We start from the raw sequence: 56,691 nt of genomic DNA, 5'->3' as shown, positions 1-56,691 counted from the left end.
CAGCTGGGCAGGACCAACTGGCACATCCGTTCAACCGAACTGTCCTACGTCGTCGCCTCCTGGGCGCGTGGCGAGGGCTATGCCTCGGAAGCGGCGCTCGCCACGGCCCAGTGGCTCTTCGGTGACCAAAGGTTCGAACGCATAGAACTGCGCACGGCGGCCGACAACACGGCCTCCCAGCAGGTCGCCCAGAAGATCGGCTGCATCAGCGAGGGCGTCCTGCGGAACGCGTGCATAGCCCACGTGCGCGGCGAGGACGGCAAGTGGACGGATGTGCGGACCGACTTCATCGTGTGGAGCCTGCTCCCGGAGGACCTCGACGGAGTCAGCGAGGAACTCGCCGAGACCGGTGGTTTCACGTCGTTCTCCACCTGGAACTGACACCGGGGGGTCGCGCCCGCCGGCCGGGCCCGCGACCGGCGCGAACTCCCGGACCAGGTACCCTCACGGGGTCCGCCGTGCGGGCTGTCCCTGACGACCTGCGTGAACCTCCTGGAGACTGACGACGATGGCCGACCGGGTCACGGTGATCGGCTGGGACGGCTCGCCGCTGACGGCCGCGGCGCGCTCCGCCCTCGCTGCCGCCACGCTCGTCGCGGGCGCGGCCCACCACCTCGCCCTTCCCGAGGTGCCGGTGACAGCCGAACGCGTCCGCCTGGGCAGTGTCGCCCTCGGCGCCCGCCGTATCGCGGCCCACCGCGGCACCGCCGTCGTCCTCGCCGACGGCGATCCCGGCTTCTTCGGCGTCGTACGCACCCTGCGCGCCCCCGAATTCGGCCTGGAGGTCGAAGTCGTTCCCGCCGTCTCCTCGGTGGCCGCCGCCTTCGCCCGCGCCGGGATGCCCTGGGACGACGCACAGGTCGTCGTCGCCCACAGCCGTACCCTGCGGCGCGCGGTGAACGTGTGCCGGGCCCATGCCAAGGTCGCGGTCCTCACCTCCCCGGGCGCCGGGCCCGCCGAACTCGGACTGCTGCTCGACGGGGTGCACCGCACCTTCGTCATCTGCGAGGAGCTCGGCACCGAGCGCGAACAGGTCACCGTCGTCACCTCGGAGAACGCCGCCGACCACACCTGGCGCGACCCCAATGTCGTCATCGTCATCGGAGGACCGGTGACCGCGGCCGACGGCGGCTGGATCGGGGGCCGCGACCCCAGCGCCGGACCGCGCGGCTGGGCGCTGCCCGCCGAGGAGTACGGCGGCGGACTCGGCGAGGGCGAGACGGAACTGCTGCGCGCCGCCCAGATCGCCCGCCTCGGCCCCCGGGTGGGTGACCTGGTGTGGGACATCGGCGCCGGAAGCGGGGCGTTCGCCGTCGAGGCCGCCCGATGCGGGGCCGCGGTCATCGCCGTCGACCGCGATCCGGATGCCTGTGAGCGCGCGCAGGCCGTGGCGCGCCGCTTCGGAGTGCAGTTCCAGACCGTGCACGGCAGTGCCCCGCACATCCTGGAGAACCTGCCGGAGCCGGACGTCGTACGCGTCGGAGGCGGGGGAGCCGCGGTCGTCTCGGCCGTCGCCGACCGCCGCCCGCAGCGCATCGTCGCGCACGCCGCGACCCGTGACGAGGCCGAACTCATCGGCAGGGATCTCACGGAGCACGGATATGACGTCGAGTGCGCCCTGCTGCAGTCCGTCGAGCTCGACACGCGGGCCTGGACGGAGAAGGAGCGGAGTGTCGCGTTCCTGCTCAGCGGGCGATTGCCGGAACGCTCCCCCTGATCCGGTTGTCCTACCGGCGCGGTAGGCTGGCCGACCGTTGTACCGCACCTGGTGATCCGGCACTTCGTCAGCCAATGTCCGGAACGCGCGCCTCCATTGGGGCAGGTGTGGTACGGCAGAACCGGAGGGCGCGCAACGTGGCGCAGTCCACAGCGGGCCCTCGCGGATCATGCCTCCGCGAGGGTGGGACGACCGCGACAATGCCGTTCAATGGCTTTGTCGTCATTGTTGGCGAGTCGTTCGTGCCGCTGGGCACGCACGCTCGTTCTTCATTGCGGGCGGTCGGCGCGCCGATCCGGGCGAGTCGGCCGTAGAAGCACTAAACCGATTGGGCGAGGGATACGCATGACTGACACCGGCCAGGTCCCGGGCGAGGGACTGCCGGAGAACGCAGGCATGGTGGAGCAGCCGGGCGTCCTGGCGCCGGATGCGTACACCTACCTCGACCACTCCGACACCACCGCCGAGGACGACGATCTGCTTCTGATGCCGGGCCAGCAGGGCGCGTGGGGCAACGAGATGCCGCAGCCCGCCCCGGCATCGGCGCCGTATCCGTCCGTGCCCGGCCCGCACGAGACGGCCGGCCGGGACAGCGGCTCGATCGACCTCGGCGCGGTCCGTACGCCGCCTCCGGGGTCCGCACCACAGCCGGCGCCCCGCCGTCCGCTGCACATGGGCCCGCCGACTCCGGACTCCTCCGCGAGCCTGGTGCGCTCCCTCGCCGACCGGGGGCCCGCCGACGCCCCGATGCGCCCCTCCGGGCCGCCGACGACGGGCCCCGAGTACCTCGACGTGCCGCAGCCCGGGGAGAACTCCTCGCAGGGCGCGATGCCGTGGGGTGCCGCGCCACAGACCCAGACGGTGCCGCCGGTGAGCCATGAGGCGCACCCCGCAGAAACGGTCGTCCCGGCACCGGTGCCTGAGACCGCCCCGGCCGCGGAGGCATTCGAGCCGCACCACGAGCCGCAGGCCCCGGCGGGGTCCGGCTCCGTCCAGATTCCACAGGCGTATCTCGGCGCGGAGCCCCAGCGCACCCCGCACGACATCACGGGCCTGTCCGCGGCGCAGTCCGCGGAGTTCCAGCCGGCGGCCCCCGAGCGGGCCGCCGTGTCGCCCGAGGGCACGCTCGGCGCCGCCGAGGCCATGCCGTCCGCCGGGACCGGGTACGCCTCGGGCAGCACGCCCGCCCACGGCATCTCGCTCTTCCCGGAACCGCAAGCGGTACCGAATCTCCCCGAACCTGAAGCGGGACCGCTCTTCCCCGAACAGGAAGCGGCACCGGACGTCTCCGAACCGGAAGCGGCACCGGACGTCTCCGAACCGGAAGCGGCACCTGCCGCTGCGCCCGCCCCCGACGCGGCGACCGCGGACGCCGCACCCCTCGCACCGGTACCCGACGCCGTACAGCCGGCCGACGCCACTCCGCACGCCGGTGTGGCCGTCCCCGCGACCGACACGTTCTCCGACCCGGACGCGCCCGGATTCGCCCTCGACGCCCACAGCGATCCGCAGGCCGCGGAGCCCTCGGTGCACCTCGCGGACACCGCCGCCCCGTACACCGGGGACCAGGCCCACGCCATGTCCCCTGCCGCTCCGGCGGAGCAGGCCTCCGGTTCGCTCTACCCTCCCCTCGCGGACCCGGCGACCGGCCTTCCGGCCGCCTTGGCACCTCCCGCCGAGCCGGAACACGAGCCGGAACCCGAGGCGGTGACCGCCGCCGACTCCCTCGGCGCCGTGCCTGTGGGCGCCGCTGTCCGGGCCACGGCACCCCAGGCGTCCGCCGCCCAGCCGCACGGCGAGCCGGCGCACGGCGAACAGCCCGCTCCGGGTGACCCGGAGGGCGTGGCCGCCGTAGCCCCGGAGTTCGCCGGGGACCACTCGCTCGGCCAGTTCGTACCGGTCGAGGGCGTCGTGCCGGTCACCCCCCACCTGGCCCCGACCCCGCCGCACGCTCTGCGCCTCCCGCCGTTGCCGGACCAGGAGCCGGGAGCCGCCGAGGAGCCCCCCGCGGCCACGGCCGGTCAGGACGAGCAGGGAGCCCCCGCGTCCGCGGCCAAGGAGCCCGGCCTCACCGTCCCCGCTCCCCGCCGCGAGCACGAGCCGCCCGCCGCGGAACCGCAGGACGCGGCCCCGGAACCCGTAGTCGCACAGCAGGCGGACGACCTGGACACCAGGGCCGCCGAACAGGAAGAGAGCATGGCCGTAGTGGAAGACGTACGAGAGTCCACCGGCCCGGCGGCCCCCGGATACGACGACGCCGAGCGCGAGGCGGTCCTGCGCGTGATGCGCGAGCGCCGTGACATCCGCAACGGGTTCCGCAGCGACCCGATCCCGCACGACGTACTGCTGCGCGTCCTGGAAGCCGCCCACACGGCGCCGTCCGTGGGCCACTCCCAGCCGTGGGACTTCGTCGTCATCCGCTCGGACGACACCCGCCGCACGATGCACGAACTGGCCCAGCGTCAGCGCGAGGCCTACGCCAAGTCGCTGCCCAAGGGCCGGGCGAAGCAGTTCAAGGAACTGAAGATCGAGGCCATCCTCGACACCCCGGTCAACATCGTGGTCACCGCCGACCCCACCCGGGGCGGACGCCACACCCTGGGCCGGCACACGCAGCCGCAGATGGCCCCCTATTCCTCCGCGCTCGCCGTCGAGAACCTGTGGCTCGCGGCCCGCGCCGAGGGGCTCGGCGTCGGCTGGGTCAGCTTCTTCGACGAGCGCGAGATGGTCCGCGCCCTCGGCCTGCCCGAGCACTTGGAGGTCGTGGCGTACCTGTGCGTCGGCTACGTCGACGAGTTCCCGGAGGAGCCCGAGCTGATGCAGGCGGGCTGGTCCAAGCGCCGCCCCCTGTCCTGGGTCGTGCACGAGGAGACGTACGGCCGCCGCGCACTGCCCGGCGAGGAGCCGCACGACCTGCTCGCCGAGACCGTGGCGAGCATCCGGCCGCTGGACGCGAAGGCGCTCGGCGAGGCATGGGAGCGGCAGAAGCGGATGACCAAGCCGGCGGGCGCGCTCGGCATGCTGGAGATCATCTCCGCTCAGCTGTCCGGTCTGTCCCGGCAGTGCCCGCCCCCGATCCCGGAGCCCGCGGCCGTCGCCATCTTCGCGGGCGACCACGGGGTGCACGCCCAGGGCGTCACCCCCTGGCCCCAGGAAGTGACCGGCCAGATGGTGGCCAACTTCCTCGGCGGCGGCGCGGTCTGCAACGCCTTCGCGGGCCAGGTGGGCGCCGAGGTCTGCGTGGTCGACGTGGGCGTGGCCTCCGACCTTCCCGCGACCCCGGGCCTGCTGCCGCGCAAGGTCCGCCCGGGCACGGCCGACATGACCACCGGACCCGCGCTCACCCGCGAGGAGGTCAAGCAGGCGATCGAGGTCGGCATCGAGACCGCCCGGGACCTCGTCGCGGCGGGCAACAAGGCGCTGCTCACCGGTGAGATGGGCATCGCGAACACGACGGCCTCGGCCGCCCTCATCTCGGTCTTCACGGACACCGACCCCTCCGAGGTGACCGGCCGCGGAACCGGAATCAACGACGAGACGCTGGCCCGCAAGACGGAGGTCGTCCGCCGCGCCATCGAGCTCCACCAGCCCGACCCGGCCGACCCCATCGGCGCCCTGGCCGCGTTCGGCGGCCTGGAGCACGCGGCGATGGTGGGCCTGCTGCTCGGTGGCGCGTCCCTGCGCACACCGGTCATCCTGGACGGCGTCAGCGCCGGTGCCGCCGCTCTGGTGGCGCGTGCCATCGCGCCCGAGGTGCTCGCGGCGTGCATCGCCGGACACCGCAGCGCGGAACCCGGCCATGTCGCCGCCCTCAACAAGCTGGGGCTGCGCCCCCTGGTCGACCTGGACCTGCGCCTGGGCGAGGGCACCGGCGCGCTCCTCGCGCTGCCGCTCGTGCAGAGCGCGGCGCGGGCGATGCACGAGGTGGCGACGTTCGACTCGGCGGGAGTCACGGAGAAGTAGCGCGGAACGGTCCCGGGGCCGCGCCCCGGGACCGACGCCGCATCCCGTCGCCCGCGCAGCCGACGCAACTGCGGGCGAGTGCCCCTCACCCCCCACGTAAAATCCCACGTCAGGGCCGCTCCAGCGCCGTAGAGGCCCCCCTTCGCCGTACCGCCTGGTACCGCCTGGACGAGGAGCCGTACCTCCATGGCCGAACACCCCCCATATCCCGTAGGGCTCCGTCTCTCCGGTCGCCGCGTGGTCGTGCTGGGCGGCGGTCAGGTGGCTCAGCGCCGCCTTCCGGCCCTCATCGCCGCGGGCGCCGACGTCCTTCTGATCTCGCCGGAAGCCACCCCCTCCGTGGAGGCCATGGGGGACGCGGGCGAGATCACCTGGCTCGAGCGCGGGTACGAGCCCGGTGATCTGGAAGACGCCTGGTACGCCCTGATCGCGACCAGCGACCCCGAGGCCAACGCCGCCGCGTCCACCGAGGCGGAGCGTCACCGGGTGTGGTGCGTCCGCTCCGACGACGCCGACGCGGCCACCGCGTGGACTCCGGCGACCGGTCACAGCGAGGGAGTCACCGTCGCCGTTCTCACCACCGAGGCGAAGGTCCGCGACCCCCGTCACACCGCCGCCGTCCGCGACGCCGTGGTGGAGGGCCTGCGGGACGGCACGCTCGTCGCCCCGCACCACCGCACCCGTACGCCCGGCGTCGCGCTGGTCGGCGGGGGCCCCGGCGACCCGGACCTGATCACGGTCCGCGGGCGCCGTCTGCTCGCCGAGGCGGACGTGGTCATCGCGGACCGGCTCGGCCCTCGCGACCTGCTCGCCGAACTCCCTCCGCATGTCGAGGTGATCGACGCGGCGAAGATCCCCTACGGGCGGTTCATGGCCCAGGAGGCCATCAACAACGCGCTGATCGAGCACGCCCGGCAGGGCAAGTCGGTCGTACGGCTCAAGGGCGGGGACCCGTTCGTCTTCGGCCGCGGCATGGAGGAGGTGCAGGCGCTCGCCGAGGCGGGCATCCCGTGCACGGTGGTGCCGGGCATCTCCAGCTCCATCTCCGTGCCGGGCGCGGCGGGCATCCCAGTGACGCACCGCGGCGTCGCGCACGAGTTCACGGTGGTCAGCGGCCATGTGGCCCCTGACGACGAGCGCTCGCTGGTCGACTGGCCGTCGCTGGCGAGGCTCACCGGAACCCTCGTGATCCTCATGGGAGTCGACAAGATCGGGAAGATCGCCGAGACGCTCGTCGCCCATGGCAAGGCGCCCGACACTCCCGTGGCCCTTGTCCAGGAGGGCACCACGGCGGCCCAGCGCCGGGTCGACGCCACCCTCGCGACGGTCGAGGACACCGTACGCGACCAGGACGTGAGGCCCCCGGCGGTGATCGTCATCGGCGCGGTCGTGCGGACCGGGCCGCCGCCCGTCGAGTAACCCGGGGTAACCCGGCCCGTTCCAGCCGTTGGCACCACTCCCAGGACAAGGCAGTATCACCCCTGTGGCCGATCTCATCACCGTTGAGGATCCCGAGGACCCGCGCCTGCGCGACTACACGGGTCTGACCGACGTGGAGCTGCGCCGTAAGCGCGAACCCGCAGAGGGCCTGTTCATCGCCGAGGGCGAGAAGGTCATCAGACGGGCCAAGGCGTCCGGTTACGAGATGCGCTCCATGCTGCTGTCGGCCAAGTGGGTCGACGTCATGCGGGACGTCATCGACGAACTCCCGGCCCCGGTGTACGCGGTGAGCCCGGAACTCGCCGAGCAGGTCACCGGCTACCACGTGCACCGCGGCGCCCTCGCCTCCATGCAGCGCAAGCCGCTTCCGACGGCGGACGAACTCCTCGCCATCGCGCGCCGTGTGGTGATCATGGAATCCGTAAACGATCACACAAACATCGGTGCGATATTCCGCTCCGCCGCCGCCCTCGGTATGGACGCGGTCCTGCTGTCACCCGACTGTGCGGATCCGCTCTACCGCCGCAGCGTGAAGGTCTCCATGGGTGCGGTCTTCTCGGTGCCGTACGCGCGCCTCGACACCTGGCCCAAGGGCCTGGAATCGGTCCGGGAAGCGGGCTTCACGCTGCTCGCGCTCACCCCGGACGAGAAGGCGAAGTCCCTGGACGAGACGGCCCCGCACAAGATGGACCGCGTCGCACTGATGCTCGGCGCCGAGGGCGACGGCCTGTCCACACAGGCCCTGGTCGCCGCGGACGAATGGGTACGCATCCCCATGGCCCACGGCGTGGACTCCCTCAACGTGGGCGCGGCGGCGGCGGTAGCGTTCTACGCAGTGGCAACGGGCCGCCCGCGGCACTAGCCAGAGGAAAGCCCCCGACAGCCCCCTGTCGATAAAGCCACCCGCAGGTGACAACGCACGGGACCCGACCGGTTAGGGGCGCGGGGAACTGCGCAAAATCCCCCACGCACCCGCAGGGAATCCGGCTACCCCCACACCCCCGCCCCCAGCCGAGAGGCCACCGCAACCGTCCCGCCCAGCCCCCCAGCGGAGCGCCCGAGTCCCCGGGCCGGCCCCTGACACCCCTGCGCCGCCGCGATCCCCAGCGCCACCAGCACCGTCACCACGACGAACACGAACAGCCGCTGCCGCAGCAGCCGGGGATTGGCCGGGCGCAGCCCGGTCCCGGTGGCCCGCGGCGCCGCCCGCCCGGCCCCGCTGTGCGTACCGCTCCGCGGCCCACCGCGCGACGCGGGCCGGCTGCCGGACCGGGACTGGCCCCGCTGCGCCGCCGGCGTCGGGCGCGCCCCCGACCGCGAGCCGTTGCTCCGCGGTGGGGGAGTGCCCGGCCCCTGGGGCCGCCGCACGGTCCGCTGCTCGGCGTACTGCTCCGCGAGCCGCCCCGTGGGCCGGTCCGGCTCGCCGCGCTGGGCGGGCGGCCGTACGTCCACGAGTCCCTGCGCCTCCCGCGTGGCGATCTCCTTGAGCCGGAGCGAGAGTTGGAGCGTGCTGGGCCGTTCTTCGGGGTCCTTGGCCAGACAGGCGTGGACCAGCGGGGCCAGCGCGTCGGGTACGCCGTGCAGATGGGGCTCCTCGTGCACGACCCGGTAGAGCATCACCTCGGAGCTGCCGTGCCCGAAGGGCGAGTCGCCGGTCGCCGCGTACGCCAGCGTCGCGCCGAGCGCGAACACGTCCGTGGCCGGGGTCACCGCGGCCCCGCGCACCTGCTCCGGGGCGAGGAAGCCGGGCGACCCGACGGCCGTACCGACGTGCGTGAGTGTCGACGCGCCCGTCGCCCAGGCGATTCCGAAGTCGATGATCCGCGGCCCCTTGGGCGACAGCAGGATGTTGGACGGCTTCAGATCGCGGTGGACGACCCCGGCCTCGTGCACCGCCACCAGCCCCTCGGAGAGGGCGGCCCCGACCGCGGCCACCTCGGCGGCCGTGAGAGGCCCCTCCTCGGCGACCTTGTCGTACAGGGAGGGCCCGGGCACGTACTGCGTGGCGAACCACGGACGGTCCGCTTCCAGATCCGCGGCCACCAGCCGCGCCGTGCATCCCCCGCGAATCCGCCGTGCCGCCGAGACCTCACGTGCGAACCGCGACCGGAACTCCTGATCCTCCGCCAGATCCGGCCTGATCACTTTCAGCGCGACACGCTGACCCCGTTTGTCCGAGCCCAGATAGACGACACCCATCCCGCCCGCGCCGAGCCGCCGGTGAAGCCTGAACGAGCCGACGACACGCGGGTCCTCACGCCTCAGGCGCATCATCGCCATGTCCATCCCCGCTGCCCGGTCCGTCTGACGAGCCACAGCTTACGTTTCCACGGCCGGGTGCGCGCATAGGCCGCGCCCTCTCACCCCGATCGATTGTCAGTGCCGGGTACGAGACTTGAAAGGCGGTCAGGGCATGGACAAACAGGAAGACTTAGTTCCGGACAGGTCGTCAACCACCCATGCAGAAAAGGGGGATTGGCCCCAGAAGGGATCACCGCGCGAAGACACCCTCAGGTGCCGGAAGCGCGACGCGCACCTGCGTGATCGGGGCTGTCAGGGCGGGCCATCGGGTGGCGGCGGCGGTACGCAGACGAGTGGCGGAAGTGAGCGAAGTCACTCCCGGCCCCCGTCCGTCCCCAGGCCGGACGGCCGGGACGGCCCGCAGGGCCCTGGCGGCGGGAAACACCGGGAAGCCCCCTCAGGGATGACCCTGAGTCGTAGGACCTCGTCTCCACCCAGGGGAGTACATCGCGGGTGATCGCTCATCCTCCGGGAGGCCAGGCAATCGATACGAAGGCATGACGCCCTCGCGCCGCCCGGCTCCTAGATTTGAGGTCAAGCGGTGGGTGCAGCACTCGTCCCCCGAGGTCGGCGCCCACCGCTGCGAGGACAACAGCACAACGGTCAGGAGAGGGACCATGGCCCGGGCGGCTTCGCGGACACTGATCCGCGCGCAGGGACTCAAGGCGTACGGCGCCGCGTTCGGCACCCGTCGTCCCGGTCGTCGCCACCCGCTGGTGGCGGCCGTCATGGTCCTTCCTCTGGCGACCCTGCTCGTGTACGCCTTCGGCGGCTGGGAGGCAGTGGTCACACAGGCGTCGTCCGTGGGTGTGATGCTGGGGCGCTGAGCGGCGCCCCAAGCCCGGAAGAGCGGTCCGGGCGGGGACATCGATCCATGAAACCCCGTGGGGACGGGGGTGCGGCGGACGGCAGAAACGCCCGCGCAGCTGGGGAGCTGCGCGGGCGTTGTCATTGCCCGGGGCCGTCACGCGTACGCTCCCAGCACAGCCGTAGACACACTCCCGGGGGATCCGTGACCGCACTCCTGCCCGCACTCGCCTCGACGGCACGTGCCGCGGCGCACCGGGCGGACGGCACGGACTGCCACTGCACGGGCTCCGAGGCGGTCCTCGCCGACCGCGACGACGCCGCCGTGGTCCGCCACGGCCCCACCGTCGCCAAGGCCCACGCACCCGGCACCGACCCCACCGCGCTCTCGCTCCGGCTGGCCACCGCCGCCAGGCTCCCCGGTACCCTCCTCGCCCCGCTCCATCCCGCCGCCGTCACCGTCGACGGCCGCCTCGTGACGCTCTGGCCCTACGGCACCCCGGTGGACCCCGGCGCACCGGACGTCGCGCCCTGGGAGGCCGCCGCCGGCCTCCTGGCGAGGTTGCACCGGGCCCCCGTCCCCGTCGCCCTCCCGCCCATGCGCGGCCCCGCCAAGGCCGCCCGCGCCGTCCGGCGCCTGATCGCGGCCGGCGCGCACCCCGCTGCGGGGCCGGTGCTCCGCGCCTGGGCGGCCCTCCCGGCCTGGGTGCGGGACGAGGCTCCCATGCCGTCCGCGCGCTCTCTCTGCCACGGAGACCTCCATCTCGGCCAGCTCGTGCGCCACCCCGCGCCCGCCGGCCCCTGGCTCCTCATCGACATCGATGACCTCGGGGCGGGCGAGCCCGCCTGGGACCTGGCCCGCCCGGCCGCCTGGTACGCGTGCGGGCTGCTTCCGCCCGAGGAGTGGACCCGCTTCCTCACCGCGTACCGGGGGAACGGAGGCCCCGCGGTGCCTGCCGACGGCGATCCATGGCCCGTGCTCGACGTGCCCGCCCGCGCCCTCACCGTGCAGACGGCCGCCCTGGCCGTCACCAAATCCGTCGCCACGAGTCGCCCCTTGGACGAGGTGGAGCAGGCGGTGGTGGACGCCTGTGTCCGAATGAGCACGACTGCACCGTAGTTGGCGTGCAGAGATACGACGTAGGCTGCAACCAGCCAGGGCAGAGGCGAGTCCGTACCTGGCGAAGCACCACCGACCGGCGAGGAGTTGAGCCGAGCATGCAGTGTCCGAAGTGCCATGCGCCGATGCACACCTACAACCGCAACGGCGTCCAGATCGAGCAGTGCAGCGGTTGCCGCGGCATCTTCCTGGACTACGGGGAGCTGGAGGCACTGACCCGCCTGGAGTCCCAATGGGCACAGCCCGCCCCGCCGCCCCCGCCCGCCCCGGGGGCGTACCCGGCTGCCCCGCAGGCGTACCCGGCCGCTCCGGCCTGGGGCGCTCCGCACGGCGGCCACCACGGCGGCCACGGTCACCACGGCCATCATGGCCACAAGAGCTTCGGGCACATGCTCTTCTCGAGCTGAGCACCACCGAGGTCACGAAGAAGCCCCCGGCCGCAGGGCCGGGGGCTTCGGTGCGTGGACGATACTGGGATTGAACCAGTGACCTCTTCCGTGTCAGGGAAGCGCTCTCCCGCTGAGCTAATCGTCCTCGGGGGCTCGGCCGCCTCGCAGAGAGGGCCGGGCTGCCGCGTGCGCGATACTGGGATTGAACCAGTGACCTCTTCCGTGTCAGGGAAGCGCTCTCCCGCTGAGCTAATCGCGCGGGGATCCTCGCGGATCATACATACCCTTGCGGGTCGCGGTCCTCGCGGACCAGTGGACGATACTGGGATTGAACCAGTGACCTCTTCCGTGTCAGGGAAGCGCTCTCCCGCTGAGCTAATCGTCCTTGGAGGTGGAGACGGGATTTGAACCCGTGTAGACGGCTTTGCAGGCCGTTGCCTCGCCTCTCGGCCACTCCACCAGGAGTGCAGGGGGTCGGGAAGATCCCCTTTGTTCCTTCGAGCGGACGACGAGGCTCGAACTCGCGACCTCAACCTTGGCAAGGTTGCGCTCTACCAACTGAGCTACGTCCGCTTGTCGTTTCGGTGCGCTCTCGCGTCCCGGCGACGTGTTGAACTCTAGCGGATTCCCGGGCCAGCACAAAAACGCGTTTACGCAGCGTGCGCCGCTGCGCCTGGTGGGGGACATGGCCAGGGCGTTCGTGCGACATCCGGGAGGACACGGCCGGGCAACCCGCGGGAGAGCCGTCCTAGACTCGGGAATGTGCAGCACCTTCCACCTCTCGCCCGCTTCGGCGACCGCGTCGCCACCGGACTCCTCGATGTCACCAGCGACCCCGCGGCCCTCGACTCCACCGGGTTCTGGGCAGTCTGCGCCGACTACGAGGGCCGTCTGACCTGCGCACGTTTCGCGGACGTCCGGGTGGAGCCCGTACCGGCGCCGGTACCGGGCGCCTGGCGCGGACCGGTGAGAGGGGACTGGACGTCCTCGCTCGACCGCGCCGCGTACACGGCGGGCGTACGGAGGATCCGCGAGCACATCGCGACCGGCGAGGTGTATCAGGTGAACCTCTGCCGGGTGCTCTCCGCGCCCGTGACCGCCGACGCCGATGTGGATGCGCTGACCGCCGTGCTGGCACGCGGCAATCCGGCGCCCTACGCGGGAACGATTCGTCTGCCGCGGCACGGTGTGGAGATCGCCACCGCGTCGCCCGAGCTCTTCCTGCGCCGCGACGGCCGGACCGTCGAGTCGGGCCCGATCAAGGGCACCGGCCGCACCGAGGCGGACCTTCTGGAGAAGGACTACGCCGAGAACGTGATGATCGTGGACCTGGTCCGCAACGACATCGGCCGTGTGTGCACCTCGGGCAGCGTGACCGTCCCCGATCTGTGCGCCGTGGAGAAGCACCCCGGCCTGGTCCACCTCGTCTCCACGGTCCGCGGTGAGCTGCGCGAGGACGCCGGCTGGCCGCAGCTCCTGGCCGCCACCTTCCCGGCCGGCTCGATCACCGGTGCCCCCAAGTCGAGCGCGTTGCGCATCATAGACGCCCTGGAGACCGCACCCCGGGGTCCCTACTGCGGCGGCATCGGCTGGGTCGACGCGGACCGTGGAACGGGCCAGCTGGCGGTCGGCATACGCACCTTCTGGCTGGAGCGGACCGGCGACGGCGCGGCCGTGCTGCGCTTCGGGGCCGGGGCCGGCATCACCTGGGGCTCCGACCCCGAGGGCGAGTGGCGGGAGACCGAGCTGAAGGCCGCCCGTCTGCTGGACGTGGCATCGGGAGCGTACGAGGCGAGCGGAGGAACCCTCACGTGAAGATCTGGCTCGACGGAGGACTGCAGGACGCCGAGTCCGCCCGTGTCTCCGTCTTCGACCATGGACTGACCGTCGGTGACGGCATCTTCGAGACCGTCAAGGCCACCGAGGGGCGCGCGTTCGCGCTCACCCGCCACCTCGAGCGGCTCACCCGCTCGGCGCGCGGCCTCGGACTGCCGGACCCCGATCTGGACGAGGTGCGCCGGGCGTGCGCCGCCGTCCTCGAGGCCAACCCGGCACCGCTGGGACGGCTGCGCATCACCTACACCGGCGGGTACGGCCCGCTCGGCTCGGACCGCGGCGACCGGGGCCCGACCCTCATGGTGGCCCTGGGCGCGACCGCCAGGCGCCCCGACTCCACCGCGGTGATCACCGTTCCGTGGACCCGCAACGAACGCGGCGCGCTCGCCGGCCTCAAGACCACCTCCTACGCCGAGAACGTCGTCGCTCTCGCCCGCGCCTCCCAACAGGGCGCCACCGAGGCGCTGTTCGCCAACACGGTCGGGCAGCTCTGCGAGGGCACGGGGACGAACGTCTTCGTCGTTCTCGACGGGGAGATCCACACCCCGCCGCTCGCCTCCGGCTGTCTCGCCGGCATCACGCGCGCGCTCACGGCCGAGTGGACCGGCGCCAGGGAGACCGACCTTCCGCTCGATGTGCTGGAGCGCGCCGACGAGATCTTCCTCACCTCCACGCTGCGCGATGTCCAGGCCGTGCACCGTGTCGACGGCCGTGAACTGGCGGGGGCGCCCGGCCCGGTGACCGCGAAGGCCATGCGGCTGTTCGACGAGCGGTCCGCGGGGGATCTCGATCCGTAGGACACGGCAGCCCGGGAATCCCGGGTAATTCAGCTGAAGTGGATCTCCACGGCGGGTAGAACACCCCTGATGACCACGACCCTGCGGCCGACCGGGCCGCTTCAGCGCGCGGCCGACGGGACGCGTTCACGCCACTACCAGGTGTGCGTGAACAGCCGTCCCGTTGGCGCGATACACCTCGGCACCTCCCGTTCCTTCGGCGACACGGTGGCCGTGATCCTGGACCTGCGCATCGAGGAGCCGGACCGGCGGCGTGGCCGGGGCACGGTGGCCGCGCTCGCCGCGGAGGAGGTGGCACGCGGCTGGGGCTGTACGCAGATGGAGATGAACGTCCCGGCCACGGCCGGGGCGGCACTGCGGCTCGCGGAGGTGCTCGGCTACACACTGCGCAACCGCGGCATGGAGAAGCGTCTCGGCGACCGGCCTCCCGCGCTTCCCGCCGGCAGCCGCGGACGGCCGATGACGCAGTCCGAGTACGACGCCTGGTACGAGTACGAGTCCGAGCACTACGCGCGCACGTGGATAGAACGAGGTGTACCGGAGGCCGAGGCGTACGCCAAGGCGCGGCGCGACCACGAGCAACTGCTGCCGCGGGGGCTCGCCACGGAGAACATGCTGTTCAGCGTGCTGGAGCACGAAGGGACCCGGGTGGGCACCCTGTGGTTGGCGCTGCGGGAGGACAGCGCCTACGTGTTCGACGTCGAGGCCGACGTGGCCCACCGCGGCCGGGGACACGGCCGTACGCTCATGCTCCTGGCGGAGTCACAGGCCATCGGCGCCGGCAGACATGTCCTCGGCCTCAACGTGTTCGCGGGGAACACGCCGGCCGAGCGGTTGTACGAGTCCCTCGGCTACGAGACGACGCGGTTCGCTCTGTACAAGCCGTTGCTGTAGGGGCGGACCGGACATCAGGGCGGCGGTCGGCGATTCCGCCCGTCCGTGCTCAGGCCCCCTGCTCGGCCAGCAGCCGGTCCGCGATCTCCTCGATGCGTTCGCGCAGACCCTCCTGGCTCTTCCCGCCGTCGAGGCGCTCGCCGCCGATGACATAGGTCGGGGTGCCGGTCACGCCGATCGCCTTGCCCTCCGCCTGGTCGGCGTCGACGATCAGGATGTGCCGGCCGTCGATCAGCGCCGTGTCGAACTCCTCCGCGTCCAGGCCGAGTTCGCGGGCCACTTCGACCAGGAACGGCTCGCCCCTGTGGTCGAGTTCCTCGACCCGGCCGAGCACGGCCTCCACATACGGCCAGCCCTTTCCCTGTTCCGTCGCCTCCTCGGCGGCCTGCGCTGCGGCGAAGGAGTGCCGGTGCTTCTCCAGCGGGAAGTGCCGCAGCCGCAGCTCCAGCCGGTCGCCGTAGCGGGCGCGCAGCGCGCGCAGATCATCGAGGGCGGTGCGGCAGTCGGGGCACTGGAGTTCGCACCACACGTCCAGGACGGGGACGGCAGTGCGGGCGGCGGAGGAGTCACTCATGGTCACAGTCTCCCAGCACGACGGACACGTCCCAAACAGGACCTCCGGGGCCGCGGGGTGGAGCCGGGGTGGAGCCGGATCCGCGCCCTGGGGAGGAGACCACCCGGAGATCGACCCCGAGATGTCCCTGAGGCCGCGCGGGACCGTGGCCTGTGGGGCGCGCGACGGTGCAGGATGGAAGGGACGAACCGACCCTGCCCGACCGACCCGCGTGGAGGACCGGATGATTGCCGAGACAGTCTGCTCCGCCGTTTCCGTGGCCGGGCTGGGCATCGCCGCGGTCACGGCCTACCGCAAGCGTTTCCTTGCCGCCGCGCGTCTCGCCGCGTACTCGCTCGTGCCGGTGGCATTGGTGATGACCGGGGTCGTGGGCTGGCTCGCCGACACGGCGTTCAGTCCCACCGCCTGGGCGGGCTTCGGCCTGCTCGGTGTCGCCTGGCTGCTGTTCGCGACCACACGGGCCGTGGAGCGCCGGAACGGCGGCACCCGCAAGGAGCGCAAGGCGGCGCGGGCCGCACAGCGCGAGACGGCCGTCGCCGCGCCGCCCTCCTCGCCCGCACTGGGCAACGCGGGCCGTCCGGCCACCCGGCCCACGGCCTCGCCCGGGGCAGCCGGTGCCCGCACCGACTCCAAGGACGACTTCAGCGATATCGAGGCCATCCTCAAGAAGCATGGAATATGACGCGCGGCGTGAACCCTGTGTACGAGGCGCGGTGCGAGGCCCTGTACGGAATCACGACGTCGAGCGTGTTGAATCGGTACAGCCCGCATCGATACGGCGTGAGATCCAGATCGATTTGAAACGACACAGTGATCGCAGGGGGCCTCTGGACGATCAAGGTCGCGCACTCGAGATCATCTTCGTTCCGTAGAGCGCAGAAGTTGGCGAACTCCCCGCCATTACGGGCGTGTTGATCGCCAGGCGGGCCTGGGCTGCGTCATCATCACCGCGAGATGCTGGACAGAACCCAGAGCGACGCCGGCGCTTCTCTCGAGGAGCGCCGTGGTTGTCTCTTCGCGCTTTCCCAGCCACCGCTGATGATCTTCCTTGCGGTGATCGGCTGCCTGCTTCTCATGGCATCACTGCACGACCTGCTGATGCTCTGAGCCGTATGCGGAGCCCCTGGCGTCACCCGCCGAGGGGCTCCGTCAGCCCGGCCGTCCACCACCGGAAAGCGATGCGGGAGCGTGGGGTGTCCGTGCCATCCAGCCGTCGAGATGACAGAGAGTAGCGCCCGGCGCTCGGTTTCAGGACTCTCCTGTAAGACGCCGCGGGGCGGTCCCCGGTTCCGTATCGGTTCTTACCCGGATGATCACTCAGCCGGTCGCTTCCTTGCGGCGCGCGCGGTACGCGGCCACATGCAGACGGTTTCCGCAGGTGCGGCTGTCGCAGTAGCGGCGGGAGCGGTTGCGGGAGAGATCCACGAAGGTGCGCCGGCAGTCGGGCGCCTCGCAGCGGCGCAGCCGTTCCTGCTCGCCCGCGACCACGAAGAACGCCAGAGCCATGCCGCAGTCCGCGGCCATGTGGTCGGCGACGGACGCCCCGGGGGCGAAGTAGTGCACATGCCAGTCGTAGCCGTCGTGGTCGGTCAGCCGCGGCGTCGTACCCGCCGCCGCGACCAGCTCGTTGATCAGCCCGGCCGCGGTGCGCGCGTCCGGCGCGGCGAACACCGCGGCGAACCGCCCGCGGATCTTGCGGACGGCGGCGAGGTCGAACGCGGAGAGGACGCCGACGTCGCTCAGGTCGTGGCCGCGCGCGAACTCGTCGAGGGCGGCGACATCCGGGAGCTGGTCCGCCTCGTCGCCCTCCGGCGCGGTGTTCACCAGATCCACCACGAGGTCGAGCGCGCACCGGGTGTCGTGGGTGATCAGCACGTGTCGCTCCCTGGCCTGGGTCGGGCACGGGCGCCCGCCGATGCTGGCCGAGCCTAGCGGCTCACGGCTGCGGACCGCCGCGAACGGCCGCGGGGCGCCCCTGGCGGCCCTTGACGGGCTCGGAGGCGCTCGCGGCCCCCTGGGGGACGCAGGCCCCGCTCCCTCGCCGCCCTGGCGCGTTCCTCGCCGTTCACGGTCGGGGTCCCGTCCGTCGCCCTCCGTACATGCCGGAGCGCCGCCTCCGCGGGGCTCGCGGCGACGGCGCCTGGTAGTGCCGTATGCGGTTGTCCTGGCCCGAGCCGTCTCCCCGAGTGGACGGCGCTGGGCGGTTCGCGATGCTGCGCTAGCTCTCCGCCAGGATGTGGGAGAGCTCTGTGTCGAGATCGAAATGGCGATGCTCCGTGCCGGGCGGCACGGCCGCGTCGGTCCGCTTCAGGAACGACTCGAGGGCCCGCGCAGGGGCCTCGAGCAGGGCCTCGCCCTCCGGAGAGCTCAGGGCGATGCAGACAACGCCCTGTCCATGGCTCCGCGACGGCCAGACGCGGACGTCACCGGTGCCGGTGGGCCGATGCAGGCCCTCCGCGAGGAGGTCGCGGGCGAACACCCACTCGACGGTCTCCTCGGCTCCGGTGTGGAAGGTGGCGTGCACGGCGTAGGGATCGGCCGTGTCATACCGCAGTCCTGCGGGTACAGGCAGTGAGGACTCGCTCGACACAACGAGGCGCAGGTGCAGCTCACAGCTGACCGTGGTGTTCATAAGCGCCAGGGCCTTTCGCTCAGTGTGCGCTCGGGGATTCGCACGTCGGCGAAATCGACATGCCACCTACGGTGCCGTTGTAAACCCCTCTGAGGGTTTTGCCTGTCTTTACGTAGCTCATCCGGCCGAGATGCCGTTCGCCGGGTACGACCATTCCGGTGACCGGTTTCTCTCCGGTAGGTTTGGCTCCATGAATACGGGGAGTGACGGTCGGCGCGCGACCGCCGCGCCCGGGAAGGAGTCCGGCGCGGAGCGTGCACCCGGATCGCGGGCGCCGGCCTTCGTCAGAGCGCGCCGCGCGCTGCATATCGGCTGGCAGGTGGGCATCTTCGTGATCGGCCTCGCGGTGATCGCCGCAGGCGTGATCCTGCTTCCGCTGCCCGGTCCGGGCTGGCTGGTGATCTTCGCCGGTATGGCGATCTGGGCGACCGAGTTCGTCTGGGCCCAACTGGTGCTCCTCTGGACGAAACGCAAGGTCACCGAGGCGGCACAGCGCGCACTCGACCCCCGCGTCCGCCGCCGCAACATCATCCTGACGGCGACGGGTGCGACGGTCGCGGTGGCGCTCGCCGGTGTCTACGTCTGGAAGTTCGGCCTGGTGACCCCCTGGAGCATCAGGGACGAATGATCCAACTGCTCCGACGCCTGGTCGGAGGCGCCCCCTGACATGGGGTAATGTTCTTCCTGCGCCCGGGCGATTAGCTCAGCGGGAGAGCGCTTCGTTCACACCGAAGAGGTCACTGGTTCGATCCCAGTATCGCCCACAGAACCGAGGGCGGTGTGTAGGCACGAACACTGTGCGTACACGCCGCCCTCGACGCGTGTCCGCCGCCCTCGCTTCCGGTGGGCTGGTGGGCGCATGGCTGAAATGATTCACCGCGGACTTCCCGTGCCCTCCGGATTACTTGGACTTCTACGAGAAGTGCCGGAGTGTGGTACCTCCTAAACCGACCGGAAGTATTCCGGAACACCATTGGATTTCCGCCGGGTGTCGTGAGGCGGCCGTGAGGCGGCCGTTCCGCTGGGCCCCAAGTCGCAGGCGGACGCGAGGAATCCGGACACCGGGTGGCGCGCACGGCCGGCAACCGCCCTCGACATGCGTTCAGTTGCCCCGGCCGAGGGTGACTCGGCTGAAGAGGTTGAAGGGCTGAAGGGTGACGGACCGGGGGCTCAGGGACCGGAGGCACATGGACTGGAACCACTACCGCTTCCACACGGTGTGGGCGCTGCCCGTGCCGCCCCGCCGGGCCTACGCCGTGCTGGAACGAGCCGAGGAGTACCCCCTTTGGTGGCCGCAGGTGCGCGCGGTGGAGCGGGTCGACGACATCACTGCCGTGATCACCATCCGCTCCCTGCTGCCGTACGACATGGCCTTCACGGCACGCGAGACGCGGCGCGACCCCGGTGCCGGAGTGCTGGAGATCGCGATGTCCGGCGACATGGAGGGCTGGGCCCGCTGGACGCTCACCGGGACGGCGCACGGCTGCCGCGCCCGCTACGACCAGGAGGTCGAGGTGAACAAACCGTTGCTCAGGCGGCTGGCCGTGCCGGGACGGCCCTTCTTCCGCGCCAACCACCGGTTCATGATGCGCTCCGGGCGGCAGGGCCTCGCGGCGTACCTGGAAGCGGTTTGAACGAAGCCCGCCGGGACCTGTATGGTTCAGTGCGTTCCCGGGCGATTAGCTCAGTGGGAGAGCGCTTCGTTCACACCGAAGAGGTCACTGGTTCGAACCCAGTATCGCCCACCGGGAGAGGGCCGGTCCGCAACTCGCGGACCGGCTCTTCTTGTTGAGCCCCGCCCGCATACGCTCCCGATCTTGATGGGGCAGGCGAGGCCCCCGTGCTTGTCGTGCTCTTCCGGATGGCCGGGAACGCGGAGCGCGTGCCGGCTTCGGCCTCGCACCGCTCCCGGGCCGCCTCGCCCGACAGCTGCTCGCAGGGCCCCCGCCGCAGCTCAGGCCGCCGCCGGCAGCTCCGGGCGCACCGGCCACGCCGGGTCCACCGCCTCGTCCGAGCCGCTGCGCGCGAACCACGCCTGGAGCCCGCGCGCCTGCGCCGCGTGCCACCCGGTCTGAAGGATGTGCAGCTCGGCCGGTGTCAGCCGCTCCAGACGGCTCGCGAAACGGCGCCCCAGCGCCCGTACGACCTCCAGCGAGGCGAGCGCGTCCGCCGCCGCGTCGTGCGCCCCCTCCAGCGCGACACCGTAGTGCGCGCACAGGTCGGTGAGAGTGCGGCGGCCCTTGCGATAGCGGTCCAGGTGCTTGTCGAGCACCCGGGGGTCCAGTACCTGCAGCGGCGCCGCCGCGAACCAGCGTTCGAGCGACGAGGCCCGGTGGCGGCGCAACTCCCGGTCCAGGAGCGTGAGATCGAACGGCGCGTTCATCACCACCAGCGGCCGTCCGAGCGCGGCCTGTTCGCCCAGTTCCCGGGCTATCTCCTCCATCACCGGCGACGGCCAGCGGCCGTTGCGTTGCAGGTGATCCTCCGTCAGCCCGTGCACCGCCGTCGCCTCGGCGGGCACCGGCACCCCCGGGTTCACCAGCCAACGGCCCACCCTCGGCCGGGTGCCCGGGGCGTCCTGGACGACGACGGCGGCCGACACGATCCGGTCGGTCTCGACATCCACGCCCGTGGTCTCCGTGTCGAAGGCGGCCAGCGGCCCCTCATACCAGCACGTCATGCCTACACAACTCCTCGTTCACCCAGGGCAGCTGACGTACCGTCTTCTGCCTGTTTGGTGATACCCGGGCTGTTTGCGGCGTACGCCGGGAGGAGACAACAGGAGTACGGGTCTTTGCAGTTCAGCGACCCGTCACGGGATTCCTACGGCGCGGAAGGCAATTGGTCATGGCGATAGCGCAGCCCGAGCGGGGCGGGCTGCTTCCCGAGCGGACGGCACCCCATCGCGGCACGCTCGCCACCACCGCCTGCATGGAGACACTGCAGGTCGGCTACCTGCACGCGGTCGTCGCCGCGGCCGGCTGCTCGCTCTCGCAGCCCTTTCCGGACAACGGCATCGACTGGCACGTCAGCCACAGCGCGCCAGGGCACACGGTCGACGACGAGGTCACCATCAAGGTGCAGCTCAAGTGCACGTACCAGATACCGCCGAACCCACCGGGACGGTTCTTCTCCTTCACGCTGGACAACGAGCACCTGGCGAAGCTCGCCCGCACCCCGGTCTCGGTGCACAAGATCCTCGTCGTGATGATCGTCCCCCGGTCGCAGGAGCAGTGGCTGCGGGCCGGCCACGACCGTCTGGACCTTCGGCACTGCTGCTACTGGATCAATCTCGCCGGGCACCCGGTCACCGGCCGGCGACGCACCACCGTACGCATCCCGACGTCACGCATCTTCGACGACCGTGCCCTGTGCGAGATCATGACCCGGGTCGGAACGGGAGGCAGACCGTGACACACCGTCCCCTCGACGAGCCGGGCCGAAGCGTCCGCCCGCACCCGGTCGAACCGCTGTGGAACCAGCCGCCCGCCCCCGACGAAGTCGACCCCGCCGTGCTCAGCGCCCTGCTCGACCGCCACGGCTGGCAGCGCCGCGGCGGAGCCCCCGGGCGCTACGGCCGCTGGACCCCGCCGGGCCGCGGTGACGGCCGCACGAGCCTGCTCATCCCCGAGAGCCGCGCCTTCCCCGACAGCGACGACCTCATCAGCGAAGCCCTGGTGGCCCTCGCCCGCAGCGGCTCCCCCTCGGCACGCGACGTGCTGCTCGGCCTCGCCGTGCCCAGCGACGAGATCCGCTGGTGGCGGGACGTGCCCATGGGTCCCACGGGCGCGGCGCCCTGGGTGGTCGAGGACCGGCTGCGCACGGCCGCCCGCCAGATGCTGCTGGCCGGCGCACTCGCCACACGCGCCCGCGCGGGCTACTACGGCGCACGGCACCGCAGGCCCGCCGCCGCGGCCCTGGAGCACATCCTGGTCGGCGCCGCCCCCGGCGGGCGCCGGCTCACCGCCTTCGTCCCCGTGTCCACGGGACGCCCGCTCGCACTGCGCCTGCACGAGGCCCTCTGCGCCGCCCGGGAAGCCATCGACTACCAGCGGGCCACCGGCGGCATGGAGGCCTTCGACGCCGCCGTCGAGGCGGGAGTGAGCCAGGAGCTGACCGAGGCGCTTGTCGCCCTGGTGCGCGGCAGCGAGGGCGCCCGGATCGCGGTGGAGTGGGCGCCCGGTACCGGCACCCCGAAGGGCTGCGCGGTGCCCGCCGAACCGGTCGAGTTCTCACCGGGTGACCTGCCCGTACTGCGTGAGGCGGGAGCCCGCTACCAGCGTGGGGAACCCTCCGTGCCGGTGCGGATCACCGGAGCCGTGGTGCGCCTGCGCAGAGCAGGGCCGCGCGGCGAGGGCACGGTACGGCTCAAGGTCATCGCCGGGGCCGAGGTCCCCCACATCCGGATGACCCTGGACGAGGAGTCGTACCGGATAGCGGGCCACGCCCACCTCGTGGGGCTGCCGGTGCGGGTGCACGGGCGGCTGGAGAGCAGGGGCGGCTTCCGGCGCCTCGTCGAGGCGTCCGGGGTGGCGCCGGTGCAGGTCGACGAGGCCGAGCGGGACAGGCTGATGAAGTCCCTCCAGGAGAACCTCGACTTCTTCGAGGAGGCGTGCGGCGGGGACTGACGGCCGTCCGTTTCGCGGAGCGCGGCACGGGATCGGTACGATCTCACGCAATGCGCGCGCTCCAGGTATGGCGCCGCATCCACCAGCAGTCAGGAGAGACCGGTGTCAGACGTCCGTGTGATCATCCAACGCGATTCCGAGCGGGAAGAGCGCGTGGTGACGACGGGCGCTACGGCCGCCGAGCTCTTCGCCGGCGAGCGCTCGATCATCGCCGCGCGCGTGGCCGGTGAGCTGAAGGACCTCGCCTACGAGGTGCGGGACGGCGAGACCGTCGAGGGTGTCGAGATCACCTCCGACGACGGCCTGAGCATCCTGCGTCACTCCACCGCGCACGTCATGGCACAGGCGGTGCAGGAACTCTTTCCCGAGGCGAAGCTCGGCATCGGCCCGCCGGTCAAGGACGGCTTCTACTACGACTTCGACGTCGAGAAGCCGTTCACGCCTGAGGATCTCAAGGCCATCGAGAAGAAGATGCAGGAGATCCAGAAGCGCGGCCAGCGCTTCTCACGCCGCGTGGTGACCGACGAGGCCGCCCGCGAGGAGCTGGCGAACGAGCCGTACAAGCTGGAGCTCATCGGCATCAAGGGCTCCGCCTCGTCCGACGACGGCGCGGAGGTCGAGGTCGGCGCCGGCGAGCTGACGATCTACGACAACCTGGACGCCAAGACCGGCGAGCTGTGCTGGAAGGACCTCTGCCGCGGTCCCCACCTGCCCTCCACCCGGAACATCCCGGCGTTCAAGCTGATGCGCAACGCCGCCGCCTACTGGCGCGGCAGCGAGAAGAACCCCATGCTCCAGCGCGTCTACGGCACCGCCTGGCCGTCCAAGGACGAGCTGAAGGCGTACCTGGACTTCCTCGCCGAGGCCGAGAAGCGCGACCACCGCAAGCTGGGCAGCGAGCTCGACCTGTTCTCCATCCCGGAGCAGATCGGCTCAGGCCTCGCCGTCTTCCACCCCAAGGGCGGCATCGTCCGCCGCGTGATGGAGGACTACTCGCGCCGCCGCCACGAGGAAGAGGGCTACGAGTTCGTCTACACCCCGCACGCGACGAAGGGGAAGCTCTTCGAGACCTCGGGCCACCTGGACTGGTACGCCGACGGCATGTACCCGCCCATGCAGCTCGACGAGGGCGTGGACTACTACCTCAAGCCCATGAACTGCCCGATGCACAACCTGATCTTCGACGCCCGCGGGCGTTCGTACCGTGAACTGCCGCTGCGCCTGTTCGAGTTCGGCACCGTGTACCGGTACGAGAAGTCGGGCGTCGTGCACGGCCTGACCCGGGCCCGCGGCTTCACCCAGGACGACGCGCACATCTACTGCACCAAGGAGCAGATGGCGGACGAGCTGGACAAGACGCTCACCTTCGTCCTGAACCTGCTGCGCGACTACGGCTTGACCGACTTCTACCTGGAGCTGTCCACCAAGGACCCGGAGAAGTTCGTCGGCTCCGACGAGATCTGGGAGGAGGCCACCGAAACCCTCCGCCAGGTCGCCGAGAAGCAGGGCCTCCCGCTGGTCCCCGACCCGGGCGGCGCGGCCTTCTACGGCCCGAAGATCTCCGTCCAGGCGAAGGACGCCATCGGCCGCACCTGGCAGATGTCGACGGTCCAGCTGGACTTCAACCTGCCGGAGCGCTTCAACCTCGAGTACACGGGCCCCGACGGCTCCAAGCAGCGCCCCGTCATGATCCACCGTGCGCTCTTCGGCTCGATCGAGCGGTTCTTCGCGGTGCTCCTGGAGCACTACGCGGGAGCCTTCCCCGCGTGGCTGGCCCCGGTCCAGGCGGTCGGCATCCCGATCGGCGACGCGCACGTGGAGTACCTGGAGAAGTTCGCCGCGGCGGCTCGCAAGAAGGGCCTGCGCGTCGAGGTGGACTCGTCCTCGGACCGTATGCAGAAGAAGATCCGCAACGCCCAGAAGCAGAAGGTCCCCTTCATGGTCATCGCGGGCGACGAGGACATGGCCGGCGGCTCGGTCTCCTTCCGCTACCGGGACGGCTCCCAGGAGAACGGCATCCCGTTCGACGAGGCCATCGCCAAGATCGCGAAGGTCGTCGAGGAGCGGGCGCAGGTCTGACCCGCACATGGCTTGAAGGCCCCCGGGAGGTTCAGCCTCCCGGGGGCCTTCCGCTGTCGCCCTCGCGCGCGAAGCGCTGCATCAGATACGACGAGAACGAACCCGTCACGGCCCCCAGCAGGGCCAGGCCGCAGCCCATCAGGACGATCGCGACCAGCCGCCCCGGCACCGTCACCGGCACGACATCGCCGTAGCCGACGGTCGAGAGCGTGGAGCACACCCACCACACGGAATCCCCGAACGTGCGGATAGTCGCCCCTGGGGCGCGATGCTCGAAGCGGTACACGGAGAGCGCGGCCCCGAAGCCGAGCAGCAACGACGACAGGCTCGCGTACATCATCACGAGTGCCTGCAGGGACGCCTTGGCCTGCCCGCGGCGGCGCTGGACCGCCTGGTAGACCCGTACGACGCGTACCGGACGAAGAAGGGGCAGCACCACGACCACCGAGTCCAGCCAGTGCCGGTGGACGAAGCGCGCTCCCTCGCCGCTCAGGCGCCAGCGCACCGCGTAGTCGATGACGAACAGCGCCCAGCTCGTGAGCATCACCAGGAGACACAGATCGAGCACCAGCCGGGGCAGGCTGTCCTCACCCAGGACCTGCACCGCGTACGAGCCCAGATACACCAGCGAGGCCACAGCGAGCGGGATGTCCGCCCACCGCTCCCAGCGGGCCATACGGCTGTCGTCGTCCATCGGCCCAGCTTCGCGCGGGACGGATTCGCCCGAGCCCCGGCGACACGCCGCGATCGGGCGAAGCCATATGCTGCACTTCATGACGAGTGAGCCGGAGCAGCAGATCGGAGTGGGGACGCAGGACGCGTTCCAGCGCCTGTGGACGCCCCACCGGATGGCCTACATCCAGGGCGAGAACAAGCCGACCGGTCCGGGGGCCGGGGACGGCTGCCCGTTCTGCTCGATCCCGGCCAAGTCCGACGAGGACGGACTGATCGTGCGGCGCGGCGAGCAGGTCTACGCCGTCCTCAATCTGTACCCGTACAACGGCGGCCACCTCATGGTCGTGCCCTACCGCCACATCGCCGACTACACCGACCTCACGGAGCCGGAGACCGCGGAACTCGCCGAGCTGACCAAGCAGGCGATGACCGCCCTGCGCACGGCCTCAGGCGCTCACGGCTTCAACATCGGCATGAACCAGGGAACGGTCGCGGGCGCGGGCATCGCGGCCCACCTGCACCAGCACATCGTTCCGCGCTGGGGCGGCGACACCAACTTCATGCCCGTGGTCGGGCACACGAAGATCCTGCCTCAGCTCCTGGCCGACACCCGGAAGATGCTGGCAGAGGCATGGCCGACGACATGAGGCCACAGCCCGGGCCGGTTCTTTGAGTCGGTCCGGCGCCTGAGTCCGAGGCGGTCCGGACCGGTTCTTTCAGCCCGTCCGGCGATTGAGGACAAGGCCGTTCAGGCCGGAGCGGGGGCCTGGGGGCGGCAGCCCCCAGGAACGGCCACCCCGTCCAGAGCCACGGTTCGTACCCGGCCGACCGCCGGAGGCACTACGCGTCGTAGACGTCAGCCTTCCGGGGCGCGGCATCCTGCACCAGCGTGCTGAGAAGCGACGACCGCGTCCCGAACTTGTCCGTGTCCACGCCGTTCTCCTCCAGCACCTTGATCGCCGCCGCATGCACCACCCGCAGCACCGGCGTCGCTGCCCGCAACGCGTCGTCCGCCATGAAGCGGTGCCGCCACGGCTGGTCCGCCCACGCATGGCGCAGCCCGAACGGCTCGGGCAGGGTCAACGTGCCCCCGAGCCAGTTCAGCACCGGCGGATACCAGGTGAGCGGGGCACGGACCGCGAGCCGTACCACCTCGTCCGTCGTGACCAGCGGGAGCTTCACCTCACGGGTCTCCCAGAATCTGACCTGCTTCTGCACCTTCTTGACCGGCGCCTCCGGCTTGGTCGTGAACAGCGCGTTCACGGGTCCCAGGGCATGCCCGGTGACCTCGATCCGCAGCGTCTCGTGCAGGACCGTCACCGTGATCAGCATGGTGAGGATCAGCTGCCCGTCCCAGAGCGTCCACTGGACCCCCAGGTAGTGCCGCTCACCGCTGCCGAACTGCTGCTTGTTGCAGATGTCCTGTATCGCGTGGGTCTTGACCTGGTAAGCGTTCACGTCCGTGCCGGTGGGACGGGACACTTCCTTCGCGTTCTCCCCGATCGGGCTCACGATCCAGTGCCGGATCGACGGAGCCGGGAAGCCGCCGGTGTTCAGCGGGCCGCGCTCCAGCATCCGCAACTGGTCGTGGATGGCCCTGATCACGTCCCAGCTGCGGAAGGGGTGGATCTCCTTGCCCGTGTCGCGCGGGATCAGATCCTCCGCGAGGCTCCAGCTGCCCCAGCGGGTGCCCATGCCGAGTATGCCCTTGGGCCCCGCGTAGAAGACCGAGTTGGACTGCTGCTCGGCGCTGAGCCGGGCGAGCGCCTGGCGCAGCCTCTCGGCGGCCGTCTCCCCGGGGCTGCCCGGAACGGCCTCCGGGATCTTCGCGCCGAGGCCGCCGCCGGCGAGCAGGCTGTCCCAGCGGTCGCGCAGGTCCCTCGCGGTCCGCTCGCAGATCTGCCGCGCCCAGAGCCAGCCGACGACCGGCAGGACGACCGCGGCCCGTGCGTACCACCCCCAGAAGCCGTGGAACGGCATACGGATCAGGAAGAGCACGGCGAGGACGCCCACAGCGAACAGCAGGGCCGTGCCGAGCGCCGAGACGCGCCTGTCGTCGCGCCGGGCGACGGTGGCTCGGATCTGGAAGACGAGCAGCCACACCAGCATCCCGGGCAGGAACAGCACCCCGCACAGCACCGTCACGGCCGACAGCCAGTTGTCGCGCTCCCTGCGGATGCGGTGGGATGCCAGGCAGTGCTCCACGACCACCTGGGGCTCGGTGCCGAAGGACTGGATGAGCGGCTTGCGGTCGGCGCCCAGCATCCGGTCCCGTACGGCCAGCGAGAACGCCTCGCCGAGATTGGGCCGGAAGATCTTCGCCCACGGCCGTCCGGGGGTGACCGTCGACTGATGCCATTCGTTGTCCGCGTTCAGAATCGTCTCGACCGTGGCGTCCCGGTAGGCCGCCGAGGCCAGGGCATAGGTCGCCGCCGTCTGCCCGGCGGAGCCCGACAGGGGCACCTGTGCCCCGGGAGTGAAATCGAATCCGTCCGTCACTGCCGCCCCCTCGCCGCCGAACCCGCTTCTGCGGCCTTCCCGACTTCCTTGCGCCGCACACCTGTTGAACAGGCCATCACGCTGATCGTCTCTCAACTCGATCTGGTGATCAGCGTATCCGCAGGTGCCGCCGCCCGTGGGCGGACGGCCGAGAAGCCGCCCGCCCACGTGACGGAGGGGAACACGAGTCCCAACGACGAAGAGCCAGACCCTAGGAGGCCTCCTCCATCTGCTCCCGGACCTTCGCCGCGATCTGCGGCGGCATCGGCTCGTGCCGCGCGTACGCGCGGCTGAAGCGCGCGGTGCCGTGCGAGAGCGAACGCAGGTCCACCGCGTACCGGCTGATCTCGATCTCGGGCACCTCGGCCCGTACGAGCGTGCGGCCACCGGCAGTCTGCTCGGTGCCCAGCACCCGGCCGCGCCGCCCGGACAGATCGCTCATCACCGCGCCCACGTAGTCGTCGCCGACGAGCACGGTCACCTCCGCGACCGGCTCCAGGAGATGGATCTTCGTGTCGGCCGCCGCCTCGCGCAGGGCGAGCGCACCCGCCGTCTGGAAGGCGGCGTCGGAGGAGTCCACGGAGTGCGCCTTGCCGTCGAGAAGCGTGATCCGCAGGTCGACCAAGGGGTGACCGACGGCGACGCCCCTCGCGGCCTGCGCCCGGATGCCCTTCTCGACGGACGGGATGAACTGCCGGGGAACGGCTCCGCCGACCACCTTGTCGACGAACTCGATGCCGGAGCCGCCGGGCAGCGGTTCGACCTCGATCTCGCAGATGGCGTACTGGCCGTGCCCGCCGGACTGCTTCACATGGCGTCCGCGCCCGGCGCACTTGCCGGCGAACGTCTCCCGCAGCGAGACCCGGTGCGGGACCACGTCGACCTGGACGCCGTACCGCGTGCGCAGCCGCTCCAGGGCGACGTCCGCGTGCGCCTCGCCCAGGCACCACAGGACCACCTGGTGCGTGTCCTGGTTCTGTTCGAGCCGCATGGTCGGGTCCTCCGCGACAAGCCGCGCCAGGCCCTGGCTGAGCTTGTCCTCGTCGGCCTTGCTGTGCGCCTGGATGGCGAGCGGAAGCAGTGGGTCGGGCATCTCCCAGGGCTCCATGAGCAGCGGGTCGTCCTTGGCCGAGAGGGTGTCCCCGGTCTCGGCACGGCTCAGCTTCGCCACACACGCCAGATCGCCCGCGATGCAGTGCGACAGGGGCCGCTGCTGCTTTCCGAACGGCGCGGACAGGGCGCCGACGCGCTCGTCCACGTCGTGGTCCTCGTGCCCGCGGTCGGTCAGCCCGTGCCCGGACACATGGACGGTCTCGTCGGGACGCAGAGTGCCCGAGAACACCCGGACCAGCGACACACGGCCCACGTACGGGTCGGAGGACGTCTTGACGACCTCCGCCACGAGGGGCCCGTCCGGATCGCACAGCGCGAGCTCACGCGGCTTGCCGTCCGGCGTGGTGACCGTGAACCCCTCGCGCTCCAGCGGGGTCGGGAAGCCGCCCTTGACCAGCTCCAGCAGCTCGACCGTGCCGAGGCCCTGACGGGCGCCCTCCGCGGCCGGTGCGGCGGCCAGGACCGGGAAGAACGTCCCGCGCGCCACGGCCCGCTCCAGGTCCTGCACCAGCGTGCCGAGGTCGATCTCCTCGCCGCCCAGATAGCGGTCCATGAGGGTCTCGTCCTCGCTCTCCGCGATGATCCCCTCGATGAGCCGGTTGCGGGCCTCGTCGATCAGCGGCAGCTGGTCAGGACCGGGCTCGGACTCCTTGCGCTCGCCCGACGAGTAGTCGAACAGCTTCCTGGTCAGCAGCCCGGTCAGGCCTGTCACGGGCGCGTGCCCGTCGGCCGACTGCGGGCCCCGCAGCGGCAAGTACAGCGGCAGCACGGCGTCGGGATCGTCGCCCCCGAAGGTCTCGGCGCAGATCCGGGTCATCTCATCGAAGTCGGCGCGGGCAGCCTCGAGGTGCGTGATCACGATCGCGCGCGGCATGCCCACGGCCGCGCACTCCTCCCACACCATGCGGGTCGAGCCGTCCACCCCGTCCGAGGCCGAGACGACGAAAAGGGCCGCGTCCGCCGCTCGCAGACCGGCCCTGAGTTCGCCGACGAAATCGGCGTATCCGGGGGTGTCCAGCACATTGACCTTGATCCCGTCCCAGTCGACGGGGACCAGTGAGAGCTGCACCGAGCGCTGCTGCCGGTGCTCGATGTCGTCGTAGTCCGAGACGGTGCCGCCGTCCTCCACACGGCCCGCCCGGTTCACAGCTCCCGCGGTCAGCGCGAGAGCCTCCACCAGAGTCGTCTTGCCGGATCCGCTGTGGCCGACCAGCACCACATTCCGTACGGACGCGGGTTGGTCGGCCGCCGTAGCCCTGCCGGCGGCTCCGGGGTGTGCGTTCGCCTTGTCGCCCATGGCCTTGCCTCCCGTGACGGTGAGGTCACTGCGGGCGCGGACATACGGATGCTCTCCCGCACTTCGCTCGGGAGCCCCGGCGACGGCGGCTCCGATGACGCCCGCGGTGAATTCGAGCTTTGCACTCGCGTCACGGTGCGTCCATACGAACGACGCGATCCCGCCTCCCGGCCGTGCCCGGCCGCCATGATCCGGCCGTATCGGGGCAGGCGGCACGATGTGACACGTAGGGTGCGGGTGCCCGTCCATCGCGTAAACGCGCGCCTGGCTAACATGGGCCAGCCGGTGGCCAGCGGGGCCGCGCGGCTCACCGACCGTCGGGAAGGCCATGCTGAACAAGTACGCGCGTGCATTCTTCACGCGTGTCCTCACACCGTTCGCCGCGTTTCTCATCCGCCGGGGGGTCAGCCCCGACACGGTCACGCTGATCGGTACCGCCGGCGTGATGGCGGGCGCGCTGGTCTTCTACCCCCGGGGCGAGTTCTTCTGGGGCACGGTCGTCATCACCCTGTTCGTGTTCTCGGACCTCGTCGACGGCAACATGGCGCGCCAGCTCGGCCGCTCCAGCCGCTGGGGAGCCTTCCTGGACTCCACGCTGGACCGGGTCGCCGACGGCGCGATCTTCGGCGGCTTCGCGCTGTGGTACGCCGGCAACGGGAACGACAACGTCCTGTGCGCGGTCTCGATCTTCTGCCTGGCCAGCGGCCAGGTGGTGTCCTACACCAAGGCACGGGGCGAGTCGATCGGCCTGCCCGTCGCGGTCAACGGACTCGTGGAACGCGCGGAACGCCTGGTGATCTCGCTGGTCGCGGCCGGTTTCGCGGGCCTGCACAAGTTCGGTGTGCCCGGCATCCAGTGGCTGCTGCCCATCGCCCTGTGGATCGTCGCCGTCGGCAGCCTGGTCACCCTGATCCAGCGCGTCGTCACGGTGCGCCGGGAGTCCGCCGAGGCAGACGCGGCGGCTGCCGCGGAGAAGGGCGAGAATGCTTCGAAGGGGAGTTCGCAGGGGAGCGGGTCCGCGCAGTGACCGGAGCGCGGGACGGGCAGGAGAGCGGGGCGGCGACGTGACGAGCGTCCAGGAACGGCTGACGGACGGGCTGTACGGCCTCGGCTGGAGCACCGTGAAGAATCTGCCCGAGCCGGTCGCGACCCGGCTGGGCCGCGGTATCGCGGACCTGGCCTGGAAGCGCCGTGGCAAGGGCGTGCAGCGCCTCGAGCGCAACTACGCGCGCGTGGTGCCCGGCGCGAGCCCCGAACGGCTCGCCGAGCTGAGCAAGGCGGGCATGCGCTCGTACCTGCGCTACTGGATGGAGTCCTTCCGGCTCCCGGCGTGGAGCGCCGAGCGCGTCAGGAACGGCTTCGACCCGAAGGACCTGCACTTCCTGACCGACGGCCTCGCCTCGGGCCGCGGCGTGGTCCTCGCGCTGCCGCACCTGGCCAACTGGGACCTCGCCGGCGCCTGGGTCACCACCAAGCTGGAGACACCGTTCACCACGGTCGCCGAGCGGCTCAAGCCCGAGACGCTCTACGACCGGTTCGTCGCCTACCGCGAGGGCCTCGGCATGGAGGTGCTGCCGCACAGCGGAGGCTCCGCGTTCGGCACCCTGGCCCGGCGGCTGCGGGACGGCGGGCTCGTCTGCCTGGTCGCCGACCGCGACCTGTCCGCCTCCGGGGTCGAGGTCGACTTCTTCGGCGAGACGGCGCGGATGCCCGCGGGCCCGGCGCTTCTGGCCCAGCAGACCGGGGCGCTGCTGGTGCCCGTGACGCTCTGGTACGACGATTCGCCGATCATGCAGGGGCGGCTGCATCCCCCGATCGAGGTGCCCGGGTCAGGCACCCGGGCCGAGAAGACGTCCGTCATGACACAGGCGCTGGCCGACGCCTTCGCCACGGGGATCGCCGAGCATCCGGAGGACTGGCACATGCTGCAGCACCTGTGGCTCGCCGACCTCGACCCCGCCAAGGCGCCCCGTCAGCCCGAGGAGGGGGAGTCGTGAGGATCGGCATCGTCTGCCCGTACTCCTGGGATGTGCCGGGCGGCGTCCAGTTCCACATCCGCGATCTCGCCGAGTACTTCATCCGCCTCGGCCACGAGGTCTCCGTGCTCGCCCCCGCGGACGACGACACACCACTGCCGCCGTACGTCGTCTCGGCGGGCCGCGCGGTGCCCGTTCCGTACAACGGCTCGGTCGCCCGCCTGAACTTCGGCTTCCTGAGCGCCGCCCGGGTACGGCGCTGGCTGCACGACGGCCGCTTCGACGTCATCCACATCCACGAGCCGACGTCGCCGTCGCTGGGCCTGCTCGCCTGCTGGGCGGCGCAGGGCCCGATCGTGGCGACCTTCCACACCTCGAACCCGCGCTCCCGGGCGATGGTCGCCGCGTACTCGATCCTCCAGGCGGCCCTGGAGAAGATCAGCGCGCGGATCGCGGTGAGCGAGTACGCGCGGCGCACCCTCGTCGAACACCTCGGCGGGGACGCGGTCGTCATCCCGAACGGCGTGGACGTCGACTTCTTCGCGAAGGCCGAGCCCAAGGCCGAGTGGCAGGGCGACACGATCGGCTTCATCGGGCGTATCGACGAACCGCGCAAGGGCCTTCCGGTGCTCATGAAGGCCCTGCCCGCGATCCTCGCCGCCCGTCCCCGGACCCGGCTGCTGGTCGCCGGACGCGGCGACGAGGAGGAGGCGGTGGAGACGCTCCCCGCGCCCCTGCGCTCGCGTGTGGAGTTCCTCGGGATGGTCAGCGACGAGGACAAGGCCCGCTTCCTGCGCAGTGTCGACCTGTACGTGGCCCCCAACACCGGCGGTGAGAGCTTCGGGATCATCCTGGTCGAGGCGATGTCCGCGGGAGCGCCCGTGCTCGCCTCCGATCTGGACGCGTTCGCGCAGGTCCTGGACCAGGGCGGGGCCGGCGAACTGTTCGCCAACGAGGACGCCGACGCGCTGGCCGCGGCGGCGATCCGCCTCCTCGACGACCCCAAGCGCCGCGCCGAGCTCAGCGAGCGGGGCAGCGCCCATGTACGGCGCTTCGACTGGTCGACGGTCGGCGCGGACATCCTGTCGGTCTACGAGACGGTGACGGACGGCACGACAGCGGTGGCAACGGACGAACGCACGGGCCTACGAGCCCGCTGGGGCCTGGCCCGCGACTGACGGATGCTCTTCCCGCCGGGGCCGCGCACCACCAGCCCGTCCGGCGTTTGAGGACGAGGTCGTTGAGGCGGTTGGTCGGGTGCCTGGTTCTCCGGGACGGCTCGTCGGCCGGGGCTGTGCACCATCAGCCCGTCCGGCGTTTGAGGACGAGGCCGTTCAGGCCGATATGACGGTGCGCGCCCCATGGGGCACATCTCCAGCCCGGGACTGCCGCAAGCCACCCAGCCAGGCCAAGCGCCAGCGCCCCGGTAGCCTTGCCGCCCGTGACCGCAACCCTCACCTGGACCCTCGTCGCCCTCGCCGTACTCGTGGCCATCGGCCTCTACCTGAGCTGGACCGCGGGCCGCCTCGACCGGCTGCACTCCCGGATCGACGCGACACGCGCCGCACTCGACGCTCAACTGCTTCGGCGGGCCTCGGTGGCTCAGGAGGTGGCCACCTCCGGTGTGCTGGACCCGGCCGCGTCGATCGTCCTGTACGAGGCCGCGCACGCGGCAAGGCAGGCGGAGGAGGAGCAGCGCGAGGTGGCCGAGAGCGAGCTGAGCCAGGCGCTGCGGGCCGTCTTCGCGGTGACCCAGCAGGTGGAGGCGGTGCGGCAGGCACCCGGTGGCGACGAGGCCGCCCGGGAGCTGACCGAGGCGGTGCGCAGGGTGCCGATGGCGCGACGGTTCCACAACGACGCGGTGGGCGCGGCACGGGCACTGCGGGCGCACCGCAAGGTGCGCTGGTTCCGGCTCGCGGGGCATGCCCCGTTCCCCATGGCCTTCGAAATGGACGACGAGCCCCCGACGGCGCTGACGGACCGTTCCACCGTGTGACACCGCACAAAGCCATGTGGAGCCGCGCACATGCGCCCCACGTGCCCACCACGACGGAGCAGGTGAACTCCACCCGTCACCACCCCACCACCCAGGAAAACGATCCACCGCCTCCTCATTGGCCCTTGCCGTGGCCTGCCGCTCTCACGTTTCCTCGGTCGAGCAGCAATCCCTCTTGCCAGAGTGAGGTCGAACCCGTGTCCAGCACGCTCTCCACCCCCCAGAACCCCGAGACCGGTACCGCCCGCGTCAAGCGCGGCATGGCCGAGCAGCTCAAGGGCGGCGTGATCATGGATGTCGTCACGCCGGAGCAGGCGAAGATCGCCGAAGACGCGGGCGCCGTCGCGGTCATGGCTCTGGAGCGGGTCCCGGCCGACATCCGCAAGGACGGCGGCGTGGCCCGTATGTCCGACCCGGACATGATCGAGGGCATCATCGACGCCGTCTCGATCCCGGTCATGGCCAAGTCCCGCATCGGCCACTTCGTCGAGGCCCAGATCCTCCAGTCGCTCGGTGTGGACTACATCGACGAGTCCGAGGTGCTCACCCCGGCCGACGAGGTCAACCACTCCGACAAGTGGGCCTTCACCACGCCGTTCGTCTGCGGTGCCACCAACCTCGGCGAGGCCCTGCGCCGTATCGCCGAGGGCGCGGCCATGATCCGCTCCAAGGGCGAGGCCGGCACCGGCAACGTCGTGGAGGCCGTGCGCCACCTGCGCCAGATCAAGAACGAGATCGCCCGTCTGCGCGGCTTCGACAACCACGAGCTGTACGCCGCCGCCAAGGAGCTGCGCGCCCCGTACGAGCTGGTCAAGGAGGTCGCCGAGCTGGGCAAGCTCCCGGTCGTGCTGTTCTCCGCCGGCGGTGTGGCCACCCCGGCCGACGCCGCGCTGATGCGTCAGCTCGGTGCCGAGGGCGTCTTCGTCGGCTCCGGCATCTTCAAGTCCGGCGACCCGGCCAAGCGCGCCGCCGCCATCGTGAAGGCGACCACCTTCTACGACGACCCGAAGATCATCGCGGAGGCGTCCCGCAACCTCGGTGAGGCCATGGTCGGCATCAACTGCGACACCCTCCCCGAGACCGAGCGCTACGCCAACCGCGGCTGGTAAGAGGCCCTGGTAGATACCCCATGAACACTCCGGTCATCGGCGTCCTGGCCCTCCAGGGCGACGTACGGGAGCACCTCATCGCCCTGGCCGCGGCCGACGCCGTGGCCAGGCCGGTGCGGCGCCCCGAAGAACTCGCCGAGGTGGACGGCCTGGTCATCCCCGGCGGCGAGTCCACGACCATCTCCAAGCTGGCCGTCCTCTTCGGAGTGATGGAGCCCCTCCGCGCGCGTGTGCGTGAGGGCATGCCCGTCTACGGCACCTGCGCGGGCATGATCATGCTGGCCGACAAGATCCTCGACCCGCGCTCGGGCCAGGAGACCATCGGCGGCATCGACATGATCGTGCGCCGCAACGCCTTCGGGCGGCAGAACGAGTCCTTCGAAGCGGCGGTCGACGTCAAGGGCGTCGAGGGCGATCCTGTAGAGGGCGTCTTCATCCGCGCCCCGTGGGTCGAGTCCGTCGGCGCGGGCACCGAGGTGCTCGCCGAGCACGGCGGTCATATCGTCGCCGTGCGCCAGGGCAACGCACTCGCCACGTCGTTCCACCCGGAACTGACCGGTGACCACCGGATGCACGCCCTGTTCGTCGACATGGTGCGCGCCGGGCGGACGGCGGAGTCCTTGTAGGATCTCTGGCGTTCGTTAAAGAGTTGGGTTACGCGAAGGAGACAGGCAGATGTCCGGCCACTCTAAATGGGCCACGACGAAGCACAAGAAGGCCGTGATCGATGCCAAGCGCGGCAAGCTCTTCGCGAAGCTGATCAAGAACATCGAGGTCGCGGCCCGTTCCGGGGGCGCGGACCCCGACGGCAACCCGACCCTCTTTGACGCCATCCAGAAGGCGAAGAAGCAGTCGGTCCCGAACAAGAACATCGACTCCGCGGTCAAGCGCGGCGCGGGCCTGGAGGCCGGCGGCGCCGACTACGAGACGATCATGTACGAGGGCTACGGTCCCAACGGTGTCGCGGTACTCATCGAGTGCCTCACCGACAACCGCAACCGCGCCGCCTCCGACGTGCGTGTCGCCATGACCCGCAACGGCGGCTCGATGGCCGACCCGGGCTCCGTCTCGTACCTGTTCAACCGCAAGGGCGTCGTGATCGTCCCCAAGGGCGAGCTGACCGAGGACGACGTCCTGGGCGCCGTGCTCGAGGCGGGCGCCGAGGAGGTCAACGACCTCGGTGAGTCCTTCGAGGTGCTGAGCGAGGCCACCGACCTGGTCGCGGTCCGCAGCGCTCTTCAGGACGCCGGGATCGACTACGACTCCGCCGAGGCCAACTTCGTCCCGACCATGCAGGTCGAGCTCGACGAGGAGGGCGCCACGAAGATCTTCAAGCTGATCGACGCGCTCGAGGACAGCGACGACGTCCAGAACGTCTTCGCGAACTTCGACGTCAGCGACGAGGTCATGGAGAAGGTCGACGCGTAACGCCGCCACGAGCCGAACGGGCCGACGGGACATCTCCCGTCGGCCCGCCGCTTTGCGGGCCGTTGTCAGCGGCACCCGATAGCCTGCACAAACGGGCGAACGACGAGAGGGCGGGAGGGCGGGGCGCGTGCGCGTACTGGGGGTGGACCCAGGGCTGACGCGATGCGGTGTCGGCGTCGTGGAGGGCGTTCACGGACGTCCCCTGACGATGCTCGGCGTCGGTGTCGTGCGCACGCCCGTGGACGCAGAGCTGGGCCTGCGTCTCGTCGCCGTGGAGCAGGGCATCGAGGCATGGCTGGACGAGCACCGGCCCGAGGCCGTCGCCGTGGAGCGGGTGTTCAGCCAGCACAATGTGCGCACGGTGATGGGCACCGCCCAGGCCAGCGCCGTCGCCATGCTGTGCGCCGCCCGCCGAGGCATCCCCGTCGCCCTGCACACCCCCAGCGAGGTCAAGGCCGCCGTCACCGGCACAGGACGTGCCGACAAGTCACAGGTGGGTGCCATGGTGACCCGGCTGCTCCGGCTGGACGCGCCTCCGAAGCCGGCCGACGCCGCCGACGCGCTCGCCCTCGCCATCTGCCACATCTGGCGCGCGCCCGCCCAGAACCGACTCCAGCAGGCCGTGGCCCTGCACGCATCGAAAGGCCGTACCGCATGATCGCCTTCGTCAGCGGCCCGGTCGCCGCCCTCGCACCCAACTCCGCGGTGGTCGAGGTGGGCGGCATCGGCATCGCCGTCCAGTGCACGCCGGGCACCCTCTCGGGCCTGCGCATGGGACAGCAGACGAAGCTCGCCACCTCCCTGGTCGTACGGGAGGACTCGCTCACCCTGTACGGATTCGCGGACGACGACGAACGCCAGGTGTTCGAGCTGCTGCAGACCGCCAGCGGCGTCGGCCCCCGCCTGGCCCAGGCGATGCTCGCCGTGCACGCCCCGGACGCCCTGCGGCGGGCCGTCACGACCGGAGACGAGAAGGCGCTCACCGCCGTACCCGGCATCGGGAAGAAGGGCGCCCAGAAGCTGCTGCTCGAGCTGAAGGACCGCCTCGGGGAGCCGCTCGGCGCCCCGGCCGTCGGAGCGCCGGTCACCGCGGGCTGGCGCGACCAGCTGCACGCCGCGCTCATCGGTCTCGGATATGCGACGCGCGAGGCGGACGAGGCGGTCACCGCGGTGGCCCCGCAGGCGGAGACGGCCGGGGGCACCCCCCAGGTGGGCATCCTCCTCAAGGCGGCTCTGCAGACCCTGAACCGGACCCGCTGACCCGGCCGACCGACAGGCGGCCCCCGCGCGCCCGCACCCCATGCGCCATCACGACACCGCGAGGCAGAAGAAACCGATGAACTGGGACGACGAGACCGGCACCCCCGCTCCCGAGCGGCTCGGCGAGCCCGCCGCGGAGCGGCTGGTCGGCTCCGCCGCCGACCGTGAGGACCAGGCCGTCGAGGCCGCCCTGCGCCCGAAGGACCTGGGCGAGTTCATCGGCCAGGAGAAGGTCCGCGAGCAGCTCGACCTGGTGCTGCGGGCGGCCCGCGCCCGTGGCGCCACCGCCGACCATGTGCTGCTGTCCGGCGCCCCGGGCCTCGGCAAGACGACCCTGTCCATGATCATCGCGGCCGAGATGGGCGCTCCCATCCGCATCACCAGCGGCCCGGCCATCCAGCACGCGGGTGATCTCGCCGCGATCCTCTCCTCCCTGCAGGAGGGCGAGGTGCTCTTCCTCGACGAGATCCACCGCATGTCCCGGCCCGCCGAGGAGATGCTGTACATGGCGATGGAGGACTTCCGTGTCGACGTGATCGTCGGCAAGGGGCCCGGCGCCACCGCCATTCCTCTCGAACTGCCGCCGTTCACCCTGGTCGGCGCCACCACGCGCGCGGGCCTGCTGCCGCCCCCGCTGCGCGACCGCTTCGGCTTCACCGCGCACATGGAGTTCTACGGACCCGCCGAGCTGGAGCGTGTGGTCCACCGCTCGGCGAGCCTCCTGGACGTCGAGATCGACACCGCGGGCGCCGCCGAGATCGCGGGACGCTCCCGTGGCACGCCCCGTATCGCCAACCGGCTGCTGCGCCGTGTGCGGGACTATGCGCAGGTCAAGGCGGACGGTGTGATCACCCGTGAGATCGCGTCGGTCGCGCTCGGTGTCTACGAGGTCGACGCACGCGGTCTCGACCGTCTCGACCGGGCGGTCCTCGAGGCTTTGCTGAAACTTTTCGGCGGCGGTCCGGTCGGTCTTTCCACGCTCGCGGTCGCCGTGGGGGAGGAGCGTGAGACTGTGGAAGAGGTAGCCGAACCCTTCCTGGTCCGAGAGGGCCTGCTCGCCCGTACTCCACGCGGGCGGGTCGCCACGCCGGCCGCCTGGGCGCACCTAGGTCTCACCGCGCCACGCGGAGTCACCGGGGCAAACGGACAGCAGGGCCTGTTCGGGGCCTGACGGCGCGGGACTCGCACGGCCAGGAACCCGGGTGCCATGCTGAGCGTTGTTCCATGCGTGTGGACTCGCTTAGACTCCGCCGATGCCGCCCTAGCGGGCGGTGCCGACCACCCCCATCCACCAGGCCGCCGATCGAGCGGTCGTGCGAAGGAAAATTCCGTCCCGTGAAACTCGTGACCCTCCTCCCGTTCATCGTGCTCATCGGGGCCATGGTCCTGATGACGCGTTCGGCCAAGCGCAAGCAGCAGCAGGCCGCCACTATGCGCAATGACATGCAGCCCGGCAGCGGCGTCCGCACGATCGGGGGCATGTACGCGACGGTCAAGGAGGTCAACGAAGACACCGTCCTCCTTGACGCGGGCCCCGGCGTGGAACTGCTCTTCGCGAAGAACGCCATCGGTGCCGTCCTCACCGACGACGAGTACAACCGCATCGTCCACGGCATCGAGCACGACCTGAAGGCCGACGCCGCCGTCGTGCCGGACGACGCCTCCTCCCTCACCGGGACCGACGAGCCCGCCGCCGACGCCTCTTCCGACGCCTCCGACGACAAGCCCGTGGATCTCGGCAAAAAGGACGCGGACGACGCCGCGGACGAGTCCGCCGAGGCGAAGACGGACGCAAGCGAGCCGAAGAAGACCGATGGCGAGGCCGACGCGAAGTAGTCGCACTCCCGGGCCCGAGCGCGGACACGCGCCCCGGTGCCCGGGTTATGCGGTTTTCGCACGGAATCCCGACACAATGGCACGGCCGTCCGCGCGCTGACCTCGCGCGGCGGCCCGAGAGGGAGTACGAGAAGGTGGCAGCACCGAAGAAGGGCCGGAGCGCGAATGCCCAGAGCAAGCCGGGGCGCTCGCTGGCCCTCATCCTGATCGCCATCGCGGCGCTCACCGGAGGCATGTTCGCCTCCGGGCACGACACTCCGCGTCTCGGCATCGACCTCGCCGGCGGTACCAGCATCACGCTGACGGCGGTCAACGAGCCGGGCCAGGCCAACGCGATCAACAAGACCAACATGAACACCGCGGTCGACATCATGAACCGCCGTGTCAACGGTCTGGGTGTATCGGAGGCGGAGGTCCAGACCCAGGGCGATCGCAACATCATCGTCAACATTCCCCGGGGTACGAACTCCGAGGAGGCCCGCAAGCAGGTCGGCACCACCGCGAAGCTGTACTTCCGCCCCGTCCTGGAGAGCGCGGCCTCCGGACAGCCCACCGCGCCCAGCCCCAAGCCCTCCGGCAGCCCCTCGGGCAAGGCGCCCGGCAATCCGGCCCCCTCCGGCAGCGCCGCCCCGTCCGCGAGCGCCAAGTCCTCCGGCGCGCCGAAGCTGTCCGGCTCGACGAGCCCCTCGGCCGGCGCCACCACGCAGGGTCGCCCCGTCAGCGACGCCCTGAAGGCCACCGCGTCCCCGTCGGCGAAGCCGTCCGGCTCCGCCTCCCCGTCCGCGCCCGCCTCTGCGGGCGCCGGCGCCAAGGGGAACCCGTCCCCCAGCGCCTCCCCGTCGGCGAGCGCCGGCGCCTCCGAGGCGGCCGCCAAGCTCCAGGCCGAGTTCGCCAAGCTCGACTGCGCCGACCCGGCCGCTCGCGCCAAGGCGGGCGTGGGCGCCAAGCCCACCGATCCCACCGTGGCCTGCAGCCAGGACGCGAAGCAGAAGTACATCCTGGGACCGGCCGAGGTCGACGGCCAGGACGTGAAGAAGGCCGACGCGGTCTACGACACCCAGGGCGCCGGCGGCTGGAAGGTCACCATGGACTTCACGTCCACGGGGACCAAGAAGTTCGCCGCCATCACAGGCAAGCTCGCGCAGAACCAGCCGCCGCAGAACGAGTTCGCGATCGACCTCGACGGCTCGGTCGTCTCCAGCCCCTACGTCCAGCAGGCGCTGACCACCGGCAACGCCGAGATCACCGGCAGCTTCACCCAGACCGAGGCCAAGGACCTGGCCAACGTCCTGTCCTACGGCGCGCTCCCCCTCTCCTTCAAGGAGTCGAGCGTGACCACGGTGACCGCCGCCCTCGGTGGTGAACAGCTGCAGGCGGGCCTGATCGCCGGCGCCATCGGCCTCGCCCTCGTCGTGATCTACCTGGTGGCCTACTACCGGGGCCTGGCCGCCATCGCGGTGGCCTCGCTCATGATCTCCGCCGTCCTCACCTACGTGATCATGGCGCTGCTCGGCCCGACGATCCACTTCGCGCTCAACCTGCCGGCCGTCTGCGGTGCCATCGTCGCGATCGGTATCACGGCGGACTCGTTCATCGTGTACTTCGAACGCGTCCGGGACGAGCTGCGCGAGGGCCGGTCCCTGCGTCCCGCCGTCGAGCGGGCCTGGCCGCGCGCCCGGCGCACCGTCCTGGTCTCCGACTTCGTGTCGTTCCTCGCCGCGGCGGTGCTCTTCATCGTCACCGTCGGCAAGGTCCAGGGCTTCGCGTTCACGCTCGGACTGACCACGGTCCTCGACGTCGTCGTGGTGTTCCTGTTCACCAAGCCGCTGCTGACGCTGCTGGCCCGCACGAAGTTCTACGGCGGCGGCCACCCCTGGTCCGGCCTCGACCCCAAGCGACTCGGTGCGAAGCCCCCGCTGCGCCGTACCCGCCGTCCCTCCGCCCCCGTCGACCCGAAGGAGGCGTGAGAGATGTCGAAGCTCGGCAACCTCGGCGCCAGGCTCCACCGAGGCGAGGTCGGCTACGACTTCGTCGGCAAGCGCAAGATCTGGTACGGCGTCTCCATCCTGATCACCATCACGGCCATCCTCGGCCTGACGGTGCGCGGTCTGAACATGGGCATCGAGTTCCAGGGCGGCGCGGACTTCACCACCCCGAAGACCAGCGTCTCCGTGGCGCAGGCCGGGACCTACGCCCAGGCGGCCTCGGGACACCAGGCGGTCGTGCAGAAGCTCGGCACGGGCGGTCTGCGTATCCAGATCGCGGGCATCGACACCAGCAAGTCCGACCAGATCAAGGCGAGCCTCGCCAAGGACCTGAAGGTCCCCGCCGAGTCGATCAACGCCGATCTGGTGGGCCCCAGCTGGGGTGAAGAGATCGCCGGCAAGGCCTGGGAGGGCCTGGCGATCTTCATGGTGCTCGTGGTGATCTACCTGGCGATCGCCTTCGAGTGGCGCATGGCGCTCGCGGCCCTGGTCGCGCTGATCCACGACATCACCATCACGACCGGTATCTACGCCCTGGTCGGCTTCGAGGTGACGCCCGGTACGGTCATCGGTCTGCTCACGATCCTCGGTTACTCGCTCTACGACACGGTCGTCGTCTTCGACAGCCTCAAGGAGCAGACGAAGGATCTGACCAAGCAGACCCGCTGGACGTACAGCGAGATCGCCAACCGCTCGATCAACGGCACCCTGGTCCGGTCCATCAACACCACCGTGGTCGCGCTGCTGCCGGTCGCCGGCCTGCTGTTCATCGGCGGCGGCTTCCTCGGCGCCGGCACCCTGAACGACATCTCGCTGTCGCTGTTCGTCGGCCTCGCGGCCGGCGCGTACTCCTCGATCTTCATCGCGACGCCGCTGGTCGCCGATCTCAAGGAGCGCGAGCCGCAGTTCAAGGCCCTCAAGAAGCGTGTCCTGGCCAAGCGTGCCCAGGGCGGCGCGGAGGGCAACCTCGCCGAGGCACGGGCCACCGGCACGGCGGAGGACGAGGACCCGCAGGACGCGGCGCCCGCGGTCGTGGGCCCGCGCAACCAGCCCTCGTCCCGCAACCGCGGCCGTGGCCGACCCTCCGGGAAGCGCCGATGAGCGACATACAGGCCCTCCTGCTCAGCCGTATCCGCGACGTTCCCGACCACCCGGAGCCCGGGGTGATGTTCAAGGACATCACCCCGCTGCTCGCGGACCCGGCGGCGTTCGCGGCGCTCACGGAAGCGCTCGCGGAGCTGACCGTGCGGCACGGCGCGACGAAGATCGTCGGCCTGGAGGCCCGGGGTTTCATCCTCGGCGCCCCGGCCGCCGTCCGCGCGGGCGTCGGCTTCGTCCCGGTGCGCAAGGCGGGCAAGCTCCCCGGAGCCACCCTCAGCCAGGCGTACGACCTGGAGTACGGCTCGGCGGAGATCGAGGTGCACGCCGAGGACCTGACCGCGGGCGACCGTGTGATGGTCGTCGACGACGTCCTCGCCACCGGCGGCACCGCCGAGGCCTCGCTCCGGCTCATCCGCCGGGCGGGCGCCGCGGTCGCCGGGGTCTCCGTGCTCATGGAGCTGGGCTTCCTCGGCGGGCGCGCCCGCCTGGAACCGGCTCTGGAGGGGGCACCCCTGGAGGCCCTGCTCAAGGTCTGAGGCGCCTGCGCGCAACCGCCGCGCAAGGCCGCTGAAAGACGCAGTACACCGCGAGGCGGGCATCGGAGGAATCCGGTGCCCGCCTCGTGCGTTTGTCCTGTTGAAGACCGTACAGACGGCCTGAAGGCGAGCCCGGAGCCCGGGATCGCTACCATGGGGTCTCCGGAGCCTGACCGGGGGACCCGGATCGCGCAAGAGGAGCCCTGTTGCCAGACGAGGCCCAGCCACTGACCGCCGCAAAGCCCGACCCGTCGTCGAAGGCCGCGGCCACTCCCGCGCGCAGCGCGAAGAACGCACCGGACGCGGGAGTCGAGCATGCCCAGTCGGCGCCCGTCGACCACGCGGTGGACAAGCCGCGCCCCAAGCCGGCCCCCGAGCGCCATCAGGCGGTCCGGCCCGCCCCGGCAACGTCGGCGCGCTCCGGCTCCTCCAACCGCGTCCGCGCCCGCCTCGCCCGGCTGGGCGTCCAGCGCGCCAACCCGTACAACCCGGTCCTCGAGCCGCTGCTGCGGATAGTGCGCAGCAACGACCCGAAGATCGAGAACTCCACGCTGCGCCAGATCGAGCGCGCCTACCAGGTGGCCGAGCGCTGGCACCGCGGCCAGAAGCGCAAGAGCGGCGACCCCTACATCACGCACCCGCTCGCGGTGACCACCATCCTCGCCGAGCTGGGCATGGACCCGGCCACCCTGATGGCGGGCCTGCTGCACGACACCGTCGAGGACACCGAGTACGGCCTGGAGCAGCTGCGCCGCGACTTCGGCGACACCGTCGCGCTGCTCGTGGACGGCGTCACCAAGCTGGACAAGGTCAAGTTCGGCGAGGCCGCCCAGGCGGAGACCGTGCGCAAGATGGTCGTAGCCATGGCCAAGGACCCGCGCGTCCTGGTCATCAAGCTCGCCGACCGGCTGCACAACATGCGCACCATGCGCTACCTCAAGCGTGAGAAGCAGGAGAAGAAGGCGCGCGAGACGCTGGAGATCTACGCGCCGCTCGCCCATCGGCTGGGCATGAACACCATCAAGTGGGAGCTGGAGGATCTCGCCTTCGCGATCCTCTACCCCAAGATGTACGACGAGATCGTACGTCTGGTGGCCGAGAGGGCACCGAAGCGTGACGAGTACCTGGCCATAGTGACCGACGAGGTCCAGGCCGATCTGCGCGCCGCCCGTATCAAGGCGACCGTCACCGGCCGCCCCAAGCACTACTACAGCGTCTACCAGAAGATGATCGTCCGTGGCCGCGACTTCGCGGAGATCTACGACCTGGTGGGCATCCGCGTCCTCGTGGACACGGTGCGGGACTGCTACGCCGCGCTGGGCACGGTCCACGCCCGCTGGAACCCGGTTCCGGGGCGGTTCAAGGACTACATCGCGATGCCCAAGTTCAACATGTACCAGTCGCTGCACACGACGGTGATCGGTCCCAACGGCAAGCCCGTCGAACTCCAGATCCGCACGTTCGACATGCACCGCCGGGCCGAGTACGGCATCGCCGCGCACTGGAAGTACAAGCAGGAGGCCGTCGCGGGTGCCTCCAAGGTCCGTACCGACGCGCCTCGTTCGAACGCCAAGGACAAGGACGCCGTCAACGACATGGCGTGGCTGCGCCAGTTGCTGGACTGGCAGAAGGAGACCGAGGACCCGAGCGAGTTCCTGGAGTCCCTGCGGTTCGACCTGTCCCGCAACGAGGTCTTCGTCTTCACCCCGAAGGGCGACGTCATAGCGCTGCCCGCCGGCGCCACCCCGGTGGACTTCGCGTACGCGGTCCACACGGAGGTCGGCCACCGGACCATCGGGGCCAGGGTCAACGGCAGGCTCGTACCCCTCGAATCCAACCTGGACAACGGTGACTTGGTGGAGGTCTTCACCTCCAAGGCCCCCGGCGCGGGACCGTCCCGCGACTGGCTCGGCTTCGTCAAGTCGCCGCGCGCCCGCAACAAGATCCGGGCGTGGTTCTCCAAGGAGCGCCGCGAGGAGGCCATCGAGCAGGGCAAGGACTCCATCGCACGGGCCATGCGCAAGCAGAACCTGCCGATCCAGCGCATCCTCACCGGCGACTCGCTCGTCACCCTGGCACACGAGATGCGCTACCCGGACATCTCGTCCCTGTACGCCGCGATCGGCGAGGGCCATGTGGCCGCGCAGAACGTCGTGCAGAAGCTGGTGCAGGCGCTCGGCGGCGAGGAGGCGGCCACCGAGGAGATCGACGAGGCCGTACCGCCCGCCCGGGGCCGCGCCCGCAAGCGGCGCCGCAACCAGGACCCCGGCGTCGTGGTCAAGGGCGTCGAGGACGTCTGGGTCAAGCTGGCCCGCTGCTGCACCCCCGTACCCGGTGACCCCATCATCGGCTTCGTCACCCGGGGCAGTGGAGTTTCGGTCCACCGCACGGACTGCGTGAACGTGGAGTCGCTGTCACGCGAACCCGAGCGCATCCTCGACGTGGAGTGGGCCCCGACGCAGTCCTCGGTCTTCCTGGTCGCGATCCAGGTCGAGGCCCTCGACCGCTCCCGGCTGCTGTCGGACGTGACCCGGGTCCTGTCGGACCAGCATGTCAACATCCTCTCGGCCGCGGTCCAGACCTCCCGCGACCGCGTCGCCACCTCCAGGTTCACCTTCGAGATGGGCGACCCGAAGCACCTGGGACATGTGCTGAAGGCGGTTCGGGGCGTGGAAGGCGTCTACGACGTCTACCGCGTGACCTCGGCCCGCAGGCCGTCCTAGGGTCTTTCGTTTGGCGCTGGTTGCCGCGGCCCTGATCCGCGTACCCGTCAAGACGGAAGGGGCTCCCGCACACACCGTGTGCGGGAGCCCCTTCCGTCTGAGCCTTCGCGTCAGGTCAGCCGCCGAACTCCTGCAGCCCCTTCAGCGCCTGGTCCAGAAGGGCCTGGCGGCCCGCCAGCTCCTTCTCCAGCTTGTCGGCCTTCGCGTCGTTGCCCCCGGCCCGCGCCTGGTCGATCTGGGCCCTCAGCTTGTCCACAGCCGTCTGCAGCTGGCCGGTGAGCCCCTCGGCGCGCGCCCGCGCCTCCGGGTTCGTACGGCGCCACTCGGACTCCTCGGCATCCTGGAGCGCCCGGTCGACCGCGTGCATCCGGCCCTCGACCTTGGGGCGCGCGTCCCGCGGCACATGGCCGATGGCCTCCCAGCGCTCGTTGATCGAGCGGAAGGCGGCCCGGGCGGCCTTGAGGTCCGTGATCGGCAGAAGCTTCTCCGCCTCCTCCGCCAGTTCCTCCTTGAGCTTCAGGTTCTCGGCCTGCTCGGCGTCGCGCTCCGCGAACACCGAGCCACGCGCCGCGAAGAACACGTCCTGGGCGCCGCGGAAGCGGTTCCACAGGTCGTCCTCGTGCTCGCGCTGGGCCCGGCCGACGGCCTTCCACTCGGCCATCAGCTCCCGGTAGCGGGCGGCCGTCGGGCCCCAGTCCGCCGAGCCCGACAGCGCCTCGGCCTCGGCGACCAGCTTCTCCTTCGCCTTGCGGGCGTCCTCGCGCTGCGAGTCGAGCTGCGCGAAGTGCGCCTTGCGCCGCTTGGAGAACGCCGACCGGGCATGCGAGAAGCGGTGCCACAGCTCGTCGTCCGACTTGCGGTCGAGCCGGGGCAGCCCCTTCCAGGTGTCCACCAGCGACCGCAGCCGCTCACCGGCGGCCCGCCACTGGTCCGACTGCGCCAGCTCCTCCGCCTCGGTGACCAGCGCCTCCTTGGCGTGTCGCGACTCGTCGGACTGCTTGGCCCGCTGCGCCCTGCGCTCCTCGCGGCGCGCGTCGACGTTCTCCACGAGCTTGTCCAGGCGGGCCCGCAGCGCGGCCAGATCGCCGACCGCGTGATGCGCGTCGACCTGCTCACGCAGATGGCCGATCGCCACCTGGGCGTCCTTCGCCGACAGGTCGGTGGTCTGCACCCGCTTCTCGAGGAGGCCGATCTCGACCACCAGGCCCTCGTACTTGCGCTCGAAGTAGGCCAGCGCCTCCTCGGGGGAGCCGGCCTGCCAGGAACCGACGACCTGCTCGCCGTCGGCCGTCCGCACGTACACAGTCCCCGTCTCGTCGACGCGGCCCCACGGGTCGCTGCTCACAGCGCCTCCTCCACATGATGCCTGCGGGGGGCCTCAGCACCCCCGGGCATCGTCCACAGTTTCGTCACGGCCAACATAGGCGAACGGCGGGCGGGCTGTCCGCATCCAGCGCGACCGAAATTTCCCTGCTCGCCGTCCCGGGACCTGCCCGGCGGTCAGGACTTCGTCACCGTCGCCTTGTTGATCACCACGTTCGCCTTCGGCGCGGTGTTGCCCGTGGTGGGGTCCTGGGGCTGGGCGCCCTGCGCCGCGATCTTCTTCAGCACCTTCATGCCGTCGTCCGAGATCGTTCCGAACGGTGTGTACATGGGCGGCAACTGACTGTCCTGGTAGACCAGGAAGAACTGGCTGCCACCTGTGTGCGGCTTCCCGATGTTCGCCATCGCGACCGTGCCCGCCGGATACACGTTCCCCTTGAGGCTCTTGTCCTTCAGGTTCTCGTCGGGAATCGTGTAGCCGGGCCCGCCCATTCCCGTGCCCTTCGGGTCGCCGCACTGCAGCACATAGATGCCCTGGTCGGTGAGCCGGTGGCACTTGGTGTGGTCGAAGAAGCCCTGACCCGCCAGGAAATCGAACGAGTTCACGGTGTGCGGGGCTGCGGCCGTCTTCATCTCGAAGTCGATGTCACCGCAGGTGGTCGACAGCTTCATCGTGTACTTCGCCGACTTGTCGATGGTCATCGCCGGCTCTGTCTTCCACTGCAGCGGCTTGACCGAGCCCGAGGCGGGCGTCCCGCACGCCGCCTCCTTGTTGTCGCCGGCGAACACCCCCGTCGTGTAGAGCACCAGGCCGCCCGCCACGGCCAGGCCGAGGACCGAGGCGATCACGGAACTGCGCACGCGTGCCCGGTTCCGCGCCTGTGCACGCCGCTGCTGCTGCCGCAAGAACTTCTCTCGGGCGAGCTGTCGCCGCCGCTGTTCCTGGCTGACCACGGAGTCTTCTCCTCATGCGTCTCGTACGCGGACTGGTGCGCGTGCGTGTGTCGTGCTGATCGCAGGCGCGTGACCCGTACCGTATATGGGTTCGCTGAGGAATCAGCATCGCCGGTAGGCTCTGTCCCACAGACAGTCACCCCCGACGACACAACGAAGGACGATCGTGCTGATTGCCGGGTTCCCCGCTGGGGCCTGGGGGACCAACTGCTACCTGGTCGCCCCCTCCGCGGGTGAGGAGTGCGTCATCATCGACCCGGGCCACCAGGCCGCCCAGGGAGTCGAGGACGCGGTCAGAAAGCATCGGCTCAAGCCCGTGGCGGTCGTCCTCACCCATGGCCACATCGACCATGTGGCCTCGGTCGTCCCCGTGTGCGGCGCACACGACGTACCGGCGTGGATCCACCCCGAGGACCGGTACATGATGAGCGACCCGGAGAAGGCCCTCGGGCGTTCCATCGGGATGCCGTTGCTGGGCGAGCTGACCGTGGGGGAGCCGGACGACGTCAGAGTGCTGACCGACGGCGCGAAGCTGGAGCTGGCCGGTCTGGAGCTGACCGTCGCCCATGCGCCCGGCCATACCAAGGGGTCGGTGACCTTCGGCATGCCCGAGGCGGCGGACATCCCGCCGGTCTTCTTCTCGGGCGACCTTCTGTTCGCCGGCTCCATCGGACGCACCGACCTGCCCGGCGGTGACATGGCCGAGATGCTCGACTCGCTGGCCCGCGTGTGCCTGCCGCTCGACGACTCGACCGTGGTGCTGTCCGGCCACGGCCCCCAGACGACCATCGGCCAGGAGCGCGCCACCAACCCGTATCTGCGGCAGGTGGCCGCCGGCCAGGGAGCCCAGCCCGCTCCCCGACGAGGAATGTGACGAGAGACCTTCCGTGAGCACCTTCAAGGCCCCCAAGGGCACGTACGACCTCCTTCCGCCCGAGTCCGCCGCGTTCCTCGCCGTGCGCGAGGCGATCGCGGCCCCGCTGCGCAACTCCGGCTACGGCTACATCGAGACGCCCGGCTTCGAGAACGTCGAGCTCTTCGCGCGCGGCGTGGGCGAGTCCACCGACATCGTGACCAAGGAGATGTACGTCTTCGAGACCAAGGGCGGCGACAGACTGGCCCTGCGTCCCGAGACGACCGCTCCCGTGCTGCGCGCGGTGCTCGAGGCGAACCTGCACAAGGCCGGAAACCTGCCGGTGAAGGTCTGGTACTCGGGCTCTCAGTACCGCTACGAGCGCCCGCAGAAGGGCCGCTACCGCCACTTCTCGCAGGTCGGCGCCGAGGCGATCGGCGCCGAGGACCCGGCGCTCGACGCCGAACTGATCATCCTGGCGGACCAGGCGTACCGCTCGCTCGGTCTGCGTGACTTCCGCATCCTGCTGAACAGCCTCGGCGACAAGGAGTGCCGCCCGGTCTACCGCGCCGCCCTCCAGGACTTCCTGCGCGGCCTGGACCTGGACGAGGACACGCGCCGCCGCGTCGACATCAACCCGCTGCGGGTGCTCGACGACAAGCGGGAGTCGGTCCAGAAGCAGCTGACGGGTGTCCCGCTGCTGCGCGACTACCTGTGCGACGCGTGCAAGGTGTTCCACGAGGAGGTCCGCGAACTGATCACGGCGGCGGGCGTGTCCTTCGAGGACGACCCGAAGCTGGTGCGCGGCCTGGACTACTACACGCGTACGACCTTCGAGTTCGTGCACGACGGTCTGGGCTCGCAGTCCGCGGTGGGCGGCGGCGGCCGTTACGACGGGCTGTCGGAGATGATCGGCGGCCCCGCGCTGCCGTCCGTGGGCTGGGCGCTGGGCGTCGACCGCACGGTTCTGGCCCTGGAGGCCGAGGGGATCGAGCTCGAACTCCCGGCGATCACCAGCGTGTTCGCGGTCCCGCTGGGCGAGGAGGCCCGCCGCGTCCTGTTCGCCAAGGTCACGGAACTGCGCAAGGTGGGCGTCGCGGCGGACTTCTCGTACGGCGGCAAGGGACTCAAGGCGGCGATGAAGGCCGCCAACAGGTCCGGCGCACGCTTCGCGCTGGTCGCCGGCGAACGCGACCTCGCCGAGGGAGTCGTCCAGCTCAAGGACATGGAGTCCGGCGAGCAGACCGCGATCGGAGTGAACGAGATCGTGGCGGAGCTGGAGTCGCGGCTCGGCTGACGCAGCGCACTGGGCCCCGGGTCGGCGACCCGGGGCCCAGTGCCGTCGATACCGCCTGTCTTTGCCCCCTGCGTCATTGATCGAGGAGGCCGTGGCGCATGGCACTGGTGACCGCCGCCGTACGGTCATCCACGCCGAGCTTCCCGAAGACCCGCAGCAGATGGGTCTTGACGGTCGACTCCCCGATGAACAGCCGCCGCCCGATCTCGGCGTTGGTGCAGCCGTCGGCCACCAGGCGCAGCACCGCCGTCTCGCGTTCCGACAGACGAGGGCGCTGCGGCCTGGTCCGCAACTGGTCGACCAGGCGGGCCGCGACCGAAGGCGCCAGCACGGTCTCGCCACGCGCCGCGGCCCGTACCGCGTCCGCCAGCTCCGCCCGCGGGAGGTCCTTGAGCAGATAACCCGCGGCCCCGGCCTCGACCGCGCGCAGGATGTCCCGGTCCGTCTCGTACGTCGTCAGCACGATCACGCGGGACGGCAGCCCGGCCGCCGTCATCCGTACGATCGAGTCGACACCCCCGCCGCCCGGCATCCGCAGATCCATCAGCACGATGTCCGGCCGCAGCTCGGCCGCCAGCGCCTCCGCCCGCGGTCCGCTCGACGCGTCGCCGACGACCTCCAGGTCGGGTTCGGCGTTCAGCATCGCGCGCAGCCCCTCGCGTACGACGGGATGGTCGTCGGCGAGGACGATCCGGATCATGAGGTACCCCCGGGAACAGGCAGGACGGGCAGCCGGACGGTGACGGTCGTGCCCTCGCCCGGGGCGCTGCGGACACTCGCCGTGCCGCCCACCTCCGCGGCCCGGGCCCGCAGCCCGGTCAGACCGTAGCCGCCGGACGGGACGGCCGGGTCGAAGCCGCGGCCGTCGTCCCGCACGGCGACGGTCAGCACGTCCTCGGCGTACTCCAGCGTGATGGCGACGGAGGCGGAGCTCCCGGCGTGCTTACGGGTATTGGCCAGTGCCTCCTGGCAGGCGCGCAGCGTCACCACCTCCGGCCCGGCGGGCAGCGCGCGCACCGGACCCGTGACCTCCAGGAGCGCGTCATGCCGTGCCGCCAGCCGTCGCAGCGCGTCGGGCAGCGATGCCCCGTCGAGGTCCGCGGGCGCGCCACCCGCCACCAGGGCACGCGCCTCGGCGAGGTTCTGCCGGGCGGTCTCGGCCATCAGGGCCAGATGGCGCCGGGCCTGGGCCACGTCGTCGTCCAGCTCCGCCTCCACCGCCTGGACCAGCATCAGCAGGCTGGTGAAGCCCTGCGCCAGCGTGTCGTGGATCTCCCGGGAGAGCCGCTCCCGCTCGGCGAGCGCCCCGTGCGCGGCCGAGAGACGGGAGATCTCGTGGCGGCTGCTCTCCAGCTCCGCGATCAGTTCGGCGCGCTCCGTGCTCTGCTCGATGATCCGGATGATCCAGCTGCCGATGACCACGGAGAAGACGAAGGTCACCAGCGTGAAGAGCGCGTTGGAGAAGAGATCCTCCGCGCTCGGCCGCCACAGCAGCGCCCAGCCCGCGGCCGGTGCGATGTTGATGACCGCGACGGCGGCCAGCGCCCGGCGCATGGGCAGCGCCATGAAGCACTGGGGGATGAGCGCGAAGGCCATCAGCTGTGTCTCGCCGGCGAGTACCGCCGCCGGCAGGAAGAACGCCAGCGTTCCGCCGAGGTACCACAGCGCCCGGCGTTCGCTGGAGGGGTCCTCCTGGATCAGCCCGCGCCCCACCGCCGCGTACCAGGGGACGAGCGGTACGAGCAGTCCGGCCGCGACGACCCGGACGGGCCACCCCGGGTGCTCCGCGCCGAGCACGAACACGAGGGTGGCCCCCCAGGCGAGGGCGAAGTACAGGTCCCAGAGCCGGATCGAGCGGTCCCAGGCATGCGCGCCGCGCGCCCTGCCGGGTTCCGTCATCCGTCGCGCCGGGCCTTCCAGCGAAACGTCAGCAGACACAGCACCAATCCTCCGACGGCCCAGGCCGCGAGCACCAGGGCGACCTTTCCGAACTCCCAGCTCCCGGCCTGTTCCAGGACCCGTGCCGAGTCGGGCAGGAACACGCCCCGCAGCCCCTGGCACAGCCACTTCAGCGGGAACAGCGCCCCGATGTTCAGCATCCAGTCCGGGATGCTGCCCACCGAGATGTACACACCCGAGATGAACTGCAGGACGAGGAAGGGCAGGACGACGACGGAACTGGCGCTCTTGGCGGAGCGGGGCACGGAGCTGATCGCGATGCCGAGCAGCGCGCACCCCGTCAGGCCCAGCACGAAGATCCAGCCGAAGTCGAACCACTTCTGGGCGTCCGACGGAAGATCCACGCCGTACACCGTGGTGCCGACGAGCAGAAGGATCGCCGTCTCCAGGACGCCGGTGAACAGGACCAGCCAGATCTTCCCCAGGAAGTAGGCCGCCGGCGGCATGGGAGTGCCGCGCAGCCTCCTCAGCACCCTCTCGTCGCGTTCCACCGCGATGGAGATGCCGAGGGACTGGAAGCTCGTCGACATGATCCCCGACGCCATCATGGCGGGGACGTACAGCTGGGAGGCGGTGACGCCGGTGCCGCGCACGGCGTCGTGGAAGATCGACGCGAACAGGAACAGGAAGACCACCGGGAAGGAGAAGGTGAAGATCACCTGATCCTTCTGGCGGAAGAACTGCTTGATCTCCAGGGCCCCCCGGTGCAGCCCGAGCACCCAGGCGCTCGGCAGCCGCCTCGCCGGGGCCCCGGAGCGGGTCCGTACAGCCGTCGTCGTCATCGTGCGTCCCCCTGTGCGCTTGCCCCGGTCGCCCCGGTCGCCCCGGCCTGTCCGGTCAGCCGCAGGTACACGTCCTCCAGGGTGGGGCGGCTGACCAGCAGCCCTGGAATCTCTCCGTCGAAGCGACGGGTCAGCTCGGCGACCGTCCGGGTCGGCGTCGCGGTGCGTTCGCTGCGCGGGGTGCCGTCCGGCTCCGTCCACTCGACGGTGGCCTGGCTGCCGAACCGGTCCCGCAGCTGCGCAGGGGTGCCCCCGGCGGCCACACGGCCCCTGGTGACGACCGCGAGCCGGTCCGCCAGAGCCTCCGCCTCCTGCAGATAGTGCGTGGTCAGCAGGATGGTCGTGCCCTCGTCTGCGAGCGCGCGGATCAGGTCCCAGAACTGGTGCCGGGCCGCCGGGTCGAAGCCGGTCGTGGGTTCGTCCAGGAGCAGCAGCTCCGGGTCGCCGATCACGCCGAGCGCCACGTCCAGGCGACGGCGCTGGCCCCCGGAGAGCGCCTTGACCCGGCTGTCCGCCTTCGCCTCAAGGCCCACCTGGGCGATGACCCGCTCGGGATCGCGCGGGCGCGGATAGTAGCGGGCGAAATGCCGCACCGTTTCGCGGACCGTCAACTCGGCGGGCGCCGATTCGTCCTGCCAGACGATGCCGACTTTCGAGCGCCATGCGCGCGTGCCGTGCGCAGGGTCGGTACCCAGCACGGACACCTCGCCCCCGTCCCGTTCGCGGTTGCCCTGAAGGATCTCCACGGTGGTGCTCTTGCCGGCGCCGTTGGGCCCCAGCAGGCCGAACACCTCACCCCGCCGGATCTCGAGATCGATTCCGTCGACCGCGGTCATGTCGCCGTACTGCTTGCGCAGCCCCCGTACGTCGACCGCGAGTCCGTTCGCGTCTGTGCTCATGACCACGAGCCTGGGCCAGAAACGAACGCTCAGGGACGACCGTGCGTACCTGCTTATGTCCATCGAACGGTGGACAAGCACGCTGGTGCGGCACAATGACCACTGACCGCACGTCCACTCTCAAGTATCGGAATCGACGTGATGAGCAAGACGACAGTGAAGGACGTCTCCACCGAGTCGACCGAGCCGGACCGCACCGACGTGTCCGGGACGGTGGGAGGCAGCCGTGCGTTCGCCCTGTTGCTGGTGATCACCGGTGCGGCCGGTCTGCTGGCAGCGTGGGTCATCACGCTCGACAAGTTCAAGATCCTCGAGGGCAAGGTGAGCGGCAAGACGTTCACCCCCAGCTGCAGCATCAACCCGATCATTTCCTGCGGCAACGTGATGGAGAGCAAGCAGGCCGCCGCCTTCGGGTTCCCCAACCCGATGCTCGGCCTCGTCTGCTACGGGATCGTCATCTGCGTCGGCATGAGCCTGCTCGCCCACGCCCGCTTCCCGCGCTGGTACTGGCTGACCTTCAACTTCGGCACGCTCTTCGGCGTCGGCTTCGTCACCTGGCTCCAGTTCGAGTCGCTGTACCGGATCAATGCCCTGTGCCTGTGGTGCTCGCTGGCCTGGGTCGCCACCATCACCATGTTCTGGTACGTGACCTCGTTCAACGTGCGCAACGACTTCCTGCCCGCCCCGCGCCCGGTGAAGAACTTCCTCCGGGAGTTCACCTGGGTCCTCCCGGTCACCCACGTCGGCATCATCGCCATGCTGATCCTGACCCGCTGGGGCGCCAGCCTCTGGGCCTGACCCGACGGCCGCTGCCGGGCCCGGAGGCGCTGTCCACCGGGCCCGGCGGCGTTGTCAGTGGGGTGACATAGGGTTTCAGCGTGGAGCCCGACCTGTTCACCGCCGCCGCAGAGGAACGCCAGGAGAAGGACCCGACCGGCAGCCCCCTGGCCGTTCGCATGCGCCCGCGCACCCTCGACGAGGTGGTGGGCCAGCAGCACCTGCTCAAGCCGGGCTCTCCGCTGCGCAGACTGGTCGGCGAGGGCCACGGCGGCCCCGCCGGTCCCTCCTCGGTGATCCTCTGGGGCCCGCCCGGCACCGGCAAGACCACGCTGGCGTACGTCGTCTCGAAGGCCACCGACAAGCGGTTCGTGGAGCTGTCGGCGATCACCGCGGGGGTGAAGGAGGTCCGCGCTGTCATCGACGGTGCCCGCCGCGCCACCGGGGGCTACGGCAAGGAGACCGTCCTCTTCCTGGACGAGATCCACCGCTTCAGCAAGGCCCAGCAGGACTCCCTGCTCCCGGCCGTCGAGAACCGCTGGGTGACCCTGATCGCCGCGACCACCGAGAACCCGTACTTCTCGGTGATCTCCCCGCTGCTCTCCCGCTCCCTGCTGCTCACCCTCGAACCGCTCACGGACGAGGACGTGCGCGGACTGCTGCGCCGGGCCCTGACCGGCGAGCGCGGCCTCGGCGGCGCCGTCACCCTTCCCGAGGACGCCGAGGACCATCTGCTGAGGATCGCCGGCGGTGACGCCCGCCGCGCCCTCACCGCCCTGGAGGCCGCGGCCGGAGCCGCGCTCGACAAGGACGAGACGGAGATCTCTCTCGCCACCCTGGAGGAGACGGTCGACCGCGCCGCGGTGAAGTACGACCGGGACGGCGACCAGCACTACGACGTGGCGAGCGCACTGATCAAGTCCATCCGCGGCTCCGATGTCGACGCGGCCCTGCACTACCTGGCCCGGATGATCGAGGCGGGGGAGGACCCCCGCTTCATCGCGCGCCGTCTGATGATCTCCGCGAGCGAGGACATCGGTCTCGCCGATCCGCACGCGCTGCCGACAGCCGTCGCCGCCGCCCAGGCCGTCGCGATGATCGGTTTCCCCGAGGCCGCCCTCACCCTCAGCCACGCC

Annotated in this window: 52 protein-coding genes and 7 tRNA genes (2 of these 59 running past the window's edge); 40 read left to right on the top strand and 19 right to left on the bottom strand. The window is 70.9% G+C overall.

The features are described 5' to 3' along the window. The 5 genes from ABZ845_RS11245 to ABZ845_RS11225 form a co-directional block, all read left to right on the top strand. Positions 1-381 carry the 3' portion of a GNAT family N-acetyltransferase gene (locus ABZ845_RS11245; protein WP_360976297.1) on the top strand. The gene continues 258 nt to the left of window position 1, outside the view, so only the last 381 of its 639 coding nucleotides appear in the window; its start codon lies beyond the left edge, outside the window; its stop codon occupies positions 379-381. A 127-nt stretch (positions 382-508) separates the two neighbouring features. Beyond that, on the top strand, positions 509-1,717 hold the full coding sequence (cbiE, locus tag ABZ845_RS11240; RefSeq protein ID WP_360976295.1) for a precorrin-6y C5,15-methyltransferase (decarboxylating) subunit CbiE: 1,209 nt from the start codon (positions 509-511) through the stop codon (positions 1,715-1,717). A 345-nt stretch (positions 1,718-2,062) separates the two neighbouring features. Continuing rightward, positions 2,063-5,680 (top strand): nicotinate-nucleotide--dimethylbenzimidazole phosphoribosyltransferase, encoded by a 3,618-nt coding sequence (cobT, locus tag ABZ845_RS11235; protein ID WP_360976293.1) that lies wholly within the window; start codon positions 2,063-2,065, stop codon positions 5,678-5,680. A 186-nt stretch (positions 5,681-5,866) separates the two neighbouring features. Then, entirely contained in the window at positions 5,867-7,099 is a 1,233-nt protein-coding gene (cobA, locus tag ABZ845_RS11230) for a uroporphyrinogen-III C-methyltransferase (RefSeq protein WP_360976291.1), read from the top strand. A gap of 64 nt (positions 7,100-7,163) precedes the next feature. Next, positions 7,164-7,982, top strand: coding sequence for an RNA methyltransferase (locus ABZ845_RS11225; protein WP_360976289.1), 819 nt, complete (start codon positions 7,164-7,166; stop codon positions 7,980-7,982). Positions 7,983-8,107: 125 nt separating this feature from the next. On the opposite strand, the gene ABZ845_RS11220 is transcribed toward ABZ845_RS11225, so the two are convergent. Continuing rightward, a complete protein-coding gene (locus tag ABZ845_RS11220) occupies positions 8,108-9,406 on the bottom strand; it encodes a serine/threonine-protein kinase (protein WP_360976431.1) in 1,299 nt (432 codons plus the stop codon). 632 nt (positions 9,407-10,038) lie between these two features. Here ABZ845_RS11220 and ABZ845_RS11215 point away from each other — a divergent pair. The 3 genes from ABZ845_RS11215 to ABZ845_RS11205 all read left to right on the top strand — a co-directional run bounded on the left by ABZ845_RS11215 (position 10,039) and on the right by ABZ845_RS11205 (position 11,755). Further along, complete coding sequence (locus ABZ845_RS11215; protein WP_360976286.1) at positions 10,039-10,248, top strand: hypothetical protein; 210 nt, start codon at positions 10,039-10,041, stop codon at positions 10,246-10,248. A gap of 185 nt (positions 10,249-10,433) precedes the next feature. Continuing rightward, complete coding sequence (locus tag ABZ845_RS11210) at positions 10,434-11,348, top strand: aminoglycoside phosphotransferase family protein (RefSeq protein WP_360976283.1); 915 nt, start codon at positions 10,434-10,436, stop codon at positions 11,346-11,348. 98 nt (positions 11,349-11,446) lie between these two features. Further along, a complete protein-coding gene (locus tag ABZ845_RS11205) occupies positions 11,447-11,755 on the top strand; it encodes a zf-TFIIB domain-containing protein (protein WP_360976280.1) in 309 nt (102 codons plus the stop codon). A gap of 55 nt (positions 11,756-11,810) precedes the next feature. On the opposite strand, the gene ABZ845_RS11200 is transcribed toward ABZ845_RS11205, so the two are convergent. From ABZ845_RS11200 to ABZ845_RS11180, 5 genes are all read right to left on the bottom strand, one after another. Beyond that, positions 11,811-11,882 (bottom strand) — tRNA-Val (locus ABZ845_RS11200). Between the two features lie 42 nt (positions 11,883-11,924). Beyond that, positions 11,925-11,996: transfer RNA gene (locus ABZ845_RS11195), tRNA-Val, on the bottom strand. Between the two features lie 54 nt (positions 11,997-12,050). After that, a tRNA-Val gene (locus ABZ845_RS11190) sits at positions 12,051-12,122 on the bottom strand. A 1-nt stretch (position 12,123) separates the two neighbouring features. After that, positions 12,124-12,197: transfer RNA gene (locus ABZ845_RS11185), tRNA-Cys, on the bottom strand. Positions 12,198-12,237: 40 nt separating this feature from the next. Beyond that, positions 12,238-12,310: transfer RNA gene (locus ABZ845_RS11180), tRNA-Gly, on the bottom strand. Positions 12,311-12,499: 189 nt separating this feature from the next. On the opposite strand from ABZ845_RS11180, the gene ABZ845_RS11175 reads away from it, so the two are divergent. The 3 genes from ABZ845_RS11175 to ABZ845_RS11165 all read left to right on the top strand — a co-directional run bounded on the left by ABZ845_RS11175 (position 12,500) and on the right by ABZ845_RS11165 (position 15,264). Then, on the top strand, positions 12,500-13,552 hold the full coding sequence (locus ABZ845_RS11175) for a chorismate-binding protein (RefSeq protein WP_360976277.1): 1,053 nt from the start codon (positions 12,500-12,502) through the stop codon (positions 13,550-13,552). Next, on the top strand, positions 13,549-14,370 hold the full coding sequence (locus ABZ845_RS11170) for an aminodeoxychorismate lyase (RefSeq protein WP_360976274.1): 822 nt from the start codon (positions 13,549-13,551) through the stop codon (positions 14,368-14,370). Before ABZ845_RS11175 ends, ABZ845_RS11170 begins: the two co-directional genes overlap by 4 nt. A gap of 69 nt (positions 14,371-14,439) precedes the next feature. Continuing rightward, positions 14,440-15,264, top strand: coding sequence for a GNAT family N-acetyltransferase (locus ABZ845_RS11165; protein WP_360976268.1), 825 nt, complete (start codon positions 14,440-14,442; stop codon positions 15,262-15,264). 49 nt (positions 15,265-15,313) lie between these two features. On the opposite strand, the gene ABZ845_RS11160 is transcribed toward ABZ845_RS11165, so the two are convergent. Continuing rightward, a complete protein-coding gene (locus tag ABZ845_RS11160) occupies positions 15,314-15,838 on the bottom strand; it encodes a DsbA family protein (RefSeq protein ID WP_360976265.1) in 525 nt (174 codons plus the stop codon). 223 nt (positions 15,839-16,061) lie between these two features. Here ABZ845_RS11160 and ABZ845_RS11155 point away from each other — a divergent pair, with 223 nt between their 5' ends. After that, a complete protein-coding gene (locus ABZ845_RS11155; RefSeq protein WP_360976262.1) occupies positions 16,062-16,520 on the top strand; it encodes a hypothetical protein in 459 nt (152 codons plus the stop codon). A gap of 272 nt (positions 16,521-16,792) precedes the next feature. Then, on the top strand, positions 16,793-16,945 hold the full coding sequence (locus ABZ845_RS11150) for a hypothetical protein (RefSeq protein WP_360976259.1): 153 nt from the start codon (positions 16,793-16,795) through the stop codon (positions 16,943-16,945). A gap of 210 nt (positions 16,946-17,155) precedes the next feature. On the opposite strand, the gene ABZ845_RS11145 is transcribed toward ABZ845_RS11150, so the two are convergent. Both ABZ845_RS11145 and ABZ845_RS11140 read right to left on the bottom strand, forming a co-directional pair. After that, positions 17,156-17,713, bottom strand: a complete 558-nt coding sequence (locus ABZ845_RS11145; RefSeq protein WP_360976257.1) for a CGNR zinc finger domain-containing protein — start codon at positions 17,711-17,713, stop codon at positions 17,156-17,158. Positions 17,714-18,056: 343 nt separating this feature from the next. Further along, on the bottom strand, positions 18,057-18,470 hold the full coding sequence (locus ABZ845_RS11140) for an SsgA family sporulation/cell division regulator (RefSeq protein ID WP_003959770.1): 414 nt from the start codon (positions 18,468-18,470) through the stop codon (positions 18,057-18,059). A 190-nt stretch (positions 18,471-18,660) separates the two neighbouring features. On the opposite strand from ABZ845_RS11140, the gene ABZ845_RS11135 reads away from it, so the two are divergent. The 4 genes from ABZ845_RS11135 (at position 18,661) to ABZ845_RS11120 (ending at position 20,215) form a co-directional block, all read left to right on the top strand. Then, complete coding sequence (locus ABZ845_RS11135) at positions 18,661-19,098, top strand: TIGR02611 family protein (protein WP_360976254.1); 438 nt, start codon at positions 18,661-18,663, stop codon at positions 19,096-19,098. A gap of 64 nt (positions 19,099-19,162) precedes the next feature. Continuing rightward, a tRNA-Val gene (locus ABZ845_RS11130) sits at positions 19,163-19,234 on the top strand. 423 nt (positions 19,235-19,657) lie between these two features. After that, positions 19,658-20,104 carry an SRPBCC family protein gene (locus tag ABZ845_RS11125; RefSeq protein WP_360976251.1) on the top strand — a complete coding sequence of 149 codons (447 nt, stop codon included), beginning with the start codon at positions 19,658-19,660 and terminating at the stop codon, positions 20,102-20,104. Between the two features lie 39 nt (positions 20,105-20,143). After that, positions 20,144-20,215: transfer RNA gene (locus ABZ845_RS11120), tRNA-Val, on the top strand. Between the two features lie 209 nt (positions 20,216-20,424). Here ABZ845_RS11120 and ABZ845_RS11115 read toward each other — a convergent pair. Then, the gene (locus tag ABZ845_RS11115; RefSeq protein ID WP_360976248.1) at positions 20,425-21,150 is read right to left on the bottom strand and encodes a 3'-5' exonuclease; all 726 of its coding nucleotides are present in this window, start codon (positions 21,148-21,150) and stop codon (positions 20,425-20,427) included. A 167-nt stretch (positions 21,151-21,317) separates the two neighbouring features. Here ABZ845_RS11115 and ABZ845_RS11110 point away from each other — a divergent pair, with 167 nt between their 5' ends. The 3 genes from ABZ845_RS11110 to thrS all read left to right on the top strand — a co-directional run bounded on the left by ABZ845_RS11110 (position 21,318) and on the right by thrS (position 25,177). Beyond that, the gene (locus ABZ845_RS11110; protein WP_360976246.1) at positions 21,318-21,884 is read left to right on the top strand and encodes a DUF4365 domain-containing protein; all 567 of its coding nucleotides are present in this window, start codon (positions 21,318-21,320) and stop codon (positions 21,882-21,884) included. Beyond that, a complete protein-coding gene (locus ABZ845_RS11105) occupies positions 21,881-23,098 on the top strand; it encodes a hypothetical protein (protein ID WP_360976243.1) in 1,218 nt (405 codons plus the stop codon). Before ABZ845_RS11110 ends, ABZ845_RS11105 begins: the two co-directional genes overlap by 4 nt. 102 nt (positions 23,099-23,200) lie before the next feature. Beyond that, the gene (gene thrS, locus ABZ845_RS11100) at positions 23,201-25,177 is read left to right on the top strand and encodes a threonine--tRNA ligase (protein WP_360976240.1); all 1,977 of its coding nucleotides are present in this window, start codon (positions 23,201-23,203) and stop codon (positions 25,175-25,177) included. Positions 25,178-25,208: 31 nt separating this feature from the next. Here thrS and ABZ845_RS11095 read toward each other — a convergent pair whose 3' ends face one another. After that, entirely contained in the window at positions 25,209-25,871 is a 663-nt protein-coding gene (locus tag ABZ845_RS11095; protein ID WP_360976237.1) for an ion channel, read from the bottom strand. 67 nt (positions 25,872-25,938) lie between these two features. Between ABZ845_RS11095 and ABZ845_RS11090 the strand changes: the two genes are divergently transcribed. Continuing rightward, a complete protein-coding gene (locus tag ABZ845_RS11090; RefSeq protein ID WP_360976234.1) occupies positions 25,939-26,499 on the top strand; it encodes an HIT domain-containing protein in 561 nt (186 codons plus the stop codon). Positions 26,500-26,692: 193 nt separating this feature from the next. Here ABZ845_RS11090 and ABZ845_RS11085 read toward each other — a convergent pair whose 3' ends face one another. Both ABZ845_RS11085 and ABZ845_RS11080 read right to left on the bottom strand, forming a co-directional pair. After that, positions 26,693-28,351 carry a hypothetical protein gene (locus ABZ845_RS11085; protein ID WP_360976231.1) on the bottom strand — a complete coding sequence of 553 codons (1,659 nt, stop codon included), beginning with the start codon at positions 28,349-28,351 and terminating at the stop codon, positions 26,693-26,695. Between the two features lie 211 nt (positions 28,352-28,562). Next, positions 28,563-30,761: an elongation factor G-like protein EF-G2 gene (locus ABZ845_RS11080; RefSeq protein WP_360976228.1), complete on the bottom strand. Its 2,199-nt coding sequence runs from the start codon at positions 30,759-30,761 to the stop codon at positions 28,563-28,565. Positions 30,762-31,089: 328 nt separating this feature from the next. Here ABZ845_RS11080 and pgsA point away from each other — a divergent pair, with 328 nt between their 5' ends. The 15 genes from pgsA (at position 31,090) to ABZ845_RS11005 (ending at position 46,711) form a co-directional block, all read left to right on the top strand. Beyond that, positions 31,090-31,788 (top strand): phosphatidylinositol phosphate synthase, encoded by a 699-nt coding sequence (gene pgsA / locus ABZ845_RS11075; RefSeq protein ID WP_360976225.1) that lies wholly within the window; start codon positions 31,090-31,092, stop codon positions 31,786-31,788. Positions 31,789-31,825: 37 nt separating this feature from the next. Then, entirely contained in the window at positions 31,826-32,758 is a 933-nt protein-coding gene (locus ABZ845_RS11070) for a phosphatidylinositol mannoside acyltransferase (protein ID WP_360976222.1), read from the top strand. Beyond that, positions 32,755-33,915 carry a glycosyltransferase family 4 protein gene (locus ABZ845_RS11065; protein ID WP_360976219.1) on the top strand — a complete coding sequence of 387 codons (1,161 nt, stop codon included), beginning with the start codon at positions 32,755-32,757 and terminating at the stop codon, positions 33,913-33,915. Before ABZ845_RS11070 ends, ABZ845_RS11065 begins: the two co-directional genes overlap by 4 nt. A 254-nt stretch (positions 33,916-34,169) precedes the next feature. Next, positions 34,170-34,733 carry a hypothetical protein gene (locus ABZ845_RS11060; protein WP_360976216.1) on the top strand — a complete coding sequence of 188 codons (564 nt, stop codon included), beginning with the start codon at positions 34,170-34,172 and terminating at the stop codon, positions 34,731-34,733. Positions 34,734-34,930: 197 nt separating this feature from the next. Then, positions 34,931-35,842, top strand: coding sequence for a pyridoxal 5'-phosphate synthase lyase subunit PdxS (gene pdxS / locus ABZ845_RS11055; RefSeq protein ID WP_360976214.1), 912 nt, complete (start codon positions 34,931-34,933; stop codon positions 35,840-35,842). A 20-nt stretch (positions 35,843-35,862) separates the two neighbouring features. Next, on the top strand, positions 35,863-36,468 hold the full coding sequence (gene pdxT, locus ABZ845_RS11050) for a pyridoxal 5'-phosphate synthase glutaminase subunit PdxT (protein ID WP_360976211.1): 606 nt from the start codon (positions 35,863-35,865) through the stop codon (positions 36,466-36,468). 49 nt (positions 36,469-36,517) lie between these two features. Further along, positions 36,518-37,270, top strand: coding sequence for a YebC/PmpR family DNA-binding transcriptional regulator (locus ABZ845_RS11045; protein ID WP_360976208.1), 753 nt, complete (start codon positions 36,518-36,520; stop codon positions 37,268-37,270). A 127-nt stretch (positions 37,271-37,397) separates the two neighbouring features. Beyond that, the gene (gene ruvC, locus ABZ845_RS11040; protein ID WP_360976205.1) at positions 37,398-37,928 is read left to right on the top strand and encodes a crossover junction endodeoxyribonuclease RuvC; all 531 of its coding nucleotides are present in this window, start codon (positions 37,398-37,400) and stop codon (positions 37,926-37,928) included. Beyond that, positions 37,925-38,530 (top strand): Holliday junction branch migration protein RuvA, encoded by a 606-nt coding sequence (ruvA, locus tag ABZ845_RS11035; RefSeq protein ID WP_360976202.1) that lies wholly within the window; start codon positions 37,925-37,927, stop codon positions 38,528-38,530. The genes ruvC and ruvA overlap by 4 nt, the downstream gene beginning before the upstream one ends. 76 nt (positions 38,531-38,606) lie before the next feature. Further along, positions 38,607-39,701, top strand: coding sequence for a Holliday junction branch migration DNA helicase RuvB (gene ruvB / locus ABZ845_RS11030; RefSeq protein ID WP_360976199.1), 1,095 nt, complete (start codon positions 38,607-38,609; stop codon positions 39,699-39,701). Positions 39,702-39,865: 164 nt separating this feature from the next. Next, complete coding sequence (gene yajC / locus ABZ845_RS11025; RefSeq protein ID WP_360976196.1) at positions 39,866-40,366, top strand: preprotein translocase subunit YajC; 501 nt, start codon at positions 39,866-39,868, stop codon at positions 40,364-40,366. A gap of 134 nt (positions 40,367-40,500) precedes the next feature. Next, complete coding sequence (gene secD, locus ABZ845_RS11020) at positions 40,501-42,333, top strand: protein translocase subunit SecD (RefSeq protein WP_360976193.1); 1,833 nt, start codon at positions 40,501-40,503, stop codon at positions 42,331-42,333. A gap of 3 nt (positions 42,334-42,336) precedes the next feature. Further along, complete coding sequence (gene secF, locus ABZ845_RS11015) at positions 42,337-43,452, top strand: protein translocase subunit SecF (protein WP_360976190.1); 1,116 nt, start codon at positions 42,337-42,339, stop codon at positions 43,450-43,452. Continuing rightward, the gene (locus tag ABZ845_RS11010) at positions 43,449-43,988 is read left to right on the top strand and encodes an adenine phosphoribosyltransferase (protein ID WP_360976187.1); all 540 of its coding nucleotides are present in this window, start codon (positions 43,449-43,451) and stop codon (positions 43,986-43,988) included. The genes secF and ABZ845_RS11010 overlap by 4 nt, the downstream gene beginning before the upstream one ends. Before the next feature lie 206 nt (positions 43,989-44,194). Beyond that, the gene (locus ABZ845_RS11005) at positions 44,195-46,711 is read left to right on the top strand and encodes a RelA/SpoT family protein (protein ID WP_360976184.1); all 2,517 of its coding nucleotides are present in this window, start codon (positions 44,195-44,197) and stop codon (positions 46,709-46,711) included. A 115-nt stretch (positions 46,712-46,826) separates the two neighbouring features. Here ABZ845_RS11005 and ABZ845_RS11000 read toward each other — a convergent pair whose 3' ends face one another. Both ABZ845_RS11000 and ABZ845_RS10995 read right to left on the bottom strand, forming a co-directional pair. Beyond that, positions 46,827-48,056 carry a DUF349 domain-containing protein gene (locus ABZ845_RS11000; protein ID WP_360976181.1) on the bottom strand — a complete coding sequence of 410 codons (1,230 nt, stop codon included), beginning with the start codon at positions 48,054-48,056 and terminating at the stop codon, positions 46,827-46,829. A 155-nt stretch (positions 48,057-48,211) separates the two neighbouring features. Beyond that, a complete protein-coding gene (locus ABZ845_RS10995; protein WP_360976178.1) occupies positions 48,212-48,988 on the bottom strand; it encodes a peptidylprolyl isomerase in 777 nt (258 codons plus the stop codon). 166 nt (positions 48,989-49,154) lie between these two features. Between ABZ845_RS10995 and ABZ845_RS10990 the strand changes: the two genes are divergently transcribed. Further along, positions 49,155-49,862, top strand: a complete 708-nt coding sequence (locus ABZ845_RS10990) for an MBL fold metallo-hydrolase (RefSeq protein WP_360976175.1) — start codon at positions 49,155-49,157, stop codon at positions 49,860-49,862. 13 nt (positions 49,863-49,875) lie between these two features. Further along, positions 49,876-51,138, top strand: a complete 1,263-nt coding sequence (gene hisS / locus ABZ845_RS10985; RefSeq protein ID WP_360976172.1) for a histidine--tRNA ligase — start codon at positions 49,876-49,878, stop codon at positions 51,136-51,138. Positions 51,139-51,211: 73 nt separating this feature from the next. Here hisS and ABZ845_RS10980 read toward each other — a convergent pair whose 3' ends face one another. From ABZ845_RS10980 to ABZ845_RS10965, 4 genes are read right to left on the bottom strand one after another with little or no spacing between them, the layout of a single operon-like run. After that, positions 51,212-51,838, bottom strand: coding sequence for a response regulator transcription factor (locus ABZ845_RS10980; protein ID WP_360976169.1), 627 nt, complete (start codon positions 51,836-51,838; stop codon positions 51,212-51,214). Next, positions 51,835-53,037 carry a sensor histidine kinase gene (locus ABZ845_RS10975; protein ID WP_360976428.1) on the bottom strand — a complete coding sequence of 401 codons (1,203 nt, stop codon included), beginning with the start codon at positions 53,035-53,037 and terminating at the stop codon, positions 51,835-51,837. The genes ABZ845_RS10980 and ABZ845_RS10975 overlap by 4 nt, the downstream gene beginning before the upstream one ends. Continuing rightward, a complete protein-coding gene (locus ABZ845_RS10970; protein WP_360976166.1) occupies positions 53,034-53,879 on the bottom strand; it encodes an ABC transporter permease in 846 nt (281 codons plus the stop codon). Before ABZ845_RS10970 ends, ABZ845_RS10975 begins: the two co-directional genes overlap by 4 nt. Then, entirely contained in the window at positions 53,876-54,778 is a 903-nt protein-coding gene (locus ABZ845_RS10965; RefSeq protein ID WP_360976163.1) for an ABC transporter ATP-binding protein, read from the bottom strand. The genes ABZ845_RS10970 and ABZ845_RS10965 overlap by 4 nt, the downstream gene beginning before the upstream one ends. Before the next feature lie 141 nt (positions 54,779-54,919). On the opposite strand from ABZ845_RS10965, the gene ABZ845_RS10960 reads away from it, so the two are divergent. Both ABZ845_RS10960 and ABZ845_RS10955 read left to right on the top strand, forming a co-directional pair. Next, positions 54,920-55,576 carry a vitamin K epoxide reductase family protein gene (locus ABZ845_RS10960; RefSeq protein WP_360976160.1) on the top strand — a complete coding sequence of 219 codons (657 nt, stop codon included), beginning with the start codon at positions 54,920-54,922 and terminating at the stop codon, positions 55,574-55,576. Positions 55,577-55,656: 80 nt separating this feature from the next. Next, positions 55,657-56,691, top strand: the 5' portion of a protein-coding gene (locus tag ABZ845_RS10955; RefSeq protein WP_360976157.1) for a replication-associated recombination protein A. Its footprint extends 321 nt past the window's final position; only the first 1,035 of its 1,356 coding nucleotides appear in the window; the start codon lies at positions 55,657-55,659; its stop codon lies off the right edge, out of view.

The sequence above is a fragment of the Streptomyces sp. NPDC047022 genome, assembly GCF_040644155.1.
Taxonomy (GTDB): Bacteria; Actinomycetota; Actinomycetes; order Streptomycetales; family Streptomycetaceae; genus Streptomyces.
The sequence above is the reverse complement of the archived record's forward strand: the minus strand, read 5'-3'. Positions and strand labels throughout refer to the sequence as shown.

Bases quoted from the DNA above. Each gene is read 5' to 3' on its own strand.
- ABZ845_RS11080 (WP_360976228.1), bottom strand. From the start codon at position 30,761: ATGGGCGACAAGGCGAACGCACACCCCGGAGCCGCCGGCAGGGCTACG.
- ABZ845_RS11135 (WP_360976254.1), top strand. From the start codon at position 18,661: ATGAATACGGGGAGTGACGGTCGGCGCGCGACCGCCGCGCCCGGGAAG.
- ABZ845_RS10960 (WP_360976160.1), top strand. From the start codon at position 54,920: ATGAGCAAGACGACAGTGAAGGACGTCTCCACCGAGTCGACCGAGCCG.
- ruvB (WP_360976199.1), top strand. From the start codon at position 38,607: ATGAACTGGGACGACGAGACCGGCACCCCCGCTCCCGAGCGGCTCGGC.
- cobT (WP_360976293.1), top strand. From the start codon at position 2,063: ATGACTGACACCGGCCAGGTCCCGGGCGAGGGACTGCCGGAGAACGCA.
- cobA (WP_360976291.1), top strand. From the start codon at position 5,867: ATGGCCGAACACCCCCCATATCCCGTAGGGCTCCGTCTCTCCGGTCGC.
- ABZ845_RS11125 (WP_360976251.1), top strand. From the start codon at position 19,658: ATGGACTGGAACCACTACCGCTTCCACACGGTGTGGGCGCTGCCCGTG.
- ABZ845_RS10980 (WP_360976169.1), bottom strand. From the start codon at position 51,838: ATGATCCGGATCGTCCTCGCCGACGACCATCCCGTCGTACGCGAGGGG.
- ABZ845_RS11165 (WP_360976268.1), top strand. From the start codon at position 14,440: ATGACCACGACCCTGCGGCCGACCGGGCCGCTTCAGCGCGCGGCCGAC.
- ABZ845_RS11045 (WP_360976208.1), top strand. From the start codon at position 36,518: ATGTCCGGCCACTCTAAATGGGCCACGACGAAGCACAAGAAGGCCGTG.
- ABZ845_RS11095 (WP_360976237.1), bottom strand. From the start codon at position 25,871: ATGGACGACGACAGCCGTATGGCCCGCTGGGAGCGGTGGGCGGACATC.
- ABZ845_RS10970 (WP_360976166.1), bottom strand. From the start codon at position 53,879: ATGACGACGACGGCTGTACGGACCCGCTCCGGGGCCCCGGCGAGGCGG.
- pgsA (WP_360976225.1), top strand. From the start codon at position 31,090: ATGCTGAACAAGTACGCGCGTGCATTCTTCACGCGTGTCCTCACACCG.
- ABZ845_RS10965 (WP_360976163.1), bottom strand. From the start codon at position 54,778: ATGAGCACAGACGCGAACGGACTCGCGGTCGACGTACGGGGGCTGCGC.
- ABZ845_RS11160 (WP_360976265.1), bottom strand. From the start codon at position 15,838: ATGAGTGACTCCTCCGCCGCCCGCACTGCCGTCCCCGTCCTGGACGTG.
- pdxT (WP_360976211.1), top strand. From the start codon at position 35,863: ATGAACACTCCGGTCATCGGCGTCCTGGCCCTCCAGGGCGACGTACGG.
- ABZ845_RS11155 (WP_360976262.1), top strand. From the start codon at position 16,062: ATGATTGCCGAGACAGTCTGCTCCGCCGTTTCCGTGGCCGGGCTGGGC.
- ABZ845_RS11010 (WP_360976187.1), top strand. From the start codon at position 43,449: ATGAGCGACATACAGGCCCTCCTGCTCAGCCGTATCCGCGACGTTCCC.
- secF (WP_360976190.1), top strand. From the start codon at position 42,337: ATGTCGAAGCTCGGCAACCTCGGCGCCAGGCTCCACCGAGGCGAGGTC.
- ABZ845_RS11220 (WP_360976431.1), bottom strand. From the start codon at position 9,406: ATGGACATGGCGATGATGCGCCTGAGGCGTGAGGACCCGCGTGTCGTC.
- ABZ845_RS11090 (WP_360976234.1), top strand. From the start codon at position 25,939: ATGCTGCACTTCATGACGAGTGAGCCGGAGCAGCAGATCGGAGTGGGG.
- ABZ845_RS11215 (WP_360976286.1), top strand. From the start codon at position 10,039: ATGGCCCGGGCGGCTTCGCGGACACTGATCCGCGCGCAGGGACTCAAG.
- ABZ845_RS11115 (WP_360976248.1), bottom strand. From the start codon at position 21,150: ATGACGTGCTGGTATGAGGGGCCGCTGGCCGCCTTCGACACGGAGACC.
- cbiE (WP_360976295.1), top strand. From the start codon at position 509: ATGGCCGACCGGGTCACGGTGATCGGCTGGGACGGCTCGCCGCTGACG.
- ABZ845_RS11205 (WP_360976280.1), top strand. From the start codon at position 11,447: ATGCAGTGTCCGAAGTGCCATGCGCCGATGCACACCTACAACCGCAAC.
- ABZ845_RS11150 (WP_360976259.1), top strand. From the start codon at position 16,793: ATGCTGGACAGAACCCAGAGCGACGCCGGCGCTTCTCTCGAGGAGCGC.
- ABZ845_RS10975 (WP_360976428.1), bottom strand. From the start codon at position 53,037: ATGACGGAACCCGGCAGGGCGCGCGGCGCGCATGCCTGGGACCGCTCG.
- ruvA (WP_360976202.1), top strand. From the start codon at position 37,925: ATGATCGCCTTCGTCAGCGGCCCGGTCGCCGCCCTCGCACCCAACTCC.
- ABZ845_RS11110 (WP_360976246.1), top strand. From the start codon at position 21,318: ATGGCGATAGCGCAGCCCGAGCGGGGCGGGCTGCTTCCCGAGCGGACG.
- ABZ845_RS11140 (WP_003959770.1), bottom strand. From the start codon at position 18,470: ATGAACACCACGGTCAGCTGTGAGCTGCACCTGCGCCTCGTTGTGTCG.